The following is a 55,718-nucleotide window of genomic DNA, read 5'->3' as shown; positions in this document are numbered from 1 at the left end:
GTGCTGGAAACCGACCCGCTCCAGCAGGCGGCGTGACGGCTCGTTGTTCGGCAGGCAGGCGGCCTCGACCCGGTGCAGCGCAAGCTCGGAAAAGGCAAAGCGCACCGCGCCACGCACAGCCTCGGCCATGTGGCCCCTGCCGGCATGGCGCTTGCCCATCCAGTAGCCGAGCGTGCAGGCTTGGGCCACGCCGCGGCGGATGAGGCCAAGGGTCAGCCCGCCGAGCAGCGCCTCCGTATGGGCTTCGAAGATGAAGAGCGAATAGGCTTCGTCGCTAGCGATCTCGCGTGCTGCCCGCTTGGCGCGCAGTCGGAAGGAGGTCCGGGTCAGATCGTCCTCGTTCCAGGTCGGCTCCCAGGGCGTCAGAAAGTCGCGGCTTTCGATGCGCAGCACGGCCCAGGCGGAGTAGTCGCTGGCTTGCGGCGCACGCAGATAGAGATTCTGCGTCCGTATCAGCGGGCGGCTCGGCGGCTCGCTCGGGAAACGGAAGAGCGCCATCGCCGTTCAGTCCGCGGCCCGGGCCGCCTGGCGCAGGCGCTTGGCTGCGGGAATGCCGTGGATCGGGCCGATCGCGGCAATGGTCGGCTGGTGGCCGAGCAGCGAGCGACCTGCCGCGCGCACGTCCTCGAGCGTCACCGCGTCGAGACGGGCCGCCAGTTCCTCGCGCGGGATTGCCCGGCCGAAGATCAGCACCTGCCGGGCCATCTGCTCCAGCTTGCCGCCGGGGCTTTCGAGCGAGGCGAGCAGCCCCACCTTCATCTGGGCGCGGGCCCGCGCCACTTCGACTTCGCTGACATCCTCCGCCGCCTGGCGCAGGCAGCCGAGCGCGACCTCGATCAGCTCGTTCGCATCCTCAGGCGCGGTGCCGGCGCCAATGCCGAAGATGCCGCAGTCGGAGAAGGGCCAGTGGAAGGCATCGATCGCATAGGCCAGGCCGCGCTGCTCGCGCACCTCCTGGAACAGCCGCGACGACAGGCCGCCGCCCAGCACCGAGGCGAAGATCTGCAAGGGGTAGTGCATGCCGCCGGTGAAGGGCTTGCCGGGCAGGCCGAGCACGAGATGCACCTGCTCCTCGTCGCTGCCGATGCGCGCCTCACCGCCCCGATAGTTGCCGGGTTCGCGCTCCGGCATCTTGGCGGGGCGGGCCGGCAGCTTCGACAGATGTTCGCGGGCAAGCGCCACCAGTTCGTCATGGCTGACGGCGCCGGACGCGGCGAGCACCATGTTGCCGGCGTGGTAGTTGCGGGCGAGATAGGCGCGGATCGCCTCGGGGGTGAAGCTTTGCACCGTCTGGGCCGTGCCGAGGATCGGCCGGCCGATCGGCTGGTCGGGGAAGGCGGCCTGCAGGAAGCGGTCGTAGACGAGGTCGTCCGGGGTGTCCTGAACGGCAGAGATCTCCTGCAGGATCACGCCCTTCTCGCGCTTCAGCTCCTCCTCGGTGAGGGCGGGCGAGGTGACGATGTCGGCGAGGATGTCGACGGCAAGCGCCAGATCGGTGCCGAGGACGCGGGCGGTGTAGCAGGTATATTCGACGCTGGTCGCCGCGTTGAGGTCGCCGCCGACGCCCTCGATCTCCTCGGCGATCTGGAGGGCATTGCGCCGGGCCGTGCCCTTGAACGCCATGTGCTCGAGCAGATGGGCGAGGCCGTGCTCATGCGGCAGCTCGTCGCGCGAGCCGGCGCCGATCCAGATGCCGAGCGACACCGTCGCGGCATGATCCATGCGCTGCGAGACGATGCGCAGGCCCGAGGGCAGGGGGGTCAGCTGGACGTCGGGGTCATGGGCGCCTTCAGGCCGCGCCGATGCGGCGAGCTCGACGGCCTCGATCGGGGTGGTGGCGCTCACGCTGCCGCTCCGCGGACGGCGCGCGCATGCTCGCGCACGAAGGTTTCGACCTTGCCGAGATCGTTCGGCAGCAGCGTCAGACGTTCCTTGCGCTCCATCAGATCGGCGAGATGGGCGGGCAGCTCCGGCGCGACGCCGCTCGCGGCCTTCACCGCCGCCGGGAACTTGGCGGGATGAGCCGTGCCGAGCACGATCATCGGTGTCGCCGGATGGCGCTTGAGCGCCTGCCGGGCAGCGCCGACGCCGATCGCGGTGTGCGGGTCGAGGAGGTAGCCGGCCTCGGTCCAGCTCTTCTTGATCTCGGCCGCGACCTCCTCCTCGCTCCGGGAGGCAGCGTCGAATTCGCCGCGGATGCGCTGGAGCGCTTCACCCGCGATCTCGAAGCGGCCGGATTGCTGCAGCGACTGCATCAGCCGGCGGACAGTGGCGCCGTCGCGGCCATGCGCTTCGAACAGCAGCCGCTCGAAATTGGACGAGATCTGGATATCCATCGAGGGCGAGGTCGTCGCCGCCACGCCGCGCATCTCGTAGGCGCCGGTTTCCAGCGTCCGCGCCAGGATGTCGTTGCTGTTGGTGGCGATCACCAGMCGCTCGATCGGCAGGCCCATCTGCTTGGCGACCCAGCCCGCGAGGATATCGCCGAAATTGCCGGTCGGCACCGTGAAGGAGACCTTGCGCTCCGGCCCGCCGAGCGAAACGGCCGAGGTGAAGTAGTAGACGACCTGCGCCGCGATGCGCGCCCAGTTGATCGAGTTGACGCCGGACAGTCCGATCTCGTCGCGGAAGGCGTGATGGTTGAACATCGCCTTCACGAGGTTCTGGCAGTCGTCGAATGTGCCTTCGACCGCGATGGCATGGACGTTCGGCGCATCGACCGTCGTCATCTGCCGGCGCTGCACGTCGGAGACGCGGCCCTGCGGATAGAGGATGAAGACATCGACGCTCTTCAGCCCCTTGAAGGCGTCGATGGCGGCGCCACCGGTGTCGCCGGAGGTCGCGCCGACGATGGTGGCGCGCTGGCCGCGCTGGCCGAGCACATGGTCCATCAGCCGGCCGAGCAACTGCATCGCCACGTCCTTGAAGGCGAGCGTCGGGCCGTGGAAGAGCTCCAGCACGAAGAGATTGTCGCCGATCTGCGTCAGCGGGCAGACGGCCGGATGACGGAAGCCGGCATAGGCCTGACGGATCATGCCGGAGAGCGCGCCGCTCTCGATGTCGCCATCGCTCAATGCGCCGAGCACGCGCTCGGCCACCGCCGTATAGGGTTTTCCGGCGAAACCGGCGATCTCCGCCAGCGCGAGAGTCGGCCAGCTCTGCGGCAGATAGAGGCCGCCGTCGCGGGCGAGCCCGGTCAGCAGCGCGTCGGAAAAGCTGAGCGCCGGGGCTTCACCCCGGGTGGAAACATGCAACACGATCTTGGCCTCGGTGATCTCAATCTGATGCTATAGGCCGGTCCGGCGGTTTCGGCAAAACCTGAGCGACATCAGGCCGGTGCGGAACCTTTCCGCGCCTGCCAGACATAGGCCGCGAAGACGCCGAGCAACGTCAGCGCCAGCCCGAACCAGGTCAGGGCATATTGCAGGTGGTTGTCGGGAATGCGGTCGATGAGCTCGCGCACATCGACGCCGGCCGGTGGCTTGAGGCCGTTGCCCTCGCGTTCTGCTTCCAGATAGAACGGAGCCGGCGGCAAGCCGAGCGAGGCGGCGATCCCTGCGGGGTCGCGAGTGTAGAATTCGCGGATGGCCGGCAGGTCTTGCGGCGTAAAGCTGTTGCGGGTCTCGGGTGCCCGCAGGAAGCCCGTGACGGTGTCGGGGCCGCTCGCCGGTCCGATCTGGCCCATGCGGCTCTCCGGCACGAAGCCGCGATTGACCAGGATGATCCCGCCATCCTCGAGCCTGAAGCCCTGGAACACCCAACGGCCGAAGCCGGAGAGCTGCCGCGAGCCGGGCGGCCCGGCGGCAATCGTGGTGCGGACGCCGGCGATCGGCCCATCAACATAGGTGCCCTTGGCGGTGACGCGGGTGAGGTCGAGCGCCGCTACGTCGAGCTTCGCCCATTCGGCGCTGGGCGGGATCGGAGCGGGCGCTCCGGCGGCTTGCGCCTCCAGGCGCCCGATATAGGCGTGCTTCTCCTGCATGCGCTCGAGCTGCCAGGTTCCGAGGATGCAGAGGATCACCGCGCCGATGATCGTCAGGAGCGTTGGCAGGAGCAGCCCGGGTTTCCGGTCGCTTGCGGGTTGCGCGGTCACTTCGCCCGCCTGCCTTCCTCGGCCTTGTTGGCGTATTGCAGCGCCACTGCCAGCCCCTTCAGCGGCCTCAGCAGTGCGAGGCAGATGACCAGTGCCAGCGGCAGCCACATCAGCAGGTGCAGCCAGATCGGCGGTTCATAGGCGATCTCGACATAGAGTGCCGAGCCCAGCACCACGAAGCCGGCGATCAGCATGATGAAGACGGCCGGTCCGTCTGCCGAATCGGCGAATTTATAGTCGAGCCCGCAAGCGCTGCAGCGCGGCTTCAGCTTGAGGAAACCGTCGAACAGCGCGCCTTCGCCGCAGCGCGGGCAGCGCCCGGCCAGCCCCGTGGAATAGGGGGAGGGATGTGTAGGTTCAGGACCGGCCATCGCAGCCTCCAAAGCGGGAAAGGCGGCCTCGCGGCCGCCTTTCACCAGACGATAACCGCGAGGGCGCGGTAGGATTCGTGACCTAGTGCGCAGCGGCTGCGTGCGCGCCGGCGCCCCAGACATAGATCGCGGCGAACAGGAACAGCCAGACCACGTCGACGAAGTGCCAGTACCAGGCGGCGAATTCGAAGCCGAGATGCTGCTGCGGCTTGAAGTGGCCGAGATAGGTCCGGTAGAGGCAGACCGCCAGGAAGATCGTGCCGATGATGACGTGCGCGCCATGGAAGCCGGTCGCCATGAAGAAGGTGGCGCCGTAGATGTTGCCCTTGAAGGCGAAGGTGGCGTGCGAATACTCGTAAGCTTGGCACAGCGTGAACAGGACGCCGAGGATCACGGTGAGCCACAGGCCCTGCTTCAGGCCAGCGCGGTCGTTGTTGATCAGAGCGTAGTGTGCCCAGGTCACGGTCGTGCCAGAGGTCAGCAGGATCAGTGTGTTGAGCAGCGGCAGGTGCCAGGGATCGAAGGTCTCGATGCCCTTCGGCGGCCAATGCCCGCCAGTGAACTCGTAGCGGAGATAGTTGATCTGCTCGCCCGAGAAGAGGCTGGCGTCGAAATAGGCCCAGAACCAGGCGACGAAGAACATCACCTCGGAGGCGATGAACATGATCATGCCGTAGCGGTGATGCAACTGCACGACGCGGGTGTGGTGGCCTTCCTTCTCGGCCTCGCGGATGACGTCCATCCACCAGGCGAGCATGGTGTAGAGCACGCCGAGCAGGCCGGCGCCGAAGACCAGCGGGCCGATATGCATGCCGCCGACCGGCAGCGCCTTCATCCACATCACGGCGCCGATCGCCATGATCGTCGCGCTCGCGGCGCCGACGAGCGGCCACGGGCTCGGATCGACGAGGTGGTAGTCGTGGTGCTTCGTATGGGCCCCGGCCATCGTATTCAGTCTCCGCGTACGACGTCTTGTCCGCGCTTTTGCTCTAGCGCGTTCTACAGTTTCGAATTGCCCGCGTCACCCTTGACGGAGCCGGCCTTGTCCTCGGCGACGGGCTGGCCCGACTTCGAGGCGAAATAGGTATAGGACAGTGTGATGGCGTGGACGCCGTCGAGCTCGCGATTCCCAGCGATTTCGGGGTCGATATAGAACACCACCGGCGCCTCGAAGCTCTCGCCGGGCTTCAGCGTGTGCTCGGTGAAGCAGAAGCACTGGATCTTGACGAAATAGGCCGCGGCCTTGTCCGGTGCGACATTGTAGGTCGCAATGCCGGTCACCGTGCGGTCCGAGCGATTCGTCATCTTGTAGAACACGGTCTGGGTCGCGCCGACGCGAACCTTGATCTCCGGGCTCTCCGCTTCGAACTTCCAGCCAAGCCCCGGCGCGACATTGGCGTCGAAACGCACCGACATCGTCCGGTCGAGGATCTTGCCGGCGCCGGCCGTGCCCACCATCGGCGTGCCGCCGAAGCCGGTGACCTTGCAGAACAGGTCGTAGAGCGGCACCGCCGCGAAGGAAGCGCCGAGCATGCCGAAAGCTACACCGACACAGATCAGTGCGGTGCGCGCCGGATTGCCCTTAGGCTTCTGCGGGACGGGATTCGTCATCACAGCGGCCGGTTCAGGATCGCGGGGCCGGTCTTCACCAGCGTCACCACGAAGAAGAAGATCACGAGCCCGCCGAGCACCAGCGCGAGCGCGATGGAGCGACGGCGGCGGCGTGCCATGTCTTCCGGCGAGAACGGCGCCGGCGCGGGCTTCTGGGGGCGTTGCTCGCTCATCCGATCACCTTCGGCAGGGCCCACATCAGGCCGAGCCCGTTTTCGACGAGCAGAACCGCGAAGAGCAGGAAAAGATAGATGATCGAAAAGCCGAACAGCGACCAGGCTGCCTTCACGGCGGGCTGGCCCTCCGTGCGGCGCCAGACCTGGATCGCGAGCCAGATCATCGCCAGCCCGGTCGTCATCGAGACGGCCAGGTAGATCAGGCCGCCGAAGCCCATCAGCGCCGGCAGCACGGCGACAGGAGCCATGATCAGCGAATAGAGGACGATCTGCCGGCGGGTCGCGGCCGGGCCGGCGACATTCGGCATCATCGGGATGCCGGCGCGCTCGTAGTCGCCGGACTTGATCAGCGCCAGCGCCCAGAAATGCGGCGGGGTCCACAGGAAGATGATCGCGAACAGAACGAGGGAGTGCCAGCCGAAATTGCCGGTCACCACGGCTTCGCCGATCATGGGCGGGAAGGCGCCCGCGGCGCCGCCGATCACGATGTTCTGCGGCGTCCAGCGCTTCAGCCACATCGAGTAGACGACGGCGTAGAAGAAGATCGTGAAGGCCAGCATGAAGGCCGCGAGCGCATTCGCGATCAGGCCGAGTACCAGCACCGAGCCGATCGAGAGCGTCAGCCCGAAGGCGAGCGCCTCAGAGGGCAGAATCCGGCCCGCGGGGATCGGGCGCTTGGCCGTGCGGCTCATCAGCGCGTCGATGTCGGCGTCGTACCACATGTTGAGGCAGCCCGACGCGCCGGCGCCGACCGCGATCGCCAAAAGCGCGGCGAAGCCGAGGACGGGGTGCAGGGAGCCCGGTGCCGTCGCCATGCCGGTCAGCGCCGTCACCACGACAAGCGACATCACACGCGGCTTCAGCAGCGCGAAGAAGTCGCGCGCCTCTCCGGTGGAGGCGGTCAGGCCGTCGGTGCGGGTTTCGAACGCAGCAGACATCGGTTGGATCGTCTTCGTACTCTTGTGAACCGCGCCCATGGGCGCAGGGTGTTCGCGGCTGGATCGTGCCGCCCGTCTCCGGAACGCCTCGCAAGGCGCTCGGGGGAGGGGCGGCGGCGGGCCCCATGAGGCCCGCCGCCGTTGTCTCAGTGGTCCGAGCCGGTAATGCGCGGCAGCGTCTCGAACTGGTGGAAGGGCGGCGGCGAGGACAGGGTCCACTCCAGCGTCGTCGCGCCTTCGCCCCACGGATTGTCGCCGGCGAGCTGCTTGCGGCTGAAGGCCACGGCGATGCCGTAAAGCCAGATCAGCAGGCCGGCTGCGAAGATGTAGGAACCGATCGACGACCAATAATGCCAGCCGGCGAAGGCGTCGGGATAGTCCACATAGTGACGCGGCATGCCGGCGAGCCCGAGGAAGTGCTGCGGGAAGAACAGCAGGTTCGCGCCGATGAAGGCGACCCAGAAGTGCAGCCGGCCGATCCAGTCCGGCATCACATAGCCGCTCATCTTCGGGAACCAGTAGTAGAAGCCCGCGAATATGCCGAACACCGCGCCGAGCGACAGGACGTAGTGGAAGTGGGCCACCACGTAGTAGGTCGCATGCAGCGAGCGGTCGACACCGGCGTTGGCCAGCACGACGCCGGTGACGCCGCCGACGGTGAACAGGAAGATGAACCCCATCGCCCAGACCATCGGGGCGGTGAAGCGGATCGAGCCGCCCCACATCGTCGCGATCCAGGAGAAGATCTTGATGCCCGTCGGCACCGCGATGACCATCGTCGCGAACACGAAGTAGCGCTGCGTGTTGAGCGAAAGGCCGGCCGTGTACATGTGGTGCGCCCACACGATGAAGCCGACCACGCCGATCGCGACCATGGCGTAGGCCATGCCGAGGTAGCCGAAGATCGGCTTCTTCGAGAAGGTCGAGATGATGTGGCTGATGATGCCGAAGGCCGGCAGGATCATGATGTACACTTCGGGGTGACCGAAGAACCAGAACAGGTGCTGGTACAGGATCGGATCGCCGCCGCCGGCCGGATCATAGAAGGTTGTGCCGAAGTTGCGATCCGTCAGCAGCATGGTGATCGCACCGGCGAGGACCGGCAGCGAGAGCAGCAGCAGGAAGGCGGTGACCAGCACGCCCCAGGCGAACAGCGGCATCTTGTGCATGGTCATGCCAGGCGCGCGCATGTTCAGGATGGTGGTGATGAAGTTGATCGCGCCCAGAATCGAAGCCGCGCCGGCAAGGTGCAGCGACAGGATGCCGAAGTCGACCGAGGGGCCGGGGTGGCCGGCGGTCGAGAACGGCGGATAGACCGTCCAACCCGTGCCGACGCCGTGCGCGCCCGGGGCGCCTTCCATGAACATCGAGATGATCATGAGCACGAAGGCTGCGACGGTGAGCCAGAACGAGATGTTGTTCATGCGCGGGAAGGCCATGTCCGGCGCGCCGATCATCAGCGGTACGAACCAGTTGCCGAAGCCGCCGATGACCGCGGGCATGACCATGAAGAAGATCATGATCAGGCCGTGGCCGGTGACGAACACGTTGTAGCTCTGGCCGTTCGCGAAGATCTGCACGCCGGGGTACATCAACTCGATACGCATCATGATCGAGAGGAAGCCGCCGACGAGGCCCGCGATGATCGAGAAGATCAGGTAGAGCGTGCCGATGTCTTTGTGGTTGGTCGACAGAAGCCACCGGCGCCACCCGGTCGGGTGGTCGTGATGGGCCTCGTCATGGCCGTGAGCGTGCTGAGCCGCTGTTGCCATCGTGTTGTCTCCTCGGCGAATTACTTGGACGCGGCGGCGAGCTTGATGCCCGCGTCTTCGGCATTGGCGAATTTCTGCTTCGCTTCGGCGAGCCAGGCGGCGTAGCGCTCCTGGCTGACGACGCGGAAGGCGATCGGCATGTAGGCGTGGTTCTGGCCGCAGATGAACGAGCACTGGCCGTAATAGATGCCTTCGCGCTCGGCCTTGAACCAGGTTTCGTTCAGGCGGCCGGGGATCGCGTCGATCTTGATGCCGAAGGACGGCACCGTGAACTTGTGGATGACGTCGGCGCCGGTGACCTGGACGCGGACGATCTTCCCGACCGGCACGATCGCCTCGTTGTCGACCGCGAGCAGGCGCGGGGCCTCGGCCTCGGCGATCTTCTTGCTCGCGATCGCCTCGGCGCGCTGCTTCTCGTCCAGCATCAGCGAGTCGAAGCCGAAGGCGCCGTTGTCCTGCGCGTATTCATAGGACCAGTACCACTGCTTGCCGGTGACCTTCAGGGTGAGGTCGGCCTGCGGCACCTCGAGCTGCAGCTTGAGCAGGCGGAAGGAGGGAATCGCGATGACGACGAGGATCAGGACCGGGATTACCGTCCAGCACACTTCGAGCAGGGCGTTGTGCGTGGTCTTGGAGGGGACCGGGTTGGCCTTCTCGTTGAAGCGGAAGACGACATAGATCAGCAGCGCCAGCACGAAGAGCGTGACGACGCCGATGATGATGTTCAGCCAGTCATGAAACCAGTGAATGAATTCGGCGACGGGGGTCGCGGCGCCCTGCAGGTTCATCTGCCAGGGGGAAGGCATGCCGGTGCCGGCGACGGCCGGGACGGTCGCCAGCGCGGCGACGGCAAGGGCCGTGGCGGCCGCGGTTGCAAAGGTCCTGCTCAGAAATCGCATCGATCCGACATGCTCCTCAATCGACCTGCATGGGAACCGACCGGCTTTGCCCCACGCACGAAGGGGCGACCGCGAAGGTCGCCTCGTTCTTCGGGATTGCGATAAATCAAAGATCACGCTTGCGCCAGTGGGGCAATGACACGGTCCATCATCATCAGTGCGGCATAATCGCGCGAGGCCTTGACGGAACCACGCCCGCACCCGCGTGCACGCCTTGACAGGGCCGGGCCTGCATGGTCCCAACGCATTTTATGTGAAGAGCGGTAGGATTCTCTGGCGCTGTCGGCGTTTTGCCTGAATCTTGCGCTTTTGCTGCGGTTTCTGGACGGGTTTCGAAGGATGGCAGGGATGATGAGGATCATCGGAGCGGCAGGCGCCTTGGCGCTGGCGCTCATGGGGACGAGCCTCTACGCCGGCTCCGCTCTCGCGCAGGGCGCGGTGCGTTCCACACATGGCGATTGGCAGATGCGCTGCGAAGTGCCGCCCGGCGCCAAGGCGGAGCAATGCGCGCTGGTCCAGAACGTCGCGGCCGAGGACCGGCCGAATCTGACGCTCCTCGTCATCGTGCTGAAGACTGCCGATCAGAAGAGCCGGCTTCTGCGCGTCGTCGCGCCGCTTGGCGTGCTGCTGCCATCCGGCCTCGGCCTCAAGATCGATGACAAGGATATCGGCCGCGCCGGCTTCGTGCGCTGCCTGACCACCGGTTGCGTTGCCGAGGTCGTCATGGACGACAACCTGCTCGGCCAGCTCAAGGGCGGCAAGAGCGCGACATTCATCGTATTCCAGACGCCGGAGGAGGGGGTGGGCGTGCCCGTCTCGCTCAACGGCTTCGGCCCCGGCGTGGAGGCGCTGCCTTGATCGACCAGACTCTGACTGCGGGCCGTTGGCTCGCCCTGCCGCTGCTTTGCCTGGGTCTCGCCGGCTGCGGCTCCTCCTCATCGCCCTCCGCCGGCAGCACGGCGCTCAACATGCTGATGTTCCAGTCCTCGAAGCCGCCGGCGCCTGACCAGCTGCCGAAGGAGGAGGAACGGAACGATACGGTCTGCCCGGAGGTCATCATCGCCGATGGCGGCGCCGCGATCCGCGCCCAGGCCGGTCAGGACAGCAGCGGTCTGCGCTACCAGGTCTCGATCACCAACGTCGCGCGCGAGTGCACGCCGACCGGCAATGGCGGCTTCCGCCTCAAGGTCGGTGTCGAGGGTCGTGTGCTTCTCGGCCCGGCCGGCGGCCCGGGCAGCTACGGTGCGACCTTGAACACGACGGTGACGCGCGGCACGGCGACGGTCGCGCGCCGCGGCTCGCGCGTCGGCGGCACGATCCCGTCCGGCCAGAGCGGCGTCGACTTCTCCCATGTCGAGGACGGCATCGTCGTGCCGGCTGGCAATGGCGAGGTCGAGATCATCGTCAGTCTCGGTCAGGGTGGTGCTGCCGCCCCGGCGCGGCATCGCCGCCGTTAAAAGCAGCTTTGCCGTGAAAGAAGGCGCCGCCCGGATTGACTGGGGCGGCGCCTCCTGTATCTCTGCCCAAGCCGCATATCCCCGCGGAAGAGACCGGGCCTGATCCGTCAGGACCCGGCGCCGAAGGCGCAACCGCCCCGGAAACGCTCAGGCAACAAGGACCGCTGGGGATTTGGCGCTCTGGAAAGAGGCGGGAAGCGATTCCCGCCCACCGACGGGTGTAACTCGTCCGGCCTCACGGTCAGGCGGGGAAATCTCTCAGGTCCCAAGACAGAGGGGGCGCGTTCCGGACGATATTGTCCGGGGCTTGCGCTTGACTCTGGGAGGGGCACGCCATGGCGGCCGAGGCCACTATCGATACCGCCGGCGCGCCCGCGCCGCTGAAGACGCCGCTTCATGCCCGCCATGTCGCGCTCGGTGCCCGCATGGTGCCCTTCGCCGGCTACGACATGCCGGTGCAGTACCCGGCCGGCATCCTGACCGAGCACAACTGGACGCGCGAGAAGGCAGGGCTCTTCGACGTCTCGCATATGGGCCAGGCCTTCCTGGTCGGCCCCGACCACGAGACCACGGCAAAGGCGCTGGAAGCGCTGATTCCCGCCGACATCGTCAATCTCGCGCCCGGCAAGCAGCGCTATTCGCAGCTTCTGAACGAGGAGGGCGGCATCCTCGACGACCTGATGGTGACGCGCTCGATCGATCCCGATGAGGATGGCGCGCTCTATCTCGTCGTCAACGCCGCCTGCAAGGACGCCGACTACGCCCATATCGAGGCGCGCCTCCCGGCGAATGTGAAGTTGGTCAAAGCCGAGCATCGCGGCCTGATCGCGCTGCAGGGGCCGGGCGCCGAAGCCGCGCTCGCGAAGATCGCGCCGGAAGCCGCCGAGATGGGCTTCATGACATCGCGCACCATGAAGGTCGCGGGCATCAAGGCCAATGTCAGCCGCTCCGGCTATACCGGTGAGGACGGCTACGAGATTTCCGCGGCCGCGGCCAAGATCGGCGAGATCTGGGACACGCTGCTGCTCGACGCCAGCGTCAAGCCGATCGGGCTGGGCGCCCGCGATTCGCTGCGGCTCGAAGCGGGCTTGTGCCTCTACGGTCACGACATCGACACCGCGACCTCCCCGATCGAGGCCGCGCTCAACTGGTCGATCCAGAAGCGCCGCCGCGAAGAGGGCGGCTTCCCCGGAGCAGCGCGCATCCAGCGCGAACTGGTCGAGGGCGTCTCGCGCGTCCGCGTCGGCCTGCTGCCGGAAGGTCGCGCTCCGGCCCGCGAGGGGACTGAGATCGCGACGCCGGAAGGCGAGGTGATCGGCTCCGTCACCTCGGGCGGCTTCGGCCCGACGCTGAACGGCCCCTGCGCGATGGGCTATGTAGCCAAGACCCATTCCGCGCCGGGCACCAAGCTCAACCTCATCGTGCGCGGCAAGCCGCTGCCGGCGGTGGTGGCGCCGATGCCTTTCGTTCCCAACGGCTACAAGCGCTGATCTGATTTTTCGATTTTTCGCCAGGAGGAAACCATGGCCGAGACCCGCTACAGCAAGGACCACGAATATATCCGCATCGATGGCGACGTCGGCACTGTCGGCATCTCCGACTATGCCCAGTCCCAGCTCGGCGACGTCGTCTTCGTCGAGCTGCCCACGGTCGGCAAGGCGCTGACCAAGGGCGGCGAGGCCGCCGTCGTCGAGAGCGTCAAGGCCGCTTCCGAGGTCTACGCCCCGGTTTCCGGCGAGGTCGTCGAGGTCAATGCCGAGCTCGAAGGCGCGCCGGGCACCGTCAACGAGGACCCGGCCGGCAAGGGCTGGTTCCTCAAGATCAAGATCAAGGACGCGGCCGAACTCGACGGGCTGATGAACGAGGCCGAGTACCAGAACTACGTGAAGACGCTCTGAGTACGAGCCGCACGTCATTCTCGGGCGGCGCGAAGCGGCGACCCGAGAATCTCATGACGAGAAGATGCTGGTTGAAGAGATGCTCGGGTCAAGCCCGAGCATGGCGTCGTTGAAAACCGCGCAGAGCACAATAGGAACCCCCCATGCGCTATCTCCCGCTCACCGATACCGACCGCGAGGACATGCTCGCGCGGGTCGGCGTCTCCGACATCGATGCACTGTTCAGCGATGTGCCCGCCGGAAAGCTCCTGACGGCCCCGGTCGATCTGCCCCGCGCCAAGGGCGAGCTCGAGGTCGAGCGAATTCTCGGCAAGATGGCCGGCAAGAACATTGCCGCCTCCGCTGTGCCGTTCTTCGTCGGCGCCGGCGCCTACAAGCACCATGTCCCGGCGACGGTGGATCACCTGATCCAGCGCTCGGAATTCCTGACCAGCTACACGCCCTACCAGCCCGAGATAGCGCAGGGCACGCTGCAGTATCTCTTCGAGTTTCAGACGCAGATCGCCGCGCTGACCGGCATGGAGGTCGCCAACGCCTCGATGTATGACGGCTCGACCGGCACCGGCGAAGCGGTCCTCATGGCGCACCGCGTCACCAGGCGCCGTAAGGCGGTGCTCTCCGGTGGCCTGCACCCGCACTACACCGAGGTGGTGAAGACGCTCTCGGAGATGGCGAATGACGAGGTCGTGGCGCTGAAGCCCGACGTCTCGGCCGGCGAGGACATTCTTTCGCAGATCGACGACAGCGTTTCCTGCGTCGTCGTTCAGTCGCCGGATGTCTTCGGCAACCTGCGGGACCTGAAGCCGATCGCCGAGAAGGCCCATGCCCATGGCGCGTTGCTGATCGCGGTCTTCACCGAGGTCGTCTCGCTCGGCGCGGTGACGCCTCCGGGCGCGCAGGACGCCGACATCGTCGTCGGCGAGGGCCAGTCGATCGGTAACGCGCTGAATTTCGGCGGCCCCTATGTCGGCCTCTTCGCCGCCAAGTCGAAATATATCCGCCAGATGCCGGGCCGGCTCTGCGGCGAGACGGTCGATTCGACCGGCCAGCGCGGCTTCGTGCTGACGCTCTCGACCCGCGAGCAGCATATCCGCAGAGACAAGGCGACCTCTAACATTTGCACCAATTCCGGCCTTTGCGTGCTGGCCTTCACCATCCACATGACGCTGCTGGGCCAGACCGGCCTCGCCCGTCTTGCCGAGGTGAACCACGCCAATGCCGTGAAGCTCGCCGACGCGCTCGCGGGCGTCGAAGGCGTGACCGTGCTGAACGAGAGCTTCTTCAACGAGTTCACCGTGAAGCTGAAGAAGCCCGCTGCCGAGGTCGTCGAGGTGCTCGCCGCCAAGGGCATCCTGGCCGGAGTCCCCGTCTCCCGCCTCCTGCCCAAGGCCGGGCTCGACGACCTGCTGATCATCGCCTCGACCGAGGTGAATACCGATGAAGACCGGGCGGCCCTCGTGGCGGCGCTCGTGGAGGTGCTGTGATGCTGAACCGTCAGGGACGTCCCACCCAGGCCGGCGAGGCCTCGCACGAAGAGCACCTTACCTTCACCGGCAACAAGGCTCTCCAGCAGATCGAGCCGCTGATCTTCGAGATCGGCCATCACGAGGCGACCGGCGTCGACATCGACAAGCCGGCGCGGTTCAAGTCGCGCCTCGGCAAGCACGCCCGCCAGGGCGAGATCGGCCTGCCTGGCCTCTCCGAGCCCGAGACGATGCGCCACTATGTGCGCCTCAGCCAGAAGAACTACGGCATCGACACCGGGCTCTTCCCGCTCGGCTCCTGCACGATGAAGCACAACGCCCGCCTCAACGAGAAGATGGCGCGGCTTCCCGGCTTCTCCGACGTGCATCCGCTGCAGCCGACCTCGACCGCGCCCGGGGCGCTCGAGCTTATGCTGGAGCTTTCCCGCTACCTGATGACGCTGACCGGCATGCCGGCGGTGGCCCTCTCGCCGAAGGCCGGCGCCCACGGCGAGGCCTGCGGCATGATGGCGATCAAGGCCGCGATCGCCGCCAAGGGCGAGGGCGCGACCCGCAATGTCGTGCTCGTCCCCGAATCGGCTCATGGCACCAATCCGGCGACGGCGGCCCTGATCGGCTTCTCGGTGCGCTCGGTTCCCGCCCGTCCGGACGGCACCGTCGCGGTCGAGGACGTCAAGGCGCTGCTCGGGCCCGAGGTCGCCGCGATCATGCTGACCAACCCCAACACCTGCGGCATCTTCGAGCCGCAGATCGTCGAGATCGCCGCGGCGATGCATGAGGCCGGCGCCTATTTCTACTGCGACGGCGCCAATTTCAACGCGATCGTCGGCAAGGCCCGTCCTGGAGATCTCGGCGTCGATGCCATGCACATCAACCTGCACAAGACCTTCTCGACGCCCCATGGCGGCGGTGGTCCCGGTGCCGGCCCGGTCGTGCTCTCCGAGCGTCTGGCGCCCTTCGCGCCGGTGCCCTTCATCCATGTCGAGAACGGCAAGCCGCATCTGATCGAGTCGCGCGGTGAGGCGCCGGTGGGCAACCAGCCCTTCGGCCGCATGACCGCCTTCCACGGCCAGATGGGCATGTATGTCCGTGCGCTCGCCTATATGCTGAGCCATGGCTCGGACGGCATGCGCCAGGCTTCCGAGGATGCGGTTCTGAACGCGAACTACATCCGCGCCGGGCTCGCCGACCTGATGTCGCTGCCCTTCCCGGACCATCCGTCGATGCACGAGGTGCTGTTCGACGACGAGTGGCTGAAGGGCTCGGGCGTCTCGACGCTCGATTTCGCCAAGGCGATGATCGACGAGGGCTACCATCCGATGACGGTCTATTTCCCGCTCGTCGTTCACGGCGCCATGCTGATCGAGCCTACCGAGTCGGAATCGAAGGCCTCGCTCGACCTCTTCATCGCGACGCTCCGCGACCTCGCCATGTCGGCCAAGGGCAATGACAAGGAGCGCTTCACGAGCGCGCCGCATCATGCCCCGATCCGCCGCCTCGACGAGACCCGCGCCGCCCGCCAGCCGGTGCTGAAGTGGGAAAAGCCGGCTCCGGGGAAGGCTGCCGAGTAAGGCGCTCCAGCCCATGCTGACGGCATTCGTCAGCATGGTGAAGGACGACCGCCACTTCTTAAACATTCCTTGACCATGTCGAGGAATGATCCCCCGGTGCCGCTCTCTGCGGCCCGGGGGTTTTCATGTCTATGCGTCCCTCCATCCTCGCCGCGGCGGCCGCGCTCCTGCTGGCCTCGACGGCGATCGTGCGTGCGAACGAGCCGAGCTACGGCCCGAACACCTATGACCGCACGCTCGAAGCGCTGATCGCCCATGAGGATGTCGCCAGCCGCGGTGGCTGGCCTAAGGTGCCCGGCAGCGCCAGCGCCCTGAAACCGGATTCGCAGGGCGCGGATGTCATCGCGCTGAAGCAGCGGCTGCTCGCCAGCGGCGATCTCGCGCCGGAAGCCATGGCGGGCGACAGCTATGACGCAGTCGTAACCGAGGCCGTGAAGCGCTTCCAGCGCCGCCACGGCCTGTCGGATCTCGGCACGGTCGGACGCCTGACCCTCAAGGCCATGAACACGCCGGTCGAAGCGCGCCTGAACCAGCTTACCGCGACACTGGAGCGCCTCAAGGGCAACGGCTTCAACTTTGCCAGCCGCTATGTCGTGGTGAACATCCCCGGCGCCAGCGTCGAGGCGGTCGAGAACGGCACGGTCGCTCAGCGCCATCTCGCCATCGTCGGCCGGCCGGACCGGCCTTCGCCGGTGATCCAGGCCAACATCACCTCGGTCAACCTCAACCCATACTGGACGGTGCCGATGTCGATCGTGAAGGCCGACGTGATCCCGCATATGCGCAAGGATCCGGGTTTCATCGCCAAGTCGAACATGAAGCTGCTCGGTGCGGAGAACAAGGAAATCGACCCCAAGAGCGTCAACTGGTCGACCCTGACGAATCCTTATTTCTACGTGCGTCAGGAGCCGGGGCCGACCAACTCGCTCGGGCAGCTCAAGATCGACATGCCCAACAGCGATGCGGTCTACATGCATGACACGCCGAAGAAGACGCTGTTCCGCAACGACGTGCGCTTCAATTCATCTGGCTGTGCGCGCATCGAGGGCGTCCGGGATCTCGCGGCCTGGCTGCTGGAAGGCTCGGAATGGAACCGCCAGGCGATCGAGGATGAGATCGCCAAGGGCGAGCGCAAGAACATCCCGCTCAAGAAATCTGTGCCGGTCGCCTGGGTCTATCTCACCGGCTGGCAGGGCGCGGACGGGCAGGTCCAGTTCCGCGACGATATCTATGGGCTCGATACCCCGCAGGGCATCGTCACCTCGACGATCCAGCCGCGCAAGCCGAAGCCGAAGGCGGCCGCCGCTCCTCCGGCGCGACCGGCTATCCGCCCGGTGACCGCGGCAGGCAGCGCTCCTGGCCCGGCGACAACCGCAAGCAACTGAAGGCGGGCTGAAGCAAGCCTGCGCCGTTCTCGGGCGAAGCGGAGCGCAGACCCCCAGAATCTCGAGATGGAACCGGCGCGAGGGGCTGCTTCGGCATGATGCTCGGGGCGCGCCCGAGCAGGACGCGTCCCTCTTCTCTTGCCAGGCGTCAAAATGAAAACGCCGCGCTCCGAAGAGCGCGGCGTCGAATTTTTGAGCAATCGGGCTGAGCTCAGTTGAGCTTGGCCTTGACTTCGCTCAGCCCCGCAGCGAAGGCGGCTTCGCCAGCCTTGCCGGCCATCTGGCCGCGCAGGATGGTCTCGGCCGCCTTGGTGGCAGCCTCCGCAGCGGCGGCGCGAACCTCGGCCTCGGCCTGGCTTTCGGCCTGGGCGATCTTCTCCTCGGCCGCCTTGGTGCGGCGGGAGACGAAATCCGCAAGCTTGGCCTCGGCTTCCGCCGCGAGACGCTTGGCCTCTTCGTTGGCGGAAGAGACGATCTCGGCAGCCTCGGCCTCGGCGGCCTTGCGCTTCGCATCGTACTCGGCGAGCAGCTTCTCAGCCTCCTGACGCAGGCGGCGGGCTTCCGCCAGTTCCTGCGCGACCTTCTCGCCGCGAGCGTCGAGAGCCTTCACGATCGCGCCCGGCACGCCGAACTTGACCAGAATGGCGAGGAAGATGACGAGCGCGACGCCGACCCAGAAAGTATCCATCTGATCTCTCCTCAGCCGCGGGTCAGGGCCTGGTCGACAGCCGCCGACGCCTCGTTGGCGCTGGGAGCCTGACCGGTGAGCTTGGTGACGATGGCGACGGCAATGTCGCCGCCGAGATCGCGCACATTGCTCATGGCATCGACCTTGGTCTTGGCGATGGCCGCCTCGGCCTGGGCGAGCTTGGCGGCAAGCTCTGCCTCGGTCGCGTGGCGCTGGGCCTCGCTGGCCTTGGCGCCGGTGTCGCGCGCCGTCTGGGCGATGCCCTGGGCGTTCTTGCGAGCCTCGCCGAGGGCCTTTTCATAGGCCTGCGCCATGTCCTCGGCCTTGGCCTGCATCTGCGTGGCCTGATCGAGATCGCGGCCGATCGTCTCCGCGCGCTCCTCCAGGATGGAGCCGAGGCGCGGCAGCGCGACCTTGGACATCAGCCAGTAGAGAGCTGCGAAGGTGATGGCGAGCCAGAACAGGTTGCTGGCGAAGTGAGCCGGGTCGAAGGGCGGGAAAGACGCCTTCTCGCCGCTCAGGCCGTGTTGCTGCTCGGCAGCCTGCGCCGCGCCAGCCAGCAGAGTGGCGAACGAGGCGACAGCCACCGGCCATCCTTGTCCGACGAACCCTGAAGATCGAACCGGCATGGGGTGCCTTTCAGCGCAGAGAAAAGGAACCGCCGCGCACGTGGCCGAAAGATGGCCGGCGCGCGCGACGAGAAAGCGGTCGACGATAACGTCAGACCACGAAGAGCAGGACGAGCGCGACGACGAACGCGAAGATGCCCAGACCTTCGGCGAGCGCCGCGCCGATGAAGGCGCGCGGGAACTGGCCGTCGGCGGCCGACGGGTTGCGCAGGGCGCCCGAGAGGAAGTTGCCGAAGATGGTGCCGACGCCGATGGCGGCAAGGCCCATGCCGAGCGAGGCGAGACCAGCGCCGATGAACTTGGCTGCAACAGGATCCATGATGTTTCTCCAGTGTGGAAGGCTAAAGGGCGGGTTGAACTCTCGCGAGCGCGGCTTGGGCTCAGTGGCCCGGGTGCAGCGCGTCGTTGAGATAGACGCAGGTCAGGATCGCGAAGACGTAGGCCTGCAGAGCCGCGACGAGGACCTCGAGCGCGGTGAGCGCAACCGCCAGCAGCAACGGCAGCGGCGCAATGGCGTAGCTGAGCACGGCGCCCGAGCCGAGCAGCGCGACGACGAAGCCACCGAAGACCTTGAGGGCGATGTGGCCGGCGAGCATGTTGCCGAACAGACGAAGCGAGAGCGAAACCGGCCGCGACAGGAAGGAGACCGCCTCGATCAGCACCATGAAGGGCAGCAGCCAGCCGGGCACGCCTGACGGCACGAAGAGGCCGAAGAAATGGGTGCCGTGCTTCACGACGCCGTAGATCACCACGATGCTGATGACGAGCAGCGCCAGGGCGGCGGTGACGATGATCTGGCTAGTGACGGTGAAGGAGCCGGGCAGCAGGCCGAGCAGATTGCTCGCCAGCACGAAGGTGAACAGCGAGAACACGAAGGGGAAGAACTTCAGCCCCTCTTTGCCCATGACGCCGGTCATGGTCGAGGCGACGAACTCATACATCATCTCGGCGAGCGACTGCAGGCGGCCGGGAACGACCGCACGCTGGCTCGAGCCGTAGATCATGATCGCCGAGACGACGGCGAGCACGATCACCATCCACAGCGAGGTGTTGGTGAAGGAGAGGTCGATGCCGAACGGCTTCAGCTCCACGATGGGAGCAATGTGGAATTGGTGGATCGGATCGATTCCGCCGCCGGCCGCCATGGTCTCGTACCTCGTCGCGCGGCCCGGAGGGGCCGCCTTTCGATCAATTCGCCTTCGGGCCGCCGTTCGACCCTGAGGTCGGACGCGAACCGAGCCGATAGACGGATCTGAAGCCCGCGATGGCTCCGATCACCAGGAAGGCGATCAGCAGGAACGGGGACGTTCCCAGCCACCGGTCGCCGAGGTACCCGATCAGGGCGCCTGCGATGATGCCGCCTGCGAGATCCGTCGCGGCGCGAAAGCCTGAGGACATCGCACCCGCGAGGGCCTTGTCCTCTCCAGCCGGGCCCGCGCCCGGCTTTTCGGTCTCTTCCGCCCGTTTGATCGCGGACTTCAGGGAACCCAGTCTTGCGCGCAACTCCGAGTCTGAGGCGTTTGGGTCGGGTTCGGACATGGTCTTGGCCTCCGTCTTGACCGCGTTTACGCCGCGATCCAGCGAAAAACCACTATAACCACGATCAAACCCGCGCATCGAGCCGTCGTCAGCACGGCCTCCTTTATTGACAGCCCCCGGCGCTGTCAAGGCACGTGGATAACACCTAACACATTGGAATATTTGGAAATTCGGGCTAGGTGCGACATTCTTGCCGCAATGCGGTGCCGATTGTGGCATTTTTTCAGCCAGGAGAACGGCGTCCTCAGCCGGCGTCGCGAATGCGCTCGGCGGTGGCCAGGTCGACCGAAACCATCTGGCTGACGCCGCGCTCGGCCATGGTCACGCCGAAGAGCCGCTCCATCCGCGCCATGGTGATCGGGTTGTGGGTGATCAGGATGAAGCGCGTTTCGGTGTTTCGCGCCATGTCGACAAGCAGGTCGCAGTAGCGTTCGACATTGGCGTCGTCGAGCGGCGCGTCGACCTCGTCGAGCACGCAGATCGGCGATGGGTTGGTCAGGAATACCGCGAAGATCAGCGCGGTCGCGGTCAGCGCCTGTTCGCCGCCCGAGAGCAGTGTCATCACCTGCGGCTTCTTGCCGGGAGGGCGGGCGAAGATCTCGAGCCCGGCATCGAGCGGATCTTCCGAATCGACCAGCCTGAGTTCCGCCTCGCCGCCGCCGAACAGCACGCCGAAGAGCCTCTGGAAATGGCCGTTGACGATCTCGAAGGCGGCGAGCAGCCGCTCGCGCCCCTCGCGGTTCAGCGCCCCGATCGCCTGCCGCAGCCGGCGGATCGCTTCGGTCAGGTCATCGCGCTCGCCGGAAAGTCCCTCGCGCTTGGCCTTCACCTCGGCCAGTTCGTCCTCGGCTCGCAGATTGACGGCGCCGAGTCGCTCGCGCTCGCCTTTGAGATTGGCGAGCCGCCGCTCGACCGTCTCCGGCTCCGGCAGCGCGTCGCCATGCTTGATTCCGGCGATGGTCTGGAGCCCATCCAGCCCGGTCTCGAGCCCGTCCTCGATCTGGCGTGTGATGTCGGCGACCCGCTGGCGCGCAGCGTCCAGCCTCGCCTCTGCCGAGGCGCGGCGCTCACGCGCGCCGGACAGCCCTTCGAGGGCGATGCGTGCCTGCCGGTCGGCCTCCGCCAGCGCGGTTTCGCCGGAGGCAAGCTTGTCGGCCGCCGCGCGGCGCGCACCCTCGGCCTGCTCGATCTCGGCGACGAGCCGGCGCCGCTCGGTCAGGAAGGTGTCGGGCGCTTCCAGCAGCGTCTTCTGCTCGGCGCTGGCGACCTCGATCCGGTGCCGCGTCTCCTCGGCGGTCTGGAGACTGGCCGTCGTTCGTTCCTTCCAGGCCTTGATGTCGGCGGCGATAGCGGCACGGCGCCGGGTGCGCAGTTCGGCTTCTCGGGCCAGGGTCTGAACGCGAGCGCGCGCATCGGAGGCGGCGGCGCGGGTCTCACCCAGCAGCACGCGGGCCTTGAGCAGCGTGTTTTCGAGCTCGGCAGAGGCGGGCAGGGCGGCGAGCCCTGCTTCTTGTGCTGCAGCTTGCTGAGAGGCCTCGGACACGGCCTGGCCGAGCCGCTTGATCGCCTCGGCCAGGGTTGAACGCTTGACCAGCGTCTCAGCCGCCTTGCGCTCGGCGGCGGTGAGCTGTTCGCGGGCCTGATCGACAGTGCGGCGCGCCAGCCGCGAGGCCTCGATCGCAGCGGTTTCTGCCTGCGCTGCATTGCGCGCCTCGGCGCCGACGGCATCCAGCACTTTACGGGCGGCGTCCGCCGCCTCGCGCGCGGCCTGTGCCTCACGTTCGAGATCGACGAGGCGATTCTTCTCCGAGAGCCGTCGGGCGGCGGGCGAGGGGGCATCGGCCGCACTCGTGAAGCCGTCCCAGCGCCAGAGATCGCCTTCGCGCGAGACCAGGATCTGACCCTGCTTCAGCTCTCGCCGCAGGATTTCGCCTTCGCCGCGTGTGACGACGCCGATCTGTGCCAGTCGTCGCCTCAGGGCCGCGGGTGCCTTGACGTATGCAAGCAGCGATTCGGCACCTTTCGGCAGGCCAGGATCGCCGCTTCCTTCTCCGGTATCGTCCCAATGCGCGGGGGCTGCCGCCTCGGTCGAAGCGTCGAGATCGTCTCCGAGCGCCGCACCGAGCCCGACCTCGTAGCCCTTGGCGACGCTGACCGCTTCGAGGATCGCTGGCCAGCGGTCGCCCGCGGCAGGGGACAGCAGCTTGCGCAGCGTGCCGATCTCGGTGTCGAGGCGCTGCGCCCGGCGGTCCGCCTCGGCAAGCGGACCACGCAGCTCCGCTTCACGCTCGCGCGCTGCCGCGACCGCCGTGCGCGCCGCCCCGACATCGGCCTCTGCCGCCTTCACCGCCTTCTCGGCCGTCGCAAGTGCTTCGCGCAGCTTGTCGAGCAGCGTCTTCGTATCGGAAGCATCGAGCGTGTCGAGGTCGCGGCGCAGCTTGTCGCGCTCGCCGCCCGCACGGTCCTGCCGCTCGCGCGCCTCGCGCAACGAACGCTCCAGCGCGCCCCGTCGCGCGGCGAGGTCGGACAGTGCGGCTTGGGCGGCGGCCTGTTCGGCTTCGGCCGCTGCGAGGGCGGCTTCGGCCGTACGCTGCGCTGCCGTCGCGGCCTCCGCGCCTGATCCGGCGCCTTCGCCTTCGCGGGCGAGCGCGACATCTTCCTCCGATAGCCGGGCAAGGCTTTCGGCGGCATCGCGGCCGATATTGTCCTGCCTTGAGAGGTCGGCCTGCAACTCTGCGAGACGGCGCCCGAGTTCTTCTGCTCGCTGCCGGGCGCGGCGATTCTCGGCTTCGAGCTCGTCGAGGCCGCGTTTGAGGCGAACCAGAGCGGCTGCGGCTGTTGCCTCGCCCTCGCGCAGCGCTGGCAATTCATGGGCGGCGATGGCTTGCCGCTTGGCGGCTTCGGCCTGGAGGCCGGTCTGGTCGGCGACGCCGCGCACCGCCTCTTCCAGCACCCGGGAGGCCTGCGCTTCCTGGGAGCGGGCATCGTGCAGTGCAATCACCGCCAGGGTTGCCTCGGCGCGGCGGATATCGGCGGCGAGGCTGCGGTAGCGCCCGGCCTGCCGCGCCTGCCTCTGCAGGGCGTCGATCTGCCCGTCGATCTCGCCGAGTACGTCTTCCAGCCGGGTCAGATTGTCTTCGGCGCCGCGCAGCCTCAGCTCCGCCTCATGGCGGCGGCTATGCAGGCCGGCGATGCCGGCGGCATCCTCCAGGATGCGGCGGCGCGATTGCGGCTTGGCCGAGATGATCTCGCTGATCTGCCCCTGCCGGACGAGGGCTGGCGAGCGCGCGCCGGTCGCGGCATCGGCGAAGAGGAGCTGAACGTCCCTGGCGCGCACTTCCTTGCCGTTGATGCGATAGGTCGAGCCTTCCTCGCGCTCGATCCGGCGCGTGACCTCGAGGACATCGGCCTCGTTGAAGGCGGCCGGCGCCTTGCGGTCGCTGTTGTCGAGGGTGAGCGAGACCTCGGCCATGTTGCGGGCCGGGCGCTCGTTCGAGCCGCCGAAGATGACGTCGTCCATCCCCGAGCCGCGCATGTTCTTGAACGAGCTTTCGCCCATCACCCAGCGCAGGGCTTCGACAAGGTTGGACTTGCCGCAGCCATTCGGCCCGACGACGCCGGTCAGCCCCGGCTCGATCAGGAACTCGGTCGGCTCGACGAAGGTCTTGAAACCGGCGAGCTTGAGGCGCGTCAGATGCATTGCGCCACCATGTCCTTCTCCCCTCGGGGGAGAAGCTGTCTGCGAAGCGGACGGATGAGGGCGGTCATGGACCGCCCTGCCATCCCTTCCTCATCCGACCCGGCTTCGCCGGGCCACCTTCTCCCCCGAGGGGAGAAGGAAAGAGCACGCGCCCCCTCAGTTGCCGAGGAGCGGCTCCAGGATCTTGTCGAACTCGGCGATCGTGAGCGCACCGGAACGCTTCTGCCCGTTGATGAAAAAGGTCGGCGTCGAATCCACACCAGCCTTGGCCCCGCCATCCTTCACGACCGTGACGGCGTCATAGATATCCTGCCGTTTCAAGCAGGCCTCGAAGGATTCCTGTGTGAAACCGGCCTGCTTCACCAGCGCGGCCAGCGCATCGACCGGCTTGTCGGTGAAGGCCCAGTTGCGCTGCTGCGCGAAGAGCAGGTCCGTCATCGGGAAGTACTTGTCGTTGCCGTTGCAGCGGGCGAGCATGAAGCCCGCTGTCGCCAGCGGATCGAGCGGGAACTCGCGCAGCGTGAAGCGCACTTTGCCGGTGTCGATGTACTTCTTCTTCAGCTCCGGCCAGGTCGCCTGATGGAAATGGGCGCAGTGCGAGCATGTCATCGAGGCGTACTCGACGATGGTGACCTTGGCGTCGGGGGATCCCAGCCAGACATCGCCCAGAGGGCCGGCGTCGGGAAGCTTGGTCTGGGCCCGCGCGGCGCTAACGCCGGCGAGCGCGGCAGCGGCGATGCCGGCTGCGCCGGTCAGGAGCTGTCGCCTGTTCGTCATCGTAAGAAATCCCCGAAAGGTCCAAAAGCGGTTGCGGAGCTATAGAGGCCAGCGCGATTGTGGCAAGAGCACATCGTGCCGCTGGACGGTCTCCTCACGAAGCCGTGTCATGGTCTCGCGTTTTCGCGCTGAGCGCGACAGCCCGGCCGAGCCGCGCCAGAGCTTCGCGCAAACCCTCGTCGGCAACGCCGGCGACCTGCTCGTCGATCCGCGCGGCGGCCGCGCCGTCGAGCTTCGGCGCTGGCTTCGCAGTCACAGGCGCCGCGACCGGCCCCTGCTTGAGCACGAGCTTGCCGACGGCGCGCCAGCCGAGATGGGTGTTGACCCGCTCGATCACCAGCGGGCCGAGCTGCTGCATCTCCAGCGCGAAGGCGCTCTCGACGCGCACGACCATTGTCGCCGGCTCCGTCGCCTCGCCGGGGGCCGGCCGGCGGCGAGGCCAGTCTATCTTGAGCGGGCGCGAGCGCGCCGCCAGTCGCTCGCCGACGATCTCCGGCCAGAGCGAGACGATGGCGCGTCCGGCAAAGCCCTGCGCGGCGAGCGCGGGCGCGATGCAGTCGTCGATCAGCTCTGCGAGAGGTTTTGCGGCCATGGCTCAGTTTGCGCGAGTGGCCGGCAGCCTGGCAAGTCGGTTGCGCGGCAGGGGCGTTGTCGTCTCCGGAGGCGAGGCCGTCGGAGACGTTCGCAGGTGCCCGCTCACCACCCCTTGGCGGACCGCGGGGATGCTCGACAGGCTATCCGGCAAAACATTTGTGGAGCTCGTGTTCACAGTTGATTGCCGGGACATGGAATGCCGGTCGTTTGAACCGGAGCAGCATGGCGACGATAGCCTTTGGCGATCGAGATCGCTTGGCCGGACCAATTCGGCTCCGCTGAGCTGAAACCAGGAGTTGAAATTAACTCGTCCGCAGCATTTCAGCACTAAATGCCGCAATGGCAGCTCCTGTGGGGGCTGTCGCCGAGCGCGTCGGCGGACTCGGCTTGGGTTGGGCCTACGACTGAAGGTTCGAATGCGATGCCGAGTTGCTCCTGCACCACTGTTCATACGTTCGGCTGCGATGCTCCTGATGATCCGAGCCGCCGCCAATTCTTCACAGCGGCCGTTGCCTTGGGCGCAGCCGGAGCGGTGGGCCTGCCTGCCGTCAAGGCTGTCGCCGCCACGCCTTCGCCCGAAAAGCGGAAATTCATGGAAGAGGCGACGCGACTGGCAATAGAATCGGTCGAGAAGGGATGGGGCGGCCCGTTCGGCGCCGTTATTGTGAAAGACGGTGAAATCATCGGACGCGGCCAGAACCGCGTGCTTCTCACGGGCATTCCGGTCTTTCATGCCGAAATCACCGCGATCATGGATGCTTCGGCGCGCCTCAATCCCAAGGCGCTGCTGGGCAGTGAATACAACGCAGGCACAATCCTGGAAATGATCCCCCGCGAGGCGGGCTCTCCCGATCCGGTGCCGGAGCGCGCGCGCATGCTCAAGGGATGCGAGATTTATATCAACGGCGCGCCCTGCCCGATGTGCATGAGCGCGATCTACTGGTCTCGCATCGACCACGTCTATTTCGCCGCCAGCTTGAAAGACACCAGCGCAATCGGGTTCGACGACGCCTTCCAGTACGAGGATTTCGCCAAGCCGTGGGGCGACAGGCGGATTAAGGTGACCGAGAACTTCGAGCGAGAGGTTGGTCTCAAAGCCTACGAGGCGTGGACGAACAAGAAGGATCGTCACCCCTATTGAGGCGCGAGGCCGAGATCGGCAGCTATGCGGTTGCCGAAGGCTGGAAGCCGAGACGAAAAAATGACCCGGCCCCCGCCGAAGCGGGGCCGGGCGTCATAGCTGACGCCTCGATTCAATCCCCGCAACGGTTCGGCCTTTCGCAACTTCGGCTCCTCGCGCTACACCGGGCGCATGGACGCCTCCGTTCCGATGGCCCGCGCCGCCGACCTTCTCGCCTGGTATGACCGCCATCGCCGCGCGCTGCCCTGGCGTGCCGTCGCGAGCGAGCGCCCTGATCCCTATCGCGTCTGGGCCTCGGAGATCATGCTGCAGCAGACCACGGTCGCCGCGGTGAAACCCTATTACGAGCGCTTCATGGCGCGCTTTCCGACGGTGAAGGCCCTCGCCGAAGCGCCTTCCGAGGATGTGATGCAGGCCTGGGCCGGCCTCGGCTATTATTCCCGCGCCCGCAACCTCCATGCCTGTGCCCGCGCGGTCATGGAGAATCACGCCGGTCGCTTCCCCGATACGGAGGAGGGGCTGCGGGCTCTGCCGGGCATCGGTGCCTATACGGCCGGCGCCGTGGCGGCCATCGCCTTCGACCGGCCGGCCGCGGCAGTCGACGGCAATGTCGAGCGCGTCATGACGCGGCTCTTTGCGATTGCGGATGAATTGCCGGGCGCACGACCGCTCATCCGCGAGAAGGTCCTGGCGCTGCTGCCGACGGATCGCCCCGGCGATTTCGCGCAGGCGCTGATGGATCTCGGCGCGACCATCTGCACGCCGCGCAACCCGGCCTGCGGGCTCTGTCCCTGGCGCGAGCCCTGCCGGGCGCGGGTGGACGGCACGCAGGAGCGCTTCCCGCGCAAGGTCGCCAAGAAGGCGGGCCAGACCCGCTACGGCGCCGCCTTCGTGCTGACCCGACCCGACGGCGCGATCCTGCTGCGTACGCGCCCGGCCAAGGGGCTGCTCGGGGGTATGGCAGAGGTGCCGACCAGCGAATGGCGTGTTGATTACGAGATCGACGGTGCCGCGCAGGACGCGCCGCTGCCGCTGCGCTGGACGCGGCTGCCCGAGCCCGTGCGCCACGTCTTCACGCATTTTCCACTGGAGCTGACGGTGTTCACCGGCAGCGTTCCGGACCGGACGCTCGCCCCGCCCGGCATGCGCTTCACGCCGTTGGCGAAACTCGCCGGCGAGCCGCTGCCGAGCGTCATGCTGAAGGTCGTCGAGCGCGCCGGGCTCTACCGTTCGAAGACGCGGTAGGTCATCGTCGGCAGATCGACGGACCATTTGAAATAGCCCTTGGAGTAGATCTTGCCGCGCCTCGGCGGCCAGGGGTCGTGGATGCGCAGCGTCGTGCCGGTGCCGTCGGGATTGCCGTCGCCGCGCATGCCGACCACCACGATCATGTGGCCGGGGCTGCCGCGCCCGGCGGTGTATTCGTCCACGCGCCAGAGCATGTCGAACATCAGCGGCCCGCGCGACAGGGCCTGCCGCAGCAGCTCGACCGACCACGACATCGGCGCGTTGCAGCGCAGCCCGTGGATGCGTGCATAGCGTTGTCCTGTCACGATCGCCTGGTCGCTTTCGGAGGAATTCAGCAGGCCGCCATCGGAGGCGATCATGTCCGGCGGTGTCTTGGCGATGATGATCGGCACCGTCGAGTTCTTCATCATCGCCGTCGAGGTCGCCCAGCAGGTCGTGTTCGTCGGCTGCGCGATGAAGGAGACCTTGTGCAGGATCGGTGCGAAGGCTTCGGTGCCATAGAGGGAGGATTGCGTCGCCGGCCCGGCTTCGCCGTCCTCGACCAGCCAGTTCTTGCGCTGGAAGGCGAGGACCGCGCTGCGGGTCAGGTTGCCGTACTGGCCGTCGGGGACGAGCGGGGGGAGCGGCTTCAGCTTGGCGTTGAGCGCTTCCTGAAGCTTCTTGACCTCAGGACCGCGGGAGCCGTTCTTCAGGATCGTGGGCATGGCATCCCCGCTGCGATCTCATGCGCCGAGAATGGGCGCGCACCCTCGGCGCACGCATCCTCCGAACGAATGATTGCAGGGGTGGAGTTATGGCCGAAGGGCGCTCAGGCCGCGGCCATCTGCGCCCTGATCTCGCCGCGAAGCGCATCGAGCACGGTCAGTCCGCCCTCGCGCTCGACATGCCAGAAGGTCCAGCCGTTGCAGGCCGGCAAGCCCTGGGCAAGCGCGCCGACCTTGTGGATCGAGCCGACTGCCGGGCCGAGGATCAGCGTGCCGTCGGCGCGTATCACGGCCTTGTAGCGCCGCTTCTCATCATGGACCGTCTCGCCGGCCTTCACCAGCCCGGCTTCGACCAGGCTGAGGAACGGCACGCGCGGCTCGCTGCGCTTGGAGGGCGCGGTGGAGAAGGCCTCCGGTGCCAGCGGCGTCACCGCGGCGATGCGCTCGCGCGCCGCCTTGGCATAGGTCGCGTCGCGCTCGAGGCCGATGAAGCGGCGGCCGAGCGCCTTGGCGACGGCGCCCGTCGTGCCGGTGCCGAAGAACGGATCCAGGATCACGTCGCCGGGATTCGAGGCCGAGAGCAACACGCGAGCGAGCAGGGCTTCCGGTTTCTGCGTCGGATGGACCTTGGCGCCGTTGTCGTCCTTCAGCCGTTCCTCGCCGGTGCAGAGCGGCAGATACCAGTCCGAGCGCATCTGCAGGTCGTCATTGCCGCCCTTCAATGCCTCGTAGTGGAAAGTGTATTTCGAGCTTTCGCCGCGGGCCGCCCAGATCAGCGTCTCATGCGCATTGGTGAAGCGCCTGCCACGGAAGTTCGGCATCGGATTGGCTTTGCGCCAGACGATGTCGTTCAGCATCCAGAAGCCGAGATCCTGCAGCGTCGCGCCGACGCGGAAGATGTTGTGATAGCTGCCGATCACCCACAGCGCCCCGTCCGGCTTCAGGATGCGGCGTGCGGCCGACAGCCAGTCGCGGGTGAAGCGATCGTAGTCCGAGAAGGAGGCGAACTTGTCCCAGTCGTCGTCGACGGCGTCGACGAGGCTGTCGTCGGGCCGGCGCAGATCGCCACCGAGCTGGAGGTTGTAGGGTGGATCGGCGAAGATCAGGTCGACGCTCGCCGGCGGCAAGGCGTTCATCGCCGCGACGCAGTCGCCGACGAGGATCTGATCGAGCGGCAGTTCCTGCGGAACGCCGATTTGTTCGGGAAGGCTCCTGGCCTTCATCCGAGCCCCCAGCGCTGGCCGTCCGGTACGCGAAACCTGAATCCGGACGGGAGCGCTGGCGGTCCCGGTACGCGAGATACCCATGACGCCAAGACCGTTACGCAACTTCAACGAGCGCGATATTGGCCGGACAGGGTAAAGGCCGGGTTTCCGCTTTGAAAAAAATGCGTCCCGTTTTGGGGCTGCAGATTTTGCCTACATCATTGGAGATGAAGGGAAATTCCTAACGGCAATTAACGTCTGGACCTGTCCTTGGGGCAGGTGCCGAGGGCGTGGGACGACGGTCGCCGCTCCCGTCATTGCGAGGAGCGAGAGCGACGAAGCAATCCAGGTGGAGTGGGTGGGCCGTTGAACCCAGTCCCCTGGATGGCTTCGCGACGTTCGCAATGACGGCGGAGACCGCCAGAACCCTACCGGAACCAGACGCCCTTCACGGGAGCGAAGGAATAGCGATGCTCGGGGCAGGGGCCGTGTTCGGCGATGGCCTTGCGATGCTGCGGCGTCGCATAACCGACATGGCCCGAAAAGCCATAGGCAGGATAGCGCCGACACAGCCGCGCCATCATCCGATCGCGCGTAACCTTGGCGACGATCGAGGCAGCCGCGATGGAGGCCACGGCGCCATCCCCCTGAATAATCGCCTCGCAGCCGCAGCTCAGCTGCGGCGGATCGTTGCCGTCGACCAGCACATGCAGCGGCGCGAGCGGCAGAGCGGCCACCGCCCGGCGCATCGCCAGCAGCGTCGCCTGGCGGATATTGAGCGCGTCGATCTCGACAGCCGTGGCGCTGGCGACGGCTACGGCGAGCGCTCGCTCCATGATCTCGCCGAAGAGTTCCTCGCGGATCGGCGCCGGCAGCTTCTTCGAATCGTCGAGGCCATGCGGCACGCGGGCCGGATCGAGGATGACGGCGGCGGCCACGACCGGGCCGGCAAGCGGCCCGCGCCCAACCTCATCGATGCCGGCCAGTGGCCAGAGGCTGTTGGCGATGGCGTGTGTCTCGCGGCTGAAATCAGCGGGCATGGCGGGCTTATGCAACAGAGTGCCGTTTCGAGCTAGACCGCTGTCGTCCTCCTCCACCGTCATCCCGGACAAGCCGCCCTGGGCGGCGCCGATCCGGGATCCATGCCCGAGCCTTTAATAAGAGGGGCTCCGGTATCGATCGCTGGTCCACGCTTCGCTGCGCCCGGGACGACCTCCGCGCGTGTCCATTCAAAACAGGCTCAGCTGCGCCTTCTCCTTCTCGGGCTTCACGAACAGGTCCGTCCGCAGCCGCCGGCGCGCGGTGTTGAAGCCGATGCGCTCGGCCGCCAGCTCGAAGCGCCGCCCGATCATCCAGGCATAGGGGCCGGAGCCGACCATGCGCTGACCCCATTGCGAATCGTAGTCCTTGCCGCCGCGCGTCGAGCGGATCAGCGACATCACATGCCTGAGCTTGTCGGGATGGTGCGCCAGCAGCCATTCCTGCACGATGTCGCGCACTTCGAGCGGCAGCCGCAGCAGTACATAGCCGGCCTCCTGTGCGCCCGCCGCCTTGGCAGCGTCGAGGATGCGCTCGATCTCGTGCTCGTTGATCGCCGGCACGATGGGCGCGACCAGCACCGTCACCGGGATGCCGGCCTCGGACAGCTTGCGGATCGTCTCGAGCCGCTTGGGCGGCGAAGCGGCACGCGGCTCCATGCCCCGCGCCGTCTTCGGATCGAGTGTCGTCACCGAGATCGCGACCTTGACCAGCCCCTTCTCCGCCATCGGCGCAAGGATATCGATGTCGCGCTGGACCAGCGCCGATTTGGTGACGATGCCGACCGGGTGGTTGAACTTCGAGAGCACCTCCAGGATCTGGCGCATGATCCTGAGCTTCTTCTCGATCGGCTGATAGGCATCGGTGTTGGTGCCGATGGCGATGGTGCGCGGCTGGTAGGAGGGGGAGCAAAGCTCCTTCTCCAGCAATGCCGCGGCATCGGGCTTCGCCGTCAGCTTGCTCTCGAAGTCGAGGCCGGGCGAGAGCCCGAGATAGGCATGAGTCGGCCGCGCGAAACAGTAGACGCAGCCATGCTCGCAGCCGCGATAGGGATTGATCGAGCGGTCGAAGGAGATGTCCGGCGAGTCGTTGCGCGTGATGATGCTGCGCGCCTTCTCGTAGGCGATCTCGGTCTTGAACGGCGGCAGCTCTTCCAGAGAGCCCCAGCCGTCATCTTCGGTGACGCGCTGCTCCGCTTCGTAGCGCCCGCCGGGATTGACCGTGGCGCCGCGTCCGCGCCGCCGCTCCGGGTCGATGCGATGACCGGCATAGGCGAGCGGATCGGCCGGCGCGACGACCGGCGCTGAGACGGTCGGCTCCCTGTCGTGCCGGCGCAGCGGCTGGGCCGCGGGATAGGGCCTTTCTGTGGGTCTGGCCTGGGGCATGGCTTTCGAACCGGTTCATGTGCCGGGAATCGGCACGCTCTGGTCTCAGATAGAGTGAACATAACAGGAACAAAAGGCAAGAGCTGCATTGCGACGTGCTGCGCTGCGGCATAGAACATTGCGTATGCTCACAGCCGTGATCCGCGCCGATGGTTCCCCGCGAGCTCTCGCCGCCACGCTGGCCGTGCTGATCCCGGCGGTGGCGGAAGGCTTGCTCGGCCATGCGGTGATCGTCGACACAGTGGGCGCTCCCGATTTCGAGCGCGTCGCCGACACGACCGGCGCCTGCTATCTGCGCATCGGCCCGGCCGAGGCCTGGCAGGGCGGAGCCTCTGTGGCGCGCGGCGACCGGCTCGTGCTGTTCGAGGCCGGCGACGTGCCACAGGCACATTGGGCGCTGGTGGTCGAGCGCCATCTACTCGTCACGCCGGAGGTGCCGGCCCTGATACCGCTGCACGCCGCCCGCGACGCGCTGCTCGAGCGCGTCGCGCTGTCCTTTGCCGGGCTCAGGCTCCGGTCCGGGCTCGTGCTGCCCAAGGCGATGGTCCTGGAAGGGCGCCTCGACCAGGCGCCGCAACGGTTGCCGGTGTGGCGCGAGCGGGCCGGGTAGGGCGATGGCCGGGCCGGCATGACATCGCGTCGGACTCCTCCTAGGCTGGAGCTGTCGGGAGGCTGACATGACGATACCGAGCGAGATTCTTCTGGCGAGCGATCTTTCCTCGCGCACCGACAGGGCGGCGGATCGCGCGCTGCTGCTGGCGCGGGAATGGCATGCGAAACTTGCGATCCTGCATGTCGTGAGTGCAGCGGAGCAGGCCGGTTCAGTCGTTGCGATGGCGGCGTGGCGGGACGAGCTGCCGTTGGCGGCGGGCGAAGCGGAACTGCTGGTTCGCAGCGGCTCATTGCCGGATGTCCTGGCAGAACTGGCCGCCGAGCGTGGCAGCGGGCTGATCGTGACCGGCGTGGCGCGCTACAACGACGTCCGCGACTACGTGGTGGGCACCGCCGTTGACTATATCGTTCGCAGGGCGGCTGTTCCGGTGCTGATCGTCCGCCGGCGCGCCGACCGCCCTTACGGGGCGATCGTCGTCGGCACGGATTTCTCGGAGGGCTCGCGCCGGGCTCTGCTGGCGGCGGCGGAGCTCTTCCCGCAGGCGCGCCTGCTTCTGGTCCATGCCTATCCCGGCCCCGGCCCCAGGACCAATTTCCAAGGCAAGGGCGATTTCCTGCGGGCTGAGGCCGAGGCCGGGATGACGGCCTTCCTCGACGCGGCAAAGCTTCCGGCGAGCCTCAGCGCACGCCTCGATACGCAGGTCGTCGAAGGTAATGCCACTGCGGCCATCGAGCGCTGCCGCGCCGCGGCCGGGGCGCAATTGGTCGTCGCCGGCCGCTACGGCCAGGGCGGCTTTTCCGAAACGGTGATCGGCAGCACCGCCGAAACGATCTTGGGCACGGTCCGGGCCGACATCCTGATCGCGCCCGGCGCCTGATCATCAATATGAGCTAGCCGGGCTCGGATTCGGGCAGGCCGTGCGAGGATGCCTATACCGGGTTGCGGAAGGTGTCGCAGCTCTGCATCGAGCCCGACTGGAAGCCGGTGTTGAACCACTTCGTCCGCTGGGCCGAGGAGCCGTGGGTGAAGGAATCCGGCACGACCACGCCCTGCGCTGCCCTCTGCAGCTTGTCGTCGCCGATCGCGGAGGCGGTGCGGATCGCCTCCTCGATATCGCCCTGGTCGAGGCGGCCCATGGCCTGGATGTTGTGTGCCCAGACGCCGGCGAAGCAGTCCGCCTGCAGCTCGATCCGCACCGAGATGGCGTTGGCGTCGCGCTCGGACGAGCGCTCGCGCAGCTGATTCGCCTTGGGCAGGATGCCGAGCAGGTTCTGGATGTGGTGGCCGACCTCATGGCCGATCACATAGGCATAGGCGAAGTCGCCGCCGCCGCCGAGCTTGCGCTGCATCTCCTGGAAGAAGGAGGTGTCGAGATAGACCTTTTTGTCCACGGGGCAGTAGAACGGTCCCATCGCCGATTGCGCGGTGCCGCAGCCGGAGCGGTCGACGCCGGAGAACAGCACGAGCCGCGGCGCCTGGTAGCGGATATTGGCCTGCTGCGGCAGGATCTTCGTCCAAACGTCCTCGTTCTGCGCCAGCACGGCCGAGACGAAGCGGCCCATCTCGTCCTGCGGTGGGCCGGAGGAGCGGCGGGTTTCCTGCGTCTGTTCGCGTCCTCCGATGCCACCAATCATCTCGGCGCCGCCGATCAGCAGGCGCGGATCGATGCCGAGCGCCCAGCCGAGCAGGCCGAGCACGACCATTGTGCCGATGCCGATGCCGCCGCGCCCGCCGGGCATGCCGGCGAAGCCGCCGCCGCCACCGCCGCCGCGCCGGTCCTCGAGATTCTCGGACTGGCGATAATCTTCCCACTGCATGGACGGTTCCTCGACGAAACTCCCCGCAATCTCGCCGGGAGATGCTGGGAACTCAAGCCGTCATTGCAGGTTCCGGCTGAACGAAGCCTGACGGCCTCCGGCTTGCCTAGTGATAGCCGCTGTCGGCCCTGACCTTGCCGCGGAAGGTCCAGTACACGAAGGCGGTGTAGAACAGGATCATCGGCAGCAGGAACGAGACGCCGATCAGCACGAAGATATGGGAGGAGGGCGCCGCCGCCGCATCCCAGATCGTGACGCCGGGCGGAACCAGATAGGGGAAGTTCGAGATCGACAGCCCCAGGAAGCAGAGCAGGAAAATCGCGACCGTCAGCGCGAAGGGCGTGAACTCATGCGCGCCATGGAGCCGCCGCCAGGCCAGGTATCCGCAGAGCGCCGTCAGCACAGGGAAGGGCCAGAGCCAGACGAGATTGGCCGGGGTGAACCAGCGCTCGGCGATGCGCGGATGCGCATAGGGCGTCCACAGGGAGACCAGCACCGCGAAGGCCAGCAATCCCAGCAGCAATGTCTTCGCCTGCCGCCGCGCCCGTTCGGCGACCGGGCCGTCGGTCTTGTAGAGCAGCCAGGTCGCGCCGAGCAGGGCGTAGCCGACGATCACACCGGCGCCGCACATCACCGTGAAGGGCGTCAGCCAGTCGAGCGGGCCGCCGGCGAACTGGCCGTTCTTGACGGTGACGCCCTGAATCAGCCCGCCGAGCACAAGGCCCTGCGAGAAGGCGGCGACGGTCGAGCCCAGCCAGAAGGCAAAGTCCCAGCGCCGATGGTGCGGCTTGGCGACCCAGCGGAATTCGAAGGCGACGCCGCGGAAGATCAGCGCCAGCAGCATCAGCGTGATCGGGATGTAGAAGGCCGGCATGATGATGGCATAGGCCTGCGGGAAGGCGACCCAGAGGCCGCCGCCGCCCAGTACCAGCCAGGTCTCGTTGCCGTCCCAGAACGGGGCGACCGAGTTCATCATCTGGTCGCGCTCGCCTTCGTCCTTCGTCGTCGGGAACAGGATGGCGATGCCGAGGTCGAAGCCGTCGAGCACGACGTAGAGCATCACGGCGGTGCCGATCAGCACGGCCCAGATGACCGGAAGATACCATTCCATCGTCGTGGCTCCTCAGATCGCCGGCTGGATCTTGTCGTCGCTGGGGCGGCCGTCGCCGAAAATCGTGGCGGCCTCCACCTGCACGGCCTTGAGCGTGCGTTTCGAGGGCTGCTCGGGAGCATCCGCGCCGCCGATTTCGTCCGGTCCCTTGTCGATCAGGCGGTTGATCAGGAGGATGCCGGCCGTGAACACCACCGAATAGACGCAGACGAACAGGATGAGCGAGATCGCGACCTGCGTCGCCGTGACCGGCGAGACGGCATCGGCCGAGCGGATGATGCCCGTCGCCAGCCAGGGCTGGCGGCCGACCTCGGTGACGAACCAGCCCGACAGGATGGCGAGGAAGCCGGCGGGCCAGGAATACTGCGCGATCCAGAGCCAGCGCCGCGATTCGAACACCGTGCCCTTGCGCCAGAGCCAGGCGCCGATCCAGCCGAACAGGATCATCAGCATGCCGATGCCCACCATCGAGCGGAAGGCGAAGAAGGGGATCAGGACCGGCGGCCGGTCCTGCACGGCGAAATCCTTCAGGCTCGGGAAGAGCGCGTTCATGCTGCCATGGGTGACGAGGCTGGCGACGCCGGGGATCGAGATCTCGAACCGGTTGAGTTCGGCCTTCTCGTCGGGCCAGGCGAAGAGCACGAGAGCGCCGGGCTTCGAGGAATCCCAGTGCGCCTCGATCGCGGCCAGCTTCGCCGGCTGGTAGGTCGCGGTGTCGCGGCCGTGGAAATCGCCGATCACCGCCTGCAGCGGCGCGGTCAGCGCGATCATCAGGATCGCCATCCGCACCATCGTCTTGGCCGATTCGGTGCGGTGCCCGGCGAGCAGATGACGTGCGCCGGTCGCCAGCACGACGAAGGCGGTCGTCAGATAGGCCGCGGTCATCATATGGGCGAAGCGCAGCGGGAATGTCGGATTGAAGACGATCTTCACCCAGTCGACCGGATAGGCGATGCCGTCGCGCACCTCGTGTCCAGCCGGATACTGCATCCAGCTATTGGCCGAGAGGATCCAGAAGCCCGAGAGTGCCGTGCCGCCCGCGACGATCAGCGCCGAGGTGAAGTGCAGCCAGGGCGGCACCCGCTTCCAGCCGAACAGCATCACGCCGAGGAAGGAGGCTTCCAGGAAGAAGGCCGAGAGCACCTCGTAGCCGATCAGCGGCCCCACGACATTGCCGACCGCGGTCGAGAACCGGCTCCAGTTGGTGCCGAACTGGTAGGACAGCACGATGCCCGAGACCACGCCCATCGCGAAGGAGACCGCGAAGATCTTGGTCCAGAACCGGGCGAGCAGGTGGAACTTCTGATCGCCCGTCTTCAGCCAGAGGCCGAGCAGCGTCGCGATATAGGCGGAAAGCCCGATGGTGAAGGCGGGAAAAACGATGTGGAAGGAAACGGTGAAGGCGAATTGAATGCGCGAAAGCAGAAAAGCGTCGAGTTCCATCGCAAGGCTCCGGCCGGCTGCCGCCTTGGGGCGGCTCGAAACGACTCTTCTGAGGCAGCATCGTCGCTCTTGCCCAGATTAGTCAAATTCGAACCCCGGCGAGGCGCGGCAATGTCGCAGGCGCCGGGCCGCGTTGTCGCAGGGGCAGAAAATCCACAGCCTCCGCCGGTGATGGATGGGCGCCAAGCTCCGCGCCCGCTTGCTCGAAACGGAATGCCCCTCTCGCCCCTGCGGGACCTCGCGCTACTCGTATTCGCCCTCGATATCCTTGCCGGTGTAGTCCGTCATCAGCGCCGTCGCGATCAGGCTGAGCACGGCGCAGGCGAGGATGTAGAACGAGATCGCATAGGCCGTCCCATACTTGGCGTACAGCCAGGCGGCGATGAGCGGAGCCGGGCCGCCGGCGATCACCGAGGCGAGCTGGTAGCCGAGCGAGGCGCCGCTATAGCGCAGGCGCCCGGTGAAGGATTCCGCGATCAGCGCCGCCTGCGGTCCATACATCATGTCATGCGGCACGAGCGAGATGACGATGGCGAGGAAGATCATCGCCGCCGAGCCGGTATTCAGCATCCCGAAATAGATGAAGCCGAAGGCGCCGGTAGCTGCGGCGCCGATCATATACATGCGCCTGCGTCCGATCAGATCGGAGATGTGACCGAAGAGTGGGATCGAAACGAACGACAGGATCGAGCCCGCCAGCACGGCGATGAGCAGAAAGTCGCGCGAGACCTTCAGTGTCCCGACGCCATAGGCGAAGACGAAGGCGGTGAAGATGTAGAAGGGCGCCTGCTCCGCCATGCGCAGGAGCGCGCAGAGCAGAATCTCCCTGGGCTGGCGCCGAACCACCTCCAGCATCGGCGCGCGCTCGACCTTGTTTTCGGCGACGAGCCTGCGGAATATCGGCGTTTCCATGATGCCGAGCCGGATCCAGAGGCCGATCGCGACGAGCACGAGGCTCAGCAGGAATGGAACCCGCCAGCCCCAGGTCAGGAATTGATCGCCGGAGAGCCAGCTGAAGGCGAGGACCGCGAGATTGGCGAGGAAGAGGCCGCAAGGCACGCCGAACTGCGGCCAGGACGCGATGAAGCCGCGATGGTTGGATGTCCGCGCCCATTCCATCGAGAGCAGTACGGAACCGCCCCATTCGCCGCCGACCCCGACGCCCTGGACGAAGCGCAACACCGTCAGGATGATTGCGCCCCAGATGCCGATGCTCTCGTAGGTCGGGACGAGTCCGACGAGGAAGGTCGCGATTCCCATCAGCATGAGCGTGGCGATGAGCGTCGATTTGCGGCCGACGCGATCGCCATAATGGCCGAAGATCGCCGCGCCGACTGGCCGGGCGAGAAAACCGACCGCATAGATGGCGAAGGCCTCCAGCGTGCCGACGAGCGGCTCCGATCGCGGGAAGAACAGCCGGGCGAAGACCAGGCCGGTCACCGTGCTGTAGAGGAAGAAATCATACCATTCGATCGCGGTCCCGATCGTGCTTGCGACGATGGCACGTCGAAGTTGCCTGCCATGCTCTTCTTCGGACAACGTGCCGACGCCAAAATCGATGGCTGCCATGGTCAGCCTCCAAGCATCGACGGTCCGCTGCGCAGGCCGCTGCAAAATCAAACAATATTATATCGCAAATTGTCGGAAATGGCCATTTTCTCAAGCGCTGGCGGTTGGGCAATCGCTTCAAGTTGATCGACCGTCCCGTGATTCCCGGCGGAGGCCACCGGCATTGCGAGCAGCGTCAACGCGAAGCAATCCAGGGGCTACGGCGCGAGCCCTTCCGGGTTGCTTCGCTTTCGTTCCCGATGACGCGGCGGTGGTTGCGGTCTTGAGGCATTCACACCGGGGATGCCTTAAGGTAAAGCGGTCGCCTGGAGATGGCCGGTTTCCAATGCTCTCCGCGCCATTCCGGCCTGCCCATCGTCGCTAACGGCCTCTGATCCCGCTCAGGACGCTTGGTGATCGCTGGTTTGGCAGGCCCGGTCCGGGCGCCGCGACTGCAAGTGCGACTCGGCGGCCGTCATCTCGCATCTTTCAATTCCGTTCTGCATCGAGATTTCCTGAGATTATGCTGGCCACGAGCGTGCGAGCTGGGATAGCATCAAAGGTGGTCTGAAGCATCCGTTCAATTTTTTATGCCTGAAATGTTGAAGCCTTCCGACGGGTCCGCAGGCCAATACTGCTTGCGTTAGCTAACCGATTAATTTCGTACGACGAAATCGGTCTCGCCGCATTCGGCGAGAAGTCGCTCGCGCATGTCTTTGGGGAATGGGGTCTGCCAAGTATTGGAGGGTCACATGGTGTCTAGTTGTGAACCGAACGGAATACCGACGACCACTCGAGAAGGCCTGCAACAAGCATTGAACGGTTGGCGCGCGCGATCCAGCGCCGCGCTGCTCGGCACGGCAGCGCTGATATCGCTGGCCTTGGCCGGCCCGGCAATCGCGCAAGCGCCTGCTCAGCCGCCCGCGCAGCAGCAACGGCCCAACATCGTCGTCATCATGGGCGACGACATCGGCATCTGGAACATCGGCGCATACCACCGCGGCATGATGGCGGGCCGCACGCCGAATCTCGACAAGCTTGCTGCCGAGGGCATGCTGTTCACCGACTACTATGCCGAGGCGAGCTGCACGGCCGGACGCGCCAACTTCATCACCGGCGAGCTGCCGATCCGCACCGGGATGACCACGGTGGGACAAGCGGGAGCACCCATCGGCTTGCCTGCCCAAGCCGTGACGATCGCCACCGCGCTTAAGGGCATGGGCTACGCCACCGGCCAGTTCGGCAAGAACCACCTTGGCGACAAGAACGAATTTCTGCCGACGGTGCACGGCTTCGACGAGTTCTTCGGCTATCTCTATCACCTCGATGCGATGGAAGACCCCTGCCATCCGAACTACCCGCAGAACCTCAGGTCGCAGGTCGGCCCTCGCAACATGCTTCACACGTTCGCGACGACCAACGACGACCCGACGGTCGATCCGCGTTGGGGCAAGGTCGGCAAGCAGTCGATCGCGGACGCGGGCGAACTGTGCCCGAAGCGCATGGAAACCGTGGATGACGAAATCCGCGACCTTTCCTTCAGGTTCCTCGACAAGGCCAAGGCGGACAACAAGCCGTTCTTCCTCTGGCTCAATCCGACGCGCATGCACATCGTCACGCACCTGTCGCCCAAATACGAGGCGATGCGGAACTCGACCAACGGCTGGAGCATTCACGAAGCCGGTATGGCTCAGCTCGACGACGACGTCGGCCTGGTGATGAAGAAGCTCAAGGACATGGGCGTGGATGACAACACCATCGTCATCTTCACCACCGACAACGGCACCGAGGCGTTCACCTGGCCGGACGGTGGACAGACGCCATTTGCGCAGAGCAAGGGCACGATCATGGAAGGCGGGTTCCGTGCACCGGCGATGATCCGTTGGCCAGGCAAGGTGCCGGCGGGCAAGGTCGAGAACGGCATCGTCTCCGGGCTCGACTGGTTCCCGACATTGCTGGCCGCGGCCGGCAACCCGAACATCGCCGAGGAGCTGAAAAAGGGTAAGCAAATCGGTGACCGCACCTACAAGGTCTATCTGGACGGCTACAATCAGATGGATCTGATCACCGGCAAGGGCCCGTCGAACCGAAACGAGATCTGGTACTTCGGGGAAAGCGAGCTCGGAGCGGTGCGTATCGGCGACTACAAGTATCGTTTCATCGACCAGCCCGACGGCTGGCTCGGCGACAAGACCAAGGCGGACGTGCCCTATCTGACCAACCTTCGCCTCGATCCGTTCGAGCGCACGGGCTGGCCGGAAAACGGTACCAAGTCCGGATCGCAGGAATACTTCCAGTGGTTCAAATACGAATTCTGGCGCTTCGTATTCGTGCAGGACCAGGTCGAGAAGCTGGCCATGACGGCGATCGAGTTCCCGCCGATGCAGAAGGGCGCAAGCTTCAATCTTGATGCCGTGAAGGCGAAAATCCAGGCCGCCCAAGCGGCGATGGCCAAGTAAGGATGGCCATGGCAGACTGCAGGAAGTGAGGCTCATCGCGGCGGGCGGCTCGGACAGGGCCGTCCGCCAGTCTGTGCGAGGTCATCCAGAACACGCGCGATGTTTAGGGATGGCCGCTGAGGATCTCGCCCCACCGGCAAACCAGCAGCCGCGGCAGGACTATGGGCTCGGGGGCCGCTGCTGATCACTGACGGTTCGAAGCAGAACCGAGACGAGATTTCCGCTTGCCCGCCCACCACCGCCATCTGGAGGCCTGGCTTCGGTTCTAGGAGCCTGCCGCAAGCGCGGCCTTGAGGGCGCGCAGATCGCGCCAGGCGAGGCGCTTCTGCAGCGGCTGCCGCAGCAGATAGGCCGGGTGCAGCGTCGCGATGGCGCGGATGCGCCGGGAGCCGGTGTCGTACTCCACCCATTGTCCGCGCGAGCGCAGGATGCCGCTGAAGCCGAGCAGCCCCTGCGCGGAGGGGCCGCCGACGCAGACCAGGATGTCGGGGTCGGCGAGCTCGATCTGGCGCTGGATGAAGGGCAGGCAGATCGCGACCTCCTGCGGCGTCGGCGTGCGGTTGCCCGGCGGCCGCCAGGGCAGGAGGTTGGCGATGTAGACGTCGTTCTGGCGGCTGAGCCCGATCGCCGCCAGCATCCGGTCGAGCAATTGGCCGGAACGGCCGACGAAGGGGAAGCCGAGCCGATCCTCGTCGGCGCCGGGGGCTTCGCCGACCATCATCACCCGGCCTTCCGGGTTGCCGTCTGCGAAGACGAGGTTCTTGGCCGTCGCCTTCAGGGCGCAGCCTTCGAACTTGGCGAGCGCTTCCTTCAACTCGTCGAGCGTGCGTGCCTCGCGGGCGAGCGCACGAGCGCTGACTGTCGCGTCGTCAGGCGCGGTGGCTGCCGCCGCGATCGGCCGGGCAGGGGCGGCCGGTCGGCCCGGCAGGGGGCGCAGGCGCGGCTGGCCGGCGCCGGCGGAGAGTGTCGGTTCGGCAAAATGATTGCGCGGCGTCTCGTCGAGCGCCTCGGTCACGCCCATCTCGGCGTACCAGCTCAAAAGCTCGTAAGGGTCTGGCGCGTCGGGGCCGACTGTATCGGACAGGCTCATCCGCGCATCCTATACGCTGCAAAGCCGCTTCGCGAGCCAACGCAGTTGCAAAATGGAACGGGCGCTTGGATAGAGGGGTTCCAGACTGGATGGAAGCCGAGCGTTGAACGAGTCGGCGAAACAGTTCATATATAAACTAATCGCGCGATGCGGGTTGCCAAGGCGGAGGGCAGGATGGATCTCAAGGAAGCGCAGAGCGAACCGCGCGAGAGCATGGACTATGACGTMGTCATCGTCGGCGCGGGCCCTGCGGGTCTGGCGGCTGCGATCCGGCTGAAGCAGCTCGACGAGAACATCTCGGTCGTCGTGGTCGAGAAGGGAGCCGAGGTCGGCGCTCACATTCTCTCCGGCGCCGTCATCGATCCGATCGGCCTCGACCGCCTCGTGCCGGATTGGCGCGACGATCCCGACCGCCCCCTGACCACAGAGGTCAAGGAAGACGTCTTCTATTTCCTCACCCAGCCGAACGGCATCCGCCTGCCGAATTTCGGCATGCCCTCGCTGATGAACAATCACGGCAACTTCGTCGGCTCGCTCGGGCTGGTGGCGAAGTTCCTGGCCGCCCGCGCCGAGGCGCTGGGCGTCGAGATCTATCCGGGCTTCGCTGCCGCGGAACTGCTCTACAACGAGGACGGCTCGGTCGCCGGCATCGCCACCGGTGACATGGGCATCGCCAAGGACGGCACAGTCTCCGAGCGCTTCACCCGCGGCATGGAATTGCGCGGCCGCTATACGTTGCTGGGCGAGGGCGCACGCGGCTCGCTTTCAAAGATCGCGATCAAGAAGTTCGATTTGGACGCCGGCCGCGAGCCGCAGAAATACGGCATCGGCCTCAAGGAGCTCTGGCAGGTCAAGCCGGAGAAGTTCCACAAGGGCCGCGTCCAGCACTCCTTCGGCTGGCCGCTCGACAACAGCACCGGCGGTGGCTCTTTCCTCTACCATTTCGACGACAATCTGGTTTCCGTCGGCTTCGTCGTGCATTTGAACTATCAGAATCCGACGCTCTCGCCCTTCGACGAATTCCAGCGCTTCAAGACCCACCCGCTGATCCGCGACACCTTCGAGGGCGGCAAGCGCATCGCCTATGGCTCGCGCGCCATCACCGAGGGCGGCTTCCAGTCGGTGCCGAAGCTGACCTTCCCGGGCGGCGCGCTGATCGGCTGCGCGGCGGGCTTCGTCAACGTTCCCCGCATCAAGGGCAGCCACAACGCCGTGCTCTCCGGCATGCTTGCTGCGGAGAAGCTTGTCCCGGCGCTGCAGGCCGGCCGCAGCCATGACGAGGTCGTCGAGATCGAGACGAGCTGGCGCGACAGCGCCATCGGCAAGGACCTGAGGCTCGTCCGCAACGTCAAGCCGCTCTGGTCGAAGTTCGGCACGCTGGTCGGCATCGGGCTCGGCGGCATCGACATGTGGCTGAACCAGCTCTTCGGCTGGTCGCCCTTCGGCACGCTGAAGCACGGTAAGCCGGACTACGCGACGCTGAAGCCGCTCGCCGAGGTCGAGCCGATCACCTATCCGAAGCCGGACGGCAAGATCTCCTTCGACAAGCTGTCCTCGGTCTTCCTCTCCTCGACCACTCACGAGGAGGATCAGCCGGCGCATCTGAAGCTCACCGACCCCTCGATCCCGATCGGGAAGAACCTGCCTGTTTACGGCGAGCCGGCGCGGCTCTACTGCCCGGCGGGCGTATACGAGGTCGTCTACGAGAATGCCGAGACGAAGAGCAATCCGCGCTTCGTGATCAACGCGCAGAACTGCGTCCACTGCAAGACCTGCGACATCAAGGACCCGGCCCAGAACATCACCTGGACGGTGCCGGAAGGCGGCGGCGGGCCCGGCTACGCGAATATGTGATCGGCTGACTCAGCCAATCCTACGAAAAAAGGCGCGCCGGGAGGCGCGCCCTTTAGTCTTTTGGAAAAGGCTGTCAGCCATTGCGCACGACCGGAGCCGTCGGCTTCGGCTCGTCCTTGGCGAAGCCGGCGAGAAGAGTGACTGCGGCAAAGCTCAGAACAATCTTCTTCATTGGAACGATCCCAATAATGTTGCTGCGTGCACTGCGAGCAGACGAAATATAGAATCGATATCCTTTGCCGATGACCAATGTTTTCTCGCTGAACCCTGCGGGGAAAACGGGTTCGTTGGGACTGTTGCGCCGCCGCTACGAAGCCGCCGCATTCGCGCTGAGCCCCGCTTGCCGGCTCGCCCGGAAACCGCCATCTTGGCGGCCTACGCGAGCCATCACGGTCCGCCGAATGAGCGCCCGGAGCATTGGGCGGCGGACCGAGGGAGAAGAGCAGTCGTGACATTTCTGAAGAAGGTGCGTGCCTCCGGTACGGCTGCTGCCTTGTCGTTGTTGATGGTTCTACCGGTGGCCGCCGCGGCCCAGGGAGCGACCGCGCCGCGTTCGTCTGATTCGCTGGAGCCGGCCGACAGCCTCGAAGGGAATTATCTCGCCGCCATCGTGGCGGGCGCCTCGCGCGATCTCGGCGCGGCCTCGGTTTATCTGCGCGAAGCCGTGCGGGAAGACCCGCGCAACAGCGAGTTGCTGGAGCGCGCTTTCGTCGCCTTTCTCGCCGACGGCGCCATGCCTGACGCCTTCCGCGCCGCCGACAAGCTGATCCAGCAGGATCCGAGCAATGGCCTGGCGCAGCTTGTCATCGGCATCCGCTCGATCAAGCAGAAGAGCTACCAGACCGCCCGCAATCATCTCCAGCGCGGCGGTCGCGGCCGGGCGGCCGACATCACGGCCACGCTGCTTTCCGCCTGGTCCTATCTTGGATCCGGCAACTCCAAACGCGCCATCGAGACACTGGAGCGTCTGAAGGGCGAGCCCTCCTACAACCTCTTCCGCGACTATCATGCCGGCCTGATTCTCGACGCCGCCGGGCGCAAGGCGGAGGCCGAAAAGCGGCTGAAGGCCGCCTACGACGCCGAGAAGACCACGTTGCGCCTCGTTGATCTCTGGGCGCGCTTCCAGGCCCGCAGCGGCGATTATGCCGGCGCGGCTGCGACCTATGCCGATTTCGACCGGCTGCTGCCCAACCACCCGATCATCCGCGAAGGCATGTCGCTGGTGTCGAAGAAGGAGGCGCCGCCGCGCCAGATCCAGACGCCGCAGCAGGGCGCGGCCGAGGTGCTCTACGGGCTCGCCAGCGCCGGCAATCGCCAGGGCGACGAGGCCGCTGCTCTCCTCTACCTGCGCATGGCGATCTATCTGGATCCCGGTCATGACCTCGCCATCCTGACGCTGGGCGACATCCTCGAGCGGGCTCGCCAGCCCGAGGATGCGGTCGCGGTCTATGACAAGATGCCGGCCTCCTCGCCGCTGCGCTCGAACGCCGAGATCCAGGCGGGCCTCGCGCTGGAGAACCTTGGCAAGCCCGACGAGGCCGTGAAGCATCTGCAGAAGGTCATCGCGGAACGGCCTGATGATGTCGACGCGCTCGCCGCGCTGGGCAATATCTATCGCTCGCGCAAGCAGTTCGCCGAGGCGGCCGCCGCCTACGACAAGGCCATCGACAAGCTCGCCTCGCCCGGCCGCGCCAACTGGGATCTCTACTATTTCCGCGGCATCGCCCGGGAACGTATCAACCGGTGGCCGGAGGCCGAGGCCGATCTGCGCAAGGCGCTGGAATTGCTGCCCGATCCGCTCGGCCGCGAGCGCGCGCTGGTGCTGAACTATCTCGGCTATTCGCTGGTCGACAAGCACCTCAAGCTCGACGAGGGGCTCAGCATGCTGCGCCGCGCCGTCGAGTTGCGCCCACGCGACGGTTACATCATCGACTCGCTCGGCTGGGCCTATTACCGGCTCGGCCGTTACGAGGATGCCGCTCGCGAGATCGAGCGCGCGGCTGAGCTGCGCCCCTCGGACCCGGTGATCAACGACCATCTCGGCGATGTCTATTGGCGCACGGGCCGCCAGCTCGAGGCGAAGTATCAGTGGAACCATGCCCGCGATCTCAAGCCCGAGCCCGAGGATCTCGAGAAGATCCAGCGGAAGATCGAGCGCGGGCTGGAAGATCCTTCGGCCAATGTGGTCGACGAGGCCAAGAAGGACGGCGGCTGACGCTGATCACCGCGCGGGGCTGAACCGGGAGCGGCCGTGGCTCTACCGCTGACGACGCGCGCGCGCGCCAAGGTCAATCTCGACCTGCGGGTCCTGGGCCGGCGCGAGGACGGCTATCACGAGCTCGAAAGCCTGGTGGCCTTCGCCGGGGTCGGGGATGAGCTGACGCTGGAGCCGGATGCGCCGCTCTCTCTGTCCCTCGCCGGTCCGCGCGCGGCGGGGCTGTCTGCCGAGGACGACAACCTCGTCCTGCGTGCTGCGCGGGCGCTCGCGATAGTCCGTCCCGGCCTGCGTCTGGGGCGCTTCCATCTCGTCAAGCGACTGCCCGTCGCTTCGGGAATCGGTGGCGGTTCGGCTGACGCGGCCGCGGCGTTGCGTCTGGTCGCACGCCTGAACGGCATTGCTCAAACCGATCAGGCTCTGCTGGGCGTCGCCGCGAAAGTCGGCGCCGACGTGCCGGTCTGCCTTGATTCGCGGGCGCGGCTGATGGCCGGCGTCGGCGAGCGGCTCGGGCCGGTGCTGCACCTGCCGCCGCTTTTCGCCGTGCTGGCCAATCCAGGCGTGGCAGTCGAGACGGTCGCGGTCTTTCGCACCCTGGGGCTGGAGCCGGGGCAAAAAATGACGGTCTCGCGTACCGCGCCTGATTCGGTGCCGAGAGGCGAGTTCTTCGAGGCGCTCGCCGCCTCCCAGAACGATCTGGCGGAGGCGGCCCGGCGTGTCGCACCGGCGATCGACGAGGTGGTGGAGCGGCTGGCCGGCTTGTCGGGCTGCCGGCTTGCGCGCATGTCCGGGTCGGGCGCGACCTGCTTTGCGCTGTTCGACGATTGCTCGGCCAGCGCCGAGGCTGCCCGCGCGCTGGCGAAGGCTCGTCCGGACTGGTGGGTGAAGCCGACGCTGCTGCGTTGAGCCGCGCCGGCGCGGCTTCAGTGTGCCCGCGCCACGCAGAAATCGACGGCGGCGTTGAGCGCCTGCTTCATCGGCGAGGCCGGGAACAGGCCGAGCGCATCCTTGGCCATGCGGGCATAGTGTTCGGCGCGCGCGATGGTGTCGTCCAGCGCCTTGTGCCGACGCATGATCGCTTGCGCTTCTTCCAGATCGCCGTCGCGAATTTCGCCGTCCTGAAGGGTGCGCTTCCAGAAGGCGCGCTCCGCCTCGTCGCCGCGGCGGAAGGAGAGCACGACGGGCAGGGTGATTTTGCCCTCGCGGAAATCGTCGCCGGTGTTCTTGCCGAGCTTCGCCGCGACGCCGCCATAGTCCAGCGCGTCGTCGATGAGCTGGAAGGCGATGCCGAGATTGAGCCCGTAGCTTCGGCAGGCGGCGGCGTCCGCCTTTGAGGAATTGGCGATCACCGGGCCGACCTCGCAGGCGGCGGCGAAGAGCTCCGCCGTCTTGCCGCGGATGACCGAGAGATACTCGTCCTCTGTCGTCTCGGTGTTCTTGGCGACGGAGAGCTGCAGAACCTCGCCCTCGGCGATCACCGCCGCGGCCGTGGAGAGAATGTCGAGCGCCCTGAGAGAGCCGACCTCGACCATCATCTTGAAGGCCTGGCCGAGCAGGAAATCGCCGACGAGCACGCTCGCCTCGTTGCCCCAGAGCATGCGCGCGGCGAGCTTGCCGCGGCGCATGTCGCTCTCGTCGACGACGTCGTCATGCAGCAATGTCGCGGTGTGCATGAACTCGACGGACGCCGCGAGCTTGACGTGGCCTTCGCCCCGGTAGCCGCAGAGATCGGCCATGGCGAGCGTCAGCATCGGCCGCAGGCGCTTGCCGCCCGAGGAGATCAGATGGTTCGCGACCTCCGGGATCATCGTGACCTCTGAGCCGGTGCGCGACAGGATCATCGCATTGACCCGCTCCATGTCGGCGCGCGCCAGCGCGACTAGCGGCTCGATGCTCGCCTGATTCGATTCCCGTTCCTCGAGGGAGACGACGACACCCACTGAAGCACTCCGGATCAGATTCTCGCGCCAGGGCGACGCCCCGCAGCCATGCCACAACCGTTGCATGGGACGCCAGCCCCCTGCAAACCGTCGCGACGCCGCAGCTTGCGCGAAGGGGGCGGGTCGGGCTCCATGGGGCGATGCACGAACTCATGCGCACCAACGACCTCATCCTGCTCGGCGCCGTCGAGGCCCTGCTGGGATCAGCCGGGCTGGATTGCCTGATCGCGGACCAGCATATGAGCGCCCTGGAGGGCATGACCGGCGCCTTTCCACGCCGGCTCCTCGTGCGCGCGGCGGACAAGCGCCGGGCGCGGGCTCTTCTGATCGAAGCCGGTTACGGAGCCGAGCTGCGCGATGAGTGAGGTGAAAACACCGCTTGCGTTGGGCGAAATCGTCGAGGATCGGCTGCTCGACGGCCGGCTTCGCCTCTACCAGCCGCGCAAGGGCCACCGCGCCGGCACCGACGCCATCCTGCTCGCGGCGGCGCTGCCCGAGCTCGATCGCGCAACGCTCCTCGATATCGGTGCGGGCGTAGGGACGGTGGGGCTCGCCGCTGCGCTGTTGCGCCCTGCCTTGCGCGTCACATTGCTGGAGCGCGATCCCGAACTGGCGACCTTGGCGAGGCAGAACATCGCGCTGAACGGCATGGCCGGTCGCGGGATTGTCATCGCGGCCGATGTCACCGCGCCGGCGGCGGAACTGGAATCGGCGGGCCTGAAGCCGGCTTCCTTCGATGCGGTCGCGATGAACCCGCCCTTCTATCCGCAGGGTGGAACGCGCGCCTCGCCGACGCCCAACCGCCGGGCGGCTCATGTGGCGGAGGGCGATCTCGAGCCCTGGCTGCGTGCCGCGCGGCGGGCACTGAAGCCCGGCGGCCTGCTCGCGATCATCCATCGGGCCGAGGCGCTGCCGGATCTGCTTGCGGGCCTGGGCTCAGGCTTCGGCGCTGTCACGATCCGGCCCGTCCATGGCGTCGCCGACAGGCCGGCGATTCGGGTTGTCGTCACGGCGGTGCTGAACAGCAGAAGGCCGGCAGAGCTGTTGCCGGCCTTCGTGATCAATGGGCTCGACGGCCGCTTCACGGCGGAGAGCGAGGCCGTGCATCGCGGGCAGGCGCGCCTGTAGCATCGGACCGAAAAGTGGAATCCACTTTTCGGAAGAATCCGATGCGATAGCGGTAACCTGGCGGCTTACCAGTAGTAGCGCGGCGGCGGCGCGAAGAGCGGCGGAGGCGGCGGCGGGGCGTAGTAGCGCGGACCATAGTAGCGGCGCGGGCCGTAGTAGCGCGGGCCGTAATATGGGCGCGGCGGGCCGTAATAGCGGCGCGGGCCGTAATAGTACTGGGCCTGCTGCACCATGCCGCCGGCAGCATCGACCAGCGGCGCAGCCGCGACCGGCGCGGCGGAGGCCGGGGCGGCGCTCAGGGCTGCAACGCCCAGCGTGCCGACCGTCACGGCGGAGAGAAGCATCGTCTTGAACATGATATCCTCCTGCGATGGCGTCGGCGGTCATGGCTTGCGGTGACCAACGCCGTCCATGGGAGGGGAAACTATCCCCCTTAACCTGAACGGCGCGAAACCGCGCCGTTCAGCCAGCCTTCATTGAGCGGCCAATCATGGCCGCAATGCGTCAGCCTCAGCGGCAGACCCGTACAGGGCGGATCACCCAGCGCCAGCCGTTCCACACGCGGCGTTCCGACCAGAAACAGCGCGGACGGTAGTAGGGGCGCGGGCCATAATAGCGGCGCGGGCCGCGATAGTAGTATTGAGCCTGCTCGATCAGGCCCTGGCCGGCTTGCGCAGTCTGCCCGGCCGGAGCTGCGATCGGAGCGGCCGAGACCGGGGCGGCCATCATGGCGAAGCCGCCAAGCGCGCCTGTCACGGCAGCCGCGAGAAGCGTTGTCCGGAACATCGTGTTCTCCATCGATAGCCATCGGCCGTGCCGATGGACGACTTGTCGTCCCTGAAAGGAACTTGGGCCGTTTCACCTGAACGGCGCGAAACCGCGCCGTTCAGCTTGCCTTCATCGAGGCGGGTGGCCGGCTTAGCGGCAGATGCGGTGCTGGCGCACGATCCAGCGGTGGCCGTTCCAGACGCGGCGGGTTTCGGTCCAGCAGCGACGAGCATGCGGGCGGCCCGGGCCGTAATGCGGGCGACCCCGGTGCCAGGCCTGCTGGACGAGACCGGTCTCGGCGCCCGCACCCAGGGCCGAACCGGCCGAAATCGGGGCTGCGGAGGCCGGGGCGCTGCTCATGGCGGCACCGAGCAAGGTTGCTGCGCCGAAGGCGGCGGCAATGATGCGGGTTGTCAACATGGGCGTACTCCTTTGTTAATCCAGCCGCTGGCCCGCCATCAAATGCTCGCCCCCGAACATTGCGAACCATGCGGTCGTCTCGTGGTTAGCAGACCGGGTATGAACGAAATCTGTCCGGTTCCGGTTCCGGCCCGCGCTTGACCATGGCTGGCCCGAACCCTAATCACCGCCATTCCTTTGTTATTGGAAGGTTGCAGGCATTTGTCCGCCCCCGCGCCACACTCGCTTTCCACCATCCCGGCTTCCTCCCCGGCGATGGACCCGACCCGCTCCTTCCAGGGGCTGTTGCTGACGCTGCAGCGCTTCTGGGCCGAGCGAGGTTGCGTGGTGCTCCAGCCCTACGACATGGAGGTTGGCGCCGGCACCTTCCATCCGGCGACGACGCTGCGCGCGCTCGGGCCGAAGCCATGGAAGGCGGCCTATGTCCAGCCCTCGCGCCGCCCCAAGGATGGTCGTTACGGCGAGAACCCCAACCGCCTGCAGCATTACTACCAGTTCCAGGTCATCCTGAAGCCGTCGCCGCCGGACCTGCAGCAGCTCTATCTCGACTCGCTCAGGGCGATCGGCGTCGATCTCGGCCTGCATGACGTGCGCTTCGTCGAGGACGACTGGGAGAGCCCGACGCTCGGCGCCTGGGGCCTCGGCTGGGAATGCTGGTGCGACGGCATGGAAGTCAGCCAGTTCACTTACTTTCAACAGGTCGCGGGCGTCGAATGCGCGCCGGTCGCGGGCGAACTGACCTACGGGCTCGAGCGGCTGGCGATGTATGTTCAGGGCGTCGAGAACGTCTACGACCTCAACTTCAATGGCCTCGATGGCGAGGACCGCATCTCCTATGGCGACGTCTTCCTGCAGGCCGAGCAGGAATATTCGCGGCACAATTTCGAGCACGCCAATACCGAGATGCTGTTTCGGCATTTCTCGGATGCGGAGGCCGAGTGCAAGGCGCTGCTCGCCGCCGGCGAGCCGGGTTCCGGCGCCAACCAGCCTCGCCACCAGCTCGCCCTGCCGGCCTATGACCAGTGCATCAAGGCGAGCCACATCTTCAACCTGCTCGACGCGCGCGGCGTGATCTCGGTCACCGAGCGGCAGAGCTACATCCTGCGCGTGCGTGAACTCGCCAAGGCCTGCGGCGCGGCCTGGCTGAAGACCGCCGGCGGGGGAGCTGCGTGATGCCCGATCTTCTGCTCGAACTGTTCTCGGAAGAAATTCCCGCGCGCATGCAGCGCAAGGCCGGCGAGGACCTCAAGAAGCTCGTCACCGACGCGCTGGTCGAGCGCGGTCTCGTCTATGAGGGCGCCAAGGCCTTCGCGACGCCGCGCCGCCTCACGCTGCACATCGCCGGCCTGCCCGTGCGCGGCCGCGACGTGCGCGAGGAACGAAAAGGTCCGCGCGTCGGCGCGCCCGATGCCGCCGTGCAGGGCTTCCTCAAGGCGGCAGGGCTGACCTCGCTCGATCAGGCAACCATCGTCAGCGATCCGAAGAAGGGCGACAGCTACGTCGCCATCATCGAGAAGCCCGGGCAGGAGACCGTTCAGGCGATCGCCGAGATCGTGCCGGCCGTGATCCGCTCCTTCCCCTGGCCGAAATCGATGCGCTGGGGCAAGGCCTCGGCGGCCGGCGCCAGCCTGCGCTGGGTGCGTCCGCTGCACTCGATCCTCTGCACCTTCGGCGCCGAGACCGAGGACCCGGAAATCGTGCCCTTCGAGGTCGACGGCATCGTCTCGGGCAACGTCACCTATGGCCACCGCTTCCATGCGCCCGGATCGATCACGGTGAAGCGGCTCGACGACTATGTGACCTCGCTGGAGAAGGCGAAGGTCGTGCTCGACGCTGACCGGCGCAAGGAAATCATCCTCACCGACGCCCGCAACCTCGCCTTCGCGCAGGGGCTCGACCTCGTCGAGGACGAGGGCTTGCTGGAGGAGGTCGCCGGCCTCGTCGAATGGCCGGTCGTGCTGATGGGCTCCTTCGAGGAACGCTTCCTCGACATCCCCGGCGAGGCGATCCGCGCCACCATCCGCGCCAACCAGAAATGCTTCGTGCTTCGCGATCCCGCGACGGGCGCGCTCGCCAACCGCTTCATCCTGGTCTCGAACCTCCTCGCCAGCGACGGCGGCGCGGCAATCACCGCCGGCAACGGCCGCGTCGTGCGCGCGCGTCTCTCGGACGCCGCCTATTTCTGGCAGACGGACCGTGGTTCGCTGCCGGACCTTGGCACGTTCGAAGAGAGCGCTGCAAAGCTCGGCCTCGATCTCACCAAGCCGCTCGACCAGCGCATGGCCAAGCTCGACAAGCTCGGCGTCGTCTTCCACGCCAAGCTCGGTACGCAAGGCGAGCGCGTCCAGCGTATCGCTGCGCTGGCGAGGGAGTTGGCGCCGATCGTCGATGCCGATCCCGACAAGGCCGAGCGCGCCGCCAAGCTTGCCAAGGCCGATTTGCCGACCGAGATGGTCGGCGAGTTCCCCGAGCTGCAGGGCCTGATGGGCCGGAAATATGCCGAGCTGCAGGGCGAGGATGCGTTCGTCGCCGCCGCGGTCGAGGAGCATTACAAGCCGCTCGGGCCGTCGGACCGTGTGCCGACCGATCCGGTTTCGGTCGCCGTGGCGCTCGCCGACAAGCTCGATACGCTCGTCGGGTTCTGGGCCATCGACGAGAAGCCGACCGGCAGCAAGGACCCTTATGCATTACGCCGAGCGGCGTTGGGTATTTGCCGAATTTGCGATGAGAACAATCTCAATCGCCTTCAGCTTGAACTGATTCTGACACGATTGTTCGACAAGTGGCCTTCTGTCGATGGACCTGTTGCTGCTTTCGATCTGATCGACTTCATCGTTGAACGTTTAAAGGTCATGCTTCGCGATCGGGGCATTCCGCATGACGTGGTTGATGCGGTCTCGCGGCAGGGCATTCGGCGCGAGACGATGACTCCCGGCATGACGAATGTCAGAGTAATTTCGATCATCATTCGGACGGCCGATGCACTCGGCCGCTTCCTCGACACCGAGGACGGCAAGAATCTGCTTGCGGGTTACAAGCGCGCCGCCAACATCCTCAAGGCCGAGGAGAAGAAGGACGGGGAGGGCGCCTTTGCTGGCGCGCCGGACCTGCACCTCATCGCTGCCGCCGGCCTCATCGAGGAGAAGGCGCTCGCCGTAGCGCTGGCGCAGGCGACGCCGAAGGCCGAGGCCGCCGTCGCCGCCGAGGACTATGAGGGCGCCATGGCGGCGCTCGCCGAATTGCGCCCGGCCGTCGATGCCTTCTTCGACAAGGTCACGGTCAACGATCCCGATCCGGCCCAGCGCGCCAACCGCCTGAAGCTGCTCAACCAGCTCCGCCAGGCGACCCGCGCGGTCGCGGATTTCGATCGCATCGCGGGCTGACGCCCGCCGTCATGCTCGGGCTTGACCCGAGCATCTCGGAAACCAGCGCCTTCTGATCCTGAGATTCTCGGGTCTACGCTGTGCTCCGCCCGAGAATGACGGGCGCGCGTCATGCTCGCCCTTGTGGCGAGCATCCACGTCTTGACGGTTTCGACGGAGGAAGACCTGGATGGTCGGGACAAGCCCGACCATGACGGTGGGCGCTACCCTGGCGAGCCCGCCCGGCCCTTCGCCGGCAAACCCCGAACCGGAACCTATTCCCACCCTGCGACGTTCTGTCGGCGGGGCTGACAGGTCGCGAATGCGTCGCGGCAGGGCTCCGGGGGGCCGGCCACCGGCCGAGATAAAGGGCTGCAAGCATGTCCATTCTGATTTCGCTGCTGATCACCGTTCTCGTCATCGGCCTCGTGCTCTATCTCGTGCGGATGCTTCCGCTTGACGGGCAGATCAAGAACGTCGTGCAGATCATCGTGATCGTGATCGGCATCATCTCGCTGTTGCGCTATCTCGCTGTTTTCTAAGGCGATTGACGGCGCCCGCGCGCTGGTACAGACTTGAATAGGTCCAGAGGGCCCCGGACGCTCCCGTCTCGGGGCCCTTTCCTGTTTCAGGGCAAGACCATGAACGCGCCGAACCGTACCGGCCACATCAGGCTGACCTCCCATCCCGAGCCCGGCAGCGCCGCCGTTCGCTTTCCGATCCGATGGGGCGCAGCCACCGCCGCCGAACGCGGCCCGATCATCGCCTCGACCACCAACCCGGGCGACCGCAACGTCATCGGCGCTCATGGCGGCTCCTATTCGGTCTACCGTGCGCTGGCGATCTCGGCCCGCGCGATGAACCCCTCGCAGCGCCCGGACCTCACCAACACCTACCCAACGGCCGAGATCGCGCCGCAGCCGCAATGGGCCGATCCCAGGAAGATCGTCTCGCTCGATCCTTTCGGCCATACGGTGGCGCAGGATTTCGGCAAGTTGATCGGCGAGGGGATCGACATCCGCCCCTCGATCGCCATCACCAAGGCCAGGCTCAACCTGCCCGAGATTCTCGCGGCCATGGCCGCGCACCGGCTGGCGGCGGACGGGAACATCCTGCATCCCTCCGGCGACATCTCCGTCACCAAGATCGCGGTCGACCCGGTCTGGTACCTGCCCGGCATCGCCGAGCGCTTCGGCACGACCGAGAACGAATTGCGCCGCACGCTCTTCGAGCAGACGGGCGGCATGTATCCCGAACTGGTGACGCGGCCGGACCTCAAGGTCTTTCTGCCGCCGATCGGCTCGATCACCGCCTATGTCATGGGCGAGGTCTCCGGCCTTGCCGACCGCAAAACACGCATCGCCTGCCGCGTCCATGACGAGTGCAACGGTTCGGACGTCTTCGGTTCGGACATCTGCACCTGCCGGCCCTACCTCATCCACGGCATCGAGGAATGCGTGCGGGAGGCGCAGAGCGGCGGCGTCGGGCTGATCGTCTACAACCGCAAGGAGGGCCGGGCGCTCGGCGAAGTCACGAAGTTTCTCGTCTACAACGCCCGCAAGCGCCAGGAGGGCGGCGATTCCGCCGCGACCTATTTCGAGCGCACCGAATGCGTCGCCGGCGTACAGGATGCCCGTTTCCAGCAGC

The 55,718-nt window shown here is 66.5% G+C and carries 53 protein-coding genes and 1 riboswitch (2 of these 54 cut by a window edge); of the genes, 21 read left to right on the top strand and 32 right to left on the bottom strand.

The window, feature by feature from the left end:
• The 11 genes from AC1DIN_RS06735 to coxB form a co-directional block, all read right to left on the bottom strand.
• A protein-coding gene (locus AC1DIN_RS06735) for a GNAT family N-acetyltransferase (RefSeq protein WP_441468859.1) crosses the window boundary here: on the bottom strand, positions 1 to 498 show its 5' portion. It extends 102 nt beyond the left edge of the window; only the first 498 of its 600 coding nucleotides appear in the window; its start codon is at positions 496 to 498; its stop codon lies off the left edge, out of view.
• Positions 499 to 504: 6 nt separating this feature from the next.
• Entirely contained in the window at positions 505 to 1,827 is a 1,323-nt protein-coding gene (locus AC1DIN_RS06730; RefSeq protein WP_476809384.1) for a M16 family metallopeptidase, read from the bottom strand.
• A gap of 14 nt (positions 1,828 to 1,841) precedes the next feature.
• Entirely contained in the window at positions 1,842 to 3,257 is a 1,416-nt protein-coding gene (thrC, locus tag AC1DIN_RS06725; protein WP_476809139.1) for a threonine synthase, read from the bottom strand.
• Between the two features lie 71 nt (positions 3,258 to 3,328).
• Entirely contained in the window at positions 3,329 to 4,093 is a 765-nt protein-coding gene (locus tag AC1DIN_RS06720) for an SURF1 family protein (RefSeq protein WP_476809138.1), read from the bottom strand.
• Positions 4,090 to 4,464 carry a DUF983 domain-containing protein gene (locus AC1DIN_RS06715; protein WP_441468856.1) on the bottom strand — a complete coding sequence of 125 codons (375 nt, stop codon included), beginning with the start codon at positions 4,462 to 4,464 and terminating at the stop codon, positions 4,090 to 4,092. The genes AC1DIN_RS06720 and AC1DIN_RS06715 overlap by 4 nt, the downstream gene beginning before the upstream one ends.
• A gap of 82 nt (positions 4,465 to 4,546) precedes the next feature.
• Positions 4,547 to 5,410, bottom strand: a complete 864-nt coding sequence (locus tag AC1DIN_RS06710) for a cytochrome c oxidase subunit 3 (protein ID WP_476809137.1) — start codon at positions 5,408 to 5,410, stop codon at positions 4,547 to 4,549.
• 53 nt (positions 5,411 to 5,463) lie between these two features.
• A complete protein-coding gene (locus AC1DIN_RS06705; RefSeq protein ID WP_441468854.1) occupies positions 5,464 to 6,075 on the bottom strand; it encodes a cytochrome c oxidase assembly protein in 612 nt (203 codons plus the stop codon).
• On the bottom strand, positions 6,075 to 6,248 hold the full coding sequence (locus AC1DIN_RS06700; RefSeq protein WP_441468853.1) for a hypothetical protein: 174 nt from the start codon (positions 6,246 to 6,248) through the stop codon (positions 6,075 to 6,077). Before AC1DIN_RS06700 ends, AC1DIN_RS06705 begins: the two co-directional genes overlap by 1 nt.
• Positions 6,245 to 7,189 carry a heme o synthase gene (locus AC1DIN_RS06695; RefSeq protein WP_476809136.1) on the bottom strand — a complete coding sequence of 315 codons (945 nt, stop codon included), beginning with the start codon at positions 7,187 to 7,189 and terminating at the stop codon, positions 6,245 to 6,247. Before AC1DIN_RS06695 ends, AC1DIN_RS06700 begins: the two co-directional genes overlap by 4 nt.
• Before the next feature lie 146 nt (positions 7,190 to 7,335).
• Complete coding sequence (gene ctaD / locus AC1DIN_RS06690; RefSeq protein WP_441468851.1) at positions 7,336 to 8,961, bottom strand: cytochrome c oxidase subunit I; 1,626 nt, start codon at positions 8,959 to 8,961, stop codon at positions 7,336 to 7,338.
• Positions 8,962 to 8,981: 20 nt separating this feature from the next.
• A complete protein-coding gene (gene coxB / locus AC1DIN_RS06685; protein ID WP_476809135.1) occupies positions 8,982 to 9,860 on the bottom strand; it encodes a cytochrome c oxidase subunit II in 879 nt (292 codons plus the stop codon).
• Between the two features lie 348 nt (positions 9,861 to 10,208).
• On the opposite strand from coxB, the gene AC1DIN_RS06680 reads away from it, so the two are divergent.
• The 7 genes from AC1DIN_RS06680 to AC1DIN_RS06650 all read left to right on the top strand — a co-directional run bounded on the left by AC1DIN_RS06680 (position 10,209) and on the right by AC1DIN_RS06650 (position 17,655).
• On the top strand, positions 10,209 to 10,718 hold the full coding sequence (locus AC1DIN_RS06680) for an invasion associated locus B family protein (RefSeq protein WP_441468849.1): 510 nt from the start codon (positions 10,209 to 10,211) through the stop codon (positions 10,716 to 10,718).
• Positions 10,715 to 11,317 (top strand): hypothetical protein, encoded by a 603-nt coding sequence (locus tag AC1DIN_RS06675; RefSeq protein WP_476809134.1) that lies wholly within the window; start codon positions 10,715 to 10,717, stop codon positions 11,315 to 11,317. Before AC1DIN_RS06680 ends, AC1DIN_RS06675 begins: the two co-directional genes overlap by 4 nt.
• A 74-nt stretch (positions 11,318 to 11,391) precedes the next feature.
• Positions 11,392 to 11,491, top strand: a riboswitch (glycine riboswitch).
• Positions 11,492 to 11,652: 161 nt separating this feature from the next.
• Complete coding sequence (gene gcvT, locus AC1DIN_RS06670) at positions 11,653 to 12,807, top strand: glycine cleavage system aminomethyltransferase GcvT (protein WP_476809133.1); 1,155 nt, start codon at positions 11,653 to 11,655, stop codon at positions 12,805 to 12,807.
• A gap of 33 nt (positions 12,808 to 12,840) precedes the next feature.
• Complete coding sequence (gcvH, locus tag AC1DIN_RS06665; protein WP_476809132.1) at positions 12,841 to 13,215, top strand: glycine cleavage system protein GcvH; 375 nt, start codon at positions 12,841 to 12,843, stop codon at positions 13,213 to 13,215.
• 143 nt (positions 13,216 to 13,358) lie between these two features.
• Positions 13,359 to 14,699: an aminomethyl-transferring glycine dehydrogenase subunit GcvPA gene (gcvPA, locus tag AC1DIN_RS06660; protein WP_476809131.1), complete on the top strand. Its 1,341-nt coding sequence runs from the start codon at positions 13,359 to 13,361 to the stop codon at positions 14,697 to 14,699.
• Positions 14,699 to 16,270 (top strand): aminomethyl-transferring glycine dehydrogenase subunit GcvPB, encoded by a 1,572-nt coding sequence (gene gcvPB / locus AC1DIN_RS06655; protein ID WP_476809130.1) that lies wholly within the window; start codon positions 14,699 to 14,701, stop codon positions 16,268 to 16,270. Before gcvPA ends, gcvPB begins: the two co-directional genes overlap by 1 nt.
• Positions 16,271 to 16,395: 125 nt before the next feature.
• On the top strand, positions 16,396 to 17,655 hold the full coding sequence (locus tag AC1DIN_RS06650; protein WP_441468843.1) for a L,D-transpeptidase family protein: 1,260 nt from the start codon (positions 16,396 to 16,398) through the stop codon (positions 17,653 to 17,655).
• Positions 17,656 to 17,866: 211 nt separating this feature from the next.
• Here AC1DIN_RS06650 and AC1DIN_RS06645 read toward each other — a convergent pair whose 3' ends face one another.
• The 8 genes from AC1DIN_RS06645 to AC1DIN_RS06610 form a co-directional block, all read right to left on the bottom strand.
• Positions 17,867 to 18,343: a F0F1 ATP synthase subunit B family protein gene (locus AC1DIN_RS06645; protein ID WP_476809129.1), complete on the bottom strand. Its 477-nt coding sequence runs from the start codon at positions 18,341 to 18,343 to the stop codon at positions 17,867 to 17,869.
• An 11-nt stretch (positions 18,344 to 18,354) separates the two neighbouring features.
• Positions 18,355 to 18,930 (bottom strand): F0F1 ATP synthase subunit B family protein, encoded by a 576-nt coding sequence (locus AC1DIN_RS06640; protein ID WP_441468841.1) that lies wholly within the window; start codon positions 18,928 to 18,930, stop codon positions 18,355 to 18,357.
• Positions 18,931 to 19,063: 133 nt separating this feature from the next.
• Positions 19,064 to 19,291 (bottom strand): F0F1 ATP synthase subunit C, encoded by a 228-nt coding sequence (locus tag AC1DIN_RS06635; protein ID WP_038360954.1) that lies wholly within the window; start codon positions 19,289 to 19,291, stop codon positions 19,064 to 19,066.
• Positions 19,292 to 19,352: 61 nt separating this feature from the next.
• Positions 19,353 to 20,117, bottom strand: coding sequence for a F0F1 ATP synthase subunit A (locus AC1DIN_RS06630; RefSeq protein ID WP_441468840.1), 765 nt, complete (start codon positions 20,115 to 20,117; stop codon positions 19,353 to 19,355).
• A 43-nt stretch (positions 20,118 to 20,160) separates the two neighbouring features.
• On the bottom strand, positions 20,161 to 20,589 hold the full coding sequence (locus AC1DIN_RS06625; protein WP_476809128.1) for an AtpZ/AtpI family protein: 429 nt from the start codon (positions 20,587 to 20,589) through the stop codon (positions 20,161 to 20,163).
• A gap of 166 nt (positions 20,590 to 20,755) precedes the next feature.
• Positions 20,756 to 24,211, bottom strand: a complete 3,456-nt coding sequence (locus AC1DIN_RS06620) for a chromosome segregation SMC family protein (RefSeq protein ID WP_476809127.1) — start codon at positions 24,209 to 24,211, stop codon at positions 20,756 to 20,758.
• 156 nt (positions 24,212 to 24,367) lie between these two features.
• On the bottom strand, positions 24,368 to 24,988 hold the full coding sequence (locus tag AC1DIN_RS06615; RefSeq protein ID WP_441468837.1) for a DsbA family protein: 621 nt from the start codon (positions 24,986 to 24,988) through the stop codon (positions 24,368 to 24,370).
• A 94-nt stretch (positions 24,989 to 25,082) separates the two neighbouring features.
• Positions 25,083 to 25,580 (bottom strand): DUF721 domain-containing protein, encoded by a 498-nt coding sequence (locus tag AC1DIN_RS06610; RefSeq protein ID WP_441468836.1) that lies wholly within the window; start codon positions 25,578 to 25,580, stop codon positions 25,083 to 25,085.
• Positions 25,581 to 26,003: 423 nt separating this feature from the next.
• Here AC1DIN_RS06610 and AC1DIN_RS06605 point away from each other — a divergent pair, with 423 nt between their 5' ends.
• Positions 26,004 to 26,723, top strand: coding sequence for a nucleoside deaminase (locus tag AC1DIN_RS06605; RefSeq protein ID WP_441468835.1), 720 nt, complete (start codon positions 26,004 to 26,006; stop codon positions 26,721 to 26,723).
• Between the two features lie 171 nt (positions 26,724 to 26,894).
• Positions 26,895 to 27,968, top strand: coding sequence for an A/G-specific adenine glycosylase (mutY, locus tag AC1DIN_RS06600; RefSeq protein ID WP_476809126.1), 1,074 nt, complete (start codon positions 26,895 to 26,897; stop codon positions 27,966 to 27,968).
• Here mutY and AC1DIN_RS06595 read toward each other — a convergent pair.
• From AC1DIN_RS06595 to AC1DIN_RS06580, 4 genes are all read right to left on the bottom strand, one after another.
• Positions 27,947 to 28,675, bottom strand: coding sequence for a peptidoglycan-binding protein (locus AC1DIN_RS06595; protein WP_476809125.1), 729 nt, complete (start codon positions 28,673 to 28,675; stop codon positions 27,947 to 27,949). The genes mutY and AC1DIN_RS06595 overlap by 22 nt on opposite strands.
• 104 nt (positions 28,676 to 28,779) lie before the next feature.
• Positions 28,780 to 29,982 carry a DNA methyltransferase gene (locus AC1DIN_RS06590; RefSeq protein ID WP_476809124.1) on the bottom strand — a complete coding sequence of 401 codons (1,203 nt, stop codon included), beginning with the start codon at positions 29,980 to 29,982 and terminating at the stop codon, positions 28,780 to 28,782.
• Between the two features lie 326 nt (positions 29,983 to 30,308).
• Positions 30,309 to 30,920, bottom strand: a complete 612-nt coding sequence (locus AC1DIN_RS06585; RefSeq protein WP_441468831.1) for a ribonuclease HII — start codon at positions 30,918 to 30,920, stop codon at positions 30,309 to 30,311.
• 189 nt (positions 30,921 to 31,109) lie between these two features.
• Entirely contained in the window at positions 31,110 to 32,303 is a 1,194-nt protein-coding gene (locus AC1DIN_RS06580; RefSeq protein WP_441468830.1) for a PA0069 family radical SAM protein, read from the bottom strand.
• Between the two features lie 124 nt (positions 32,304 to 32,427).
• Between AC1DIN_RS06580 and AC1DIN_RS06575 the strand changes: the two genes are divergently transcribed.
• Both AC1DIN_RS06575 and AC1DIN_RS06570 read left to right on the top strand, forming a co-directional pair.
• Positions 32,428 to 32,913 (top strand): hypothetical protein, encoded by a 486-nt coding sequence (locus AC1DIN_RS06575; protein ID WP_476809123.1) that lies wholly within the window; start codon positions 32,428 to 32,430, stop codon positions 32,911 to 32,913.
• A 67-nt stretch (positions 32,914 to 32,980) separates the two neighbouring features.
• Entirely contained in the window at positions 32,981 to 33,793 is an 813-nt protein-coding gene (locus tag AC1DIN_RS06570) for a universal stress protein (RefSeq protein ID WP_476809122.1), read from the top strand.
• Between the two features lie 52 nt (positions 33,794 to 33,845).
• On the opposite strand, the gene ypfJ is transcribed toward AC1DIN_RS06570, so the two are convergent.
• The 4 genes from ypfJ to AC1DIN_RS06550 form a co-directional block, all read right to left on the bottom strand.
• Positions 33,846 to 34,733 carry a KPN_02809 family neutral zinc metallopeptidase gene (ypfJ, locus tag AC1DIN_RS06565; protein WP_476809121.1) on the bottom strand — a complete coding sequence of 296 codons (888 nt, stop codon included), beginning with the start codon at positions 34,731 to 34,733 and terminating at the stop codon, positions 33,846 to 33,848.
• Positions 34,734 to 34,839: 106 nt separating this feature from the next.
• Positions 34,840 to 35,844, bottom strand: a complete 1,005-nt coding sequence (gene cydB, locus AC1DIN_RS06560) for a cytochrome d ubiquinol oxidase subunit II (protein ID WP_441468826.1) — start codon at positions 35,842 to 35,844, stop codon at positions 34,840 to 34,842.
• 12 nt (positions 35,845 to 35,856) lie between these two features.
• Positions 35,857 to 37,287, bottom strand: coding sequence for a cytochrome ubiquinol oxidase subunit I (locus AC1DIN_RS06555; RefSeq protein WP_476809120.1), 1,431 nt, complete (start codon positions 37,285 to 37,287; stop codon positions 35,857 to 35,859).
• Between the two features lie 243 nt (positions 37,288 to 37,530).
• Positions 37,531 to 38,856 carry an MFS transporter gene (locus tag AC1DIN_RS06550; protein ID WP_476809119.1) on the bottom strand — a complete coding sequence of 442 codons (1,326 nt, stop codon included), beginning with the start codon at positions 38,854 to 38,856 and terminating at the stop codon, positions 37,531 to 37,533.
• 689 nt (positions 38,857 to 39,545) lie between these two features.
• Between AC1DIN_RS06550 and AC1DIN_RS06545 the strand changes: the two genes are divergently transcribed.
• Positions 39,546 to 41,294, top strand: a complete 1,749-nt coding sequence (locus tag AC1DIN_RS06545) for an arylsulfatase (protein ID WP_476809118.1) — start codon at positions 39,546 to 39,548, stop codon at positions 41,292 to 41,294.
• Positions 41,295 to 41,559: 265 nt separating this feature from the next.
• Here AC1DIN_RS06545 and AC1DIN_RS06540 read toward each other — a convergent pair whose 3' ends face one another.
• Positions 41,560 to 42,384: a uracil-DNA glycosylase gene (locus AC1DIN_RS06540; protein WP_476809117.1), complete on the bottom strand. Its 825-nt coding sequence runs from the start codon at positions 42,382 to 42,384 to the stop codon at positions 41,560 to 41,562.
• 174 nt (positions 42,385 to 42,558) lie between these two features.
• Here AC1DIN_RS06540 and AC1DIN_RS06535 point away from each other — a divergent pair, with 174 nt between their 5' ends.
• From AC1DIN_RS06535 to AC1DIN_RS06525, 3 genes are all read left to right on the top strand, one after another.
• Positions 42,559 to 44,238 carry an electron transfer flavoprotein-ubiquinone oxidoreductase gene (locus AC1DIN_RS06535; protein ID WP_476809116.1) on the top strand — a complete coding sequence of 560 codons (1,680 nt, stop codon included), beginning with the start codon at positions 42,559 to 42,561 and terminating at the stop codon, positions 44,236 to 44,238.
• 448 nt (positions 44,239 to 44,686) lie between these two features.
• On the top strand, positions 44,687 to 46,453 hold the full coding sequence (locus AC1DIN_RS06530; protein ID WP_476764898.1) for a tetratricopeptide repeat protein: 1,767 nt from the start codon (positions 44,687 to 44,689) through the stop codon (positions 46,451 to 46,453).
• 36 nt (positions 46,454 to 46,489) lie between these two features.
• Positions 46,490 to 47,359: a 4-(cytidine 5'-diphospho)-2-C-methyl-D-erythritol kinase gene (locus AC1DIN_RS06525; RefSeq protein WP_476809115.1), complete on the top strand. Its 870-nt coding sequence runs from the start codon at positions 46,490 to 46,492 to the stop codon at positions 47,357 to 47,359.
• A 17-nt stretch (positions 47,360 to 47,376) separates the two neighbouring features.
• On the opposite strand, the gene AC1DIN_RS06520 is transcribed toward AC1DIN_RS06525, so the two are convergent.
• Positions 47,377 to 48,393: a polyprenyl synthetase family protein gene (locus AC1DIN_RS06520; protein ID WP_441468818.1), complete on the bottom strand. Its 1,017-nt coding sequence runs from the start codon at positions 48,391 to 48,393 to the stop codon at positions 47,377 to 47,379.
• 140 nt (positions 48,394 to 48,533) lie between these two features.
• On the opposite strand from AC1DIN_RS06520, the gene AC1DIN_RS06515 reads away from it, so the two are divergent.
• Positions 48,534 to 48,758, top strand: coding sequence for a putative signal transducing protein (locus AC1DIN_RS06515; RefSeq protein WP_476809114.1), 225 nt, complete (start codon positions 48,534 to 48,536; stop codon positions 48,756 to 48,758).
• On the top strand, positions 48,751 to 49,521 hold the full coding sequence (locus AC1DIN_RS06510) for a tRNA1(Val) (adenine(37)-N6)-methyltransferase (RefSeq protein WP_476809113.1): 771 nt from the start codon (positions 48,751 to 48,753) through the stop codon (positions 49,519 to 49,521). Before AC1DIN_RS06515 ends, AC1DIN_RS06510 begins: the two co-directional genes overlap by 8 nt.
• Before the next feature lie 65 nt (positions 49,522 to 49,586).
• On the opposite strand, the gene AC1DIN_RS06505 is transcribed toward AC1DIN_RS06510, so the two are convergent.
• The 3 genes from AC1DIN_RS06505 to AC1DIN_RS06495 all read right to left on the bottom strand — a co-directional run bounded on the left by AC1DIN_RS06505 (position 49,587) and on the right by AC1DIN_RS06495 (position 50,709).
• Entirely contained in the window at positions 49,587 to 49,877 is a 291-nt protein-coding gene (locus AC1DIN_RS06505; RefSeq protein ID WP_441468815.1) for a hypothetical protein, read from the bottom strand.
• A 154-nt stretch (positions 49,878 to 50,031) separates the two neighbouring features.
• The gene (locus AC1DIN_RS06500; protein WP_476809112.1) at positions 50,032 to 50,307 is read right to left on the bottom strand and encodes a hypothetical protein; all 276 of its coding nucleotides are present in this window, start codon (positions 50,305 to 50,307) and stop codon (positions 50,032 to 50,034) included.
• A 132-nt stretch (positions 50,308 to 50,439) separates the two neighbouring features.
• Positions 50,440 to 50,709, bottom strand: coding sequence for a hypothetical protein (locus AC1DIN_RS06495; protein WP_476809111.1), 270 nt, complete (start codon positions 50,707 to 50,709; stop codon positions 50,440 to 50,442).
• 255 nt (positions 50,710 to 50,964) lie between these two features.
• On the opposite strand from AC1DIN_RS06495, the gene AC1DIN_RS06490 reads away from it, so the two are divergent.
• From AC1DIN_RS06490 to AC1DIN_RS06475, 4 genes are all read left to right on the top strand, one after another.
• Positions 50,965 to 51,882 (top strand): glycine--tRNA ligase subunit alpha, encoded by a 918-nt coding sequence (locus AC1DIN_RS06490; RefSeq protein WP_476809383.1) that lies wholly within the window; start codon positions 50,965 to 50,967, stop codon positions 51,880 to 51,882.
• Positions 51,882 to 54,092: a glycine--tRNA ligase subunit beta gene (gene glyS / locus AC1DIN_RS06485; RefSeq protein ID WP_476809110.1), complete on the top strand. Its 2,211-nt coding sequence runs from the start codon at positions 51,882 to 51,884 to the stop codon at positions 54,090 to 54,092. The genes AC1DIN_RS06490 and glyS overlap by 1 nt, the downstream gene beginning before the upstream one ends.
• 359 nt (positions 54,093 to 54,451) lie before the next feature.
• Complete coding sequence (locus AC1DIN_RS06480) at positions 54,452 to 54,613, top strand: Thivi_2564 family membrane protein (RefSeq protein ID WP_091855869.1); 162 nt, start codon at positions 54,452 to 54,454, stop codon at positions 54,611 to 54,613.
• A gap of 99 nt (positions 54,614 to 54,712) precedes the next feature.
• On the top strand, positions 54,713 to 55,718 hold the 5' portion of the coding sequence (locus AC1DIN_RS06475; RefSeq protein WP_476809109.1) for a GTP cyclohydrolase II. Its footprint extends 257 nt past the window's final position; 1,006 of the gene's 1,263 nt are visible here — the first part of the coding sequence; it begins with the start codon at positions 54,713 to 54,715; the stop codon falls past the right edge of the window.

Source organism: Allobosea sp. 05T438, from assembly GCF_056396025.1.
Note: the sequence above shows the minus strand (reverse complement) of the source record. Positions and strands in the feature narration are given on the sequence as shown.

Excerpts from the sequence above, each read along its gene's own strand:
- mutY (WP_476809126.1), top strand. The coding sequence starts at position 26,895 with ATGGACGCCTCCGTTCCGATGGCCCGCGCCGCCGACCTTCTCGCCTGG.
- AC1DIN_RS06715 (WP_441468856.1), bottom strand. The coding sequence starts at position 4,464 with ATGGCCGGTCCTGAACCTACACATCCCTCCCCCTATTCCACGGGGCTG.
- AC1DIN_RS06500 (WP_476809112.1), bottom strand. The coding sequence starts at position 50,307 with ATGTTCCGGACAACGCTTCTCGCGGCTGCCGTGACAGGCGCGCTTGGC.
- AC1DIN_RS06605 (WP_441468835.1), top strand. The coding sequence starts at position 26,004 with ATGCCGAGTTGCTCCTGCACCACTGTTCATACGTTCGGCTGCGATGCT.
- AC1DIN_RS06590 (WP_476809124.1), bottom strand. The coding sequence starts at position 29,982 with ATGGGTATCTCGCGTACCGGGACCGCCAGCGCTCCCGTCCGGATTCAG.
- AC1DIN_RS06580 (WP_441468830.1), bottom strand. The coding sequence starts at position 32,303 with ATGCCCCAGGCCAGACCCACAGAAAGGCCCTATCCCGCGGCCCAGCCG.
- AC1DIN_RS06680 (WP_441468849.1), top strand. The coding sequence starts at position 10,209 with ATGATGAGGATCATCGGAGCGGCAGGCGCCTTGGCGCTGGCGCTCATG.
- gcvPB (WP_476809130.1), top strand. The coding sequence starts at position 14,699 with ATGCTGAACCGTCAGGGACGTCCCACCCAGGCCGGCGAGGCCTCGCAC.
- AC1DIN_RS06610 (WP_441468836.1), bottom strand. The coding sequence starts at position 25,580 with ATGGCCGCAAAACCTCTCGCAGAGCTGATCGACGACTGCATCGCGCCC.
- gcvPA (WP_476809131.1), top strand. The coding sequence starts at position 13,359 with ATGCGCTATCTCCCGCTCACCGATACCGACCGCGAGGACATGCTCGCG.
- AC1DIN_RS06505 (WP_441468815.1), bottom strand. The coding sequence starts at position 49,877 with ATGTTCAAGACGATGCTTCTCTCCGCCGTGACGGTCGGCACGCTGGGC.
- AC1DIN_RS06555 (WP_476809120.1), bottom strand. The coding sequence starts at position 37,287 with ATGGAACTCGACGCTTTTCTGCTTTCGCGCATTCAATTCGCCTTCACC.
- AC1DIN_RS06545 (WP_476809118.1), top strand. The coding sequence starts at position 39,546 with ATGTCTTTGGGGAATGGGGTCTGCCAAGTATTGGAGGGTCACATGGTG.
- AC1DIN_RS06615 (WP_441468837.1), bottom strand. The coding sequence starts at position 24,988 with ATGACGAACAGGCGACAGCTCCTGACCGGCGCAGCCGGCATCGCCGCT.
- AC1DIN_RS06575 (WP_476809123.1), top strand. The coding sequence starts at position 32,428 with ATGCTCACAGCCGTGATCCGCGCCGATGGTTCCCCGCGAGCTCTCGCC.
- gcvT (WP_476809133.1), top strand. The coding sequence starts at position 11,653 with ATGGCGGCCGAGGCCACTATCGATACCGCCGGCGCGCCCGCGCCGCTG.
- coxB (WP_476809135.1), bottom strand. The coding sequence starts at position 9,860 with ATGCGATTTCTGAGCAGGACCTTTGCAACCGCGGCCGCCACGGCCCTT.
- ctaD (WP_441468851.1), bottom strand. The coding sequence starts at position 8,961 with ATGGCAACAGCGGCTCAGCACGCTCACGGCCATGACGAGGCCCATCAC.
- ypfJ (WP_476809121.1), bottom strand. The coding sequence starts at position 34,733 with ATGCAGTGGGAAGATTATCGCCAGTCCGAGAATCTCGAGGACCGGCGC.
- AC1DIN_RS06480 (WP_091855869.1), top strand. The coding sequence starts at position 54,452 with ATGTCCATTCTGATTTCGCTGCTGATCACCGTTCTCGTCATCGGCCTC.
- AC1DIN_RS06705 (WP_441468854.1), bottom strand. The coding sequence starts at position 6,075 with ATGACGAATCCCGTCCCGCAGAAGCCTAAGGGCAATCCGGCGCGCACC.
- AC1DIN_RS06635 (WP_038360954.1), bottom strand. The coding sequence starts at position 19,291 with ATGGATCCTGTTGCAGCCAAGTTCATCGGCGCTGGTCTCGCCTCGCTC.
- AC1DIN_RS06515 (WP_476809114.1), top strand. The coding sequence starts at position 48,534 with ATGCACGAACTCATGCGCACCAACGACCTCATCCTGCTCGGCGCCGTC.
- AC1DIN_RS06620 (WP_476809127.1), bottom strand. The coding sequence starts at position 24,211 with ATGCATCTGACGCGCCTCAAGCTCGCCGGTTTCAAGACCTTCGTCGAG.
- AC1DIN_RS06490 (WP_476809383.1), top strand. The coding sequence starts at position 50,965 with ATGGACCCGACCCGCTCCTTCCAGGGGCTGTTGCTGACGCTGCAGCGC.
- glyS (WP_476809110.1), top strand. The coding sequence starts at position 51,882 with ATGCCCGATCTTCTGCTCGAACTGTTCTCGGAAGAAATTCCCGCGCGC.
- AC1DIN_RS06495 (WP_476809111.1), bottom strand. The coding sequence starts at position 50,709 with ATGTTGACAACCCGCATCATTGCCGCCGCCTTCGGCGCAGCAACCTTG.
- AC1DIN_RS06625 (WP_476809128.1), bottom strand. The coding sequence starts at position 20,589 with ATGCGCGGGTTTGATCGTGGTTATAGTGGTTTTTCGCTGGATCGCGGC.
- AC1DIN_RS06585 (WP_441468831.1), bottom strand. The coding sequence starts at position 30,920 with ATGCCCGCTGATTTCAGCCGCGAGACACACGCCATCGCCAACAGCCTC.
- cydB (WP_441468826.1), bottom strand. The coding sequence starts at position 35,844 with ATGGAATGGTATCTTCCGGTCATCTGGGCCGTGCTGATCGGCACCGCC.
- AC1DIN_RS06595 (WP_476809125.1), bottom strand. The coding sequence starts at position 28,675 with ATGCCCACGATCCTGAAGAACGGCTCCCGCGGTCCTGAGGTCAAGAAG.
- AC1DIN_RS06550 (WP_476809119.1), bottom strand. The coding sequence starts at position 38,856 with ATGGCAGCCATCGATTTTGGCGTCGGCACGTTGTCCGAAGAAGAGCAT.
- AC1DIN_RS06710 (WP_476809137.1), bottom strand. The coding sequence starts at position 5,410 with ATGGCCGGGGCCCATACGAAGCACCACGACTACCACCTCGTCGATCCG.
- gcvH (WP_476809132.1), top strand. The coding sequence starts at position 12,841 with ATGGCCGAGACCCGCTACAGCAAGGACCACGAATATATCCGCATCGAT.
- AC1DIN_RS06570 (WP_476809122.1), top strand. The coding sequence starts at position 32,981 with ATGACGATACCGAGCGAGATTCTTCTGGCGAGCGATCTTTCCTCGCGC.
- AC1DIN_RS06630 (WP_441468840.1), bottom strand. The coding sequence starts at position 20,117 with ATGGCGGCCGGCGGCGGAATCGATCCGATCCACCAATTCCACATTGCT.
- AC1DIN_RS06695 (WP_476809136.1), bottom strand. The coding sequence starts at position 7,189 with ATGTCTGCTGCGTTCGAAACCCGCACCGACGGCCTGACCGCCTCCACC.
- AC1DIN_RS06510 (WP_476809113.1), top strand. The coding sequence starts at position 48,751 with ATGAGTGAGGTGAAAACACCGCTTGCGTTGGGCGAAATCGTCGAGGAT.
- AC1DIN_RS06650 (WP_441468843.1), top strand. The coding sequence starts at position 16,396 with ATGTCTATGCGTCCCTCCATCCTCGCCGCGGCGGCCGCGCTCCTGCTG.
- AC1DIN_RS06645 (WP_476809129.1), bottom strand. The coding sequence starts at position 18,343 with ATGGATACTTTCTGGGTCGGCGTCGCGCTCGTCATCTTCCTCGCCATT.
- AC1DIN_RS06540 (WP_476809117.1), bottom strand. The coding sequence starts at position 42,384 with ATGAGCCTGTCCGATACAGTCGGCCCCGACGCGCCAGACCCTTACGAG.
- AC1DIN_RS06700 (WP_441468853.1), bottom strand. The coding sequence starts at position 6,248 with ATGAGCGAGCAACGCCCCCAGAAGCCCGCGCCGGCGCCGTTCTCGCCG.